At 31.9% G+C, this 57671-nt stretch carries 43 protein-coding genes and 1 tRNA gene (1 of these 44 cut by a window edge); 19 read left to right on the forward strand and 25 right to left on the reverse strand.

Annotation, left to right across the window (positions count from 1 at the left end; all coding sequences use genetic code 11):
- Positions 1 to 232: 232 nt before the first annotated feature.
- From RG22_RS05465 to RG22_RS05485, 5 genes are all read right to left on the reverse strand, one after another.
- The gene (locus RG22_RS05465; RefSeq protein ID WP_034041502.1) at positions 233 to 2242 is read right to left on the reverse strand and encodes a putative porin; all 2010 of its coding nucleotides are present in this window, start codon (positions 2240 to 2242) and stop codon (positions 233 to 235) included.
- Between the two features lie 173 nt (positions 2243 to 2415).
- The gene (locus RG22_RS05470; RefSeq protein ID WP_034041505.1) at positions 2416 to 3222 is read right to left on the reverse strand and encodes a hypothetical protein; all 807 of its coding nucleotides are present in this window, start codon (positions 3220 to 3222) and stop codon (positions 2416 to 2418) included.
- Positions 3223 to 3348: 126 nt separating this feature from the next.
- The gene (locus tag RG22_RS05475) at positions 3349 to 5277 is read right to left on the reverse strand and encodes a S8 family serine peptidase (RefSeq protein ID WP_081997680.1); all 1929 of its coding nucleotides are present in this window, start codon (positions 5275 to 5277) and stop codon (positions 3349 to 3351) included.
- 148 nt (positions 5278 to 5425) lie between these two features.
- A complete protein-coding gene (locus tag RG22_RS05480; RefSeq protein WP_034041507.1) occupies positions 5426 to 6865 on the reverse strand; it encodes a RagB/SusD family nutrient uptake outer membrane protein in 1440 nt (479 codons plus the stop codon).
- Between the two features lie 11 nt (positions 6866 to 6876).
- Positions 6877 to 9999, reverse strand: coding sequence for a SusC/RagA family TonB-linked outer membrane protein (locus tag RG22_RS05485; protein WP_034041509.1), 3123 nt, complete (start codon positions 9997 to 9999; stop codon positions 6877 to 6879).
- A gap of 281 nt (positions 10000 to 10280) precedes the next feature.
- Here RG22_RS05485 and RG22_RS05490 point away from each other — a divergent pair, with 281 nt between their 5' ends.
- From RG22_RS05490 to RG22_RS05515, 6 genes are all read left to right on the forward strand, one after another.
- Positions 10281 to 10880, forward strand: a complete 600-nt coding sequence (locus tag RG22_RS05490) for a ribonuclease HII (protein ID WP_034041512.1) — start codon at positions 10281 to 10283, stop codon at positions 10878 to 10880.
- 87 nt (positions 10881 to 10967) lie between these two features.
- On the forward strand, positions 10968 to 13394 hold the full coding sequence (locus tag RG22_RS05495; RefSeq protein ID WP_034041515.1) for a hypothetical protein: 2427 nt from the start codon (positions 10968 to 10970) through the stop codon (positions 13392 to 13394).
- An 82-nt stretch (positions 13395 to 13476) separates the two neighbouring features.
- Complete coding sequence (locus tag RG22_RS05500; protein ID WP_034041517.1) at positions 13477 to 15030, forward strand: OmpA family protein; 1554 nt, start codon at positions 13477 to 13479, stop codon at positions 15028 to 15030.
- A gap of 5 nt (positions 15031 to 15035) precedes the next feature.
- Positions 15036 to 15713 (forward strand): TapB family protein, encoded by a 678-nt coding sequence (locus RG22_RS05505; protein ID WP_034041520.1) that lies wholly within the window; start codon positions 15036 to 15038, stop codon positions 15711 to 15713.
- Positions 15714 to 15843: 130 nt separating this feature from the next.
- A complete protein-coding gene (locus RG22_RS05510; protein ID WP_034041522.1) occupies positions 15844 to 16893 on the forward strand; it encodes a nucleoid-associated protein in 1050 nt (349 codons plus the stop codon).
- 66 nt (positions 16894 to 16959) lie between these two features.
- A complete protein-coding gene (locus tag RG22_RS05515; RefSeq protein WP_052143646.1) occupies positions 16960 to 18204 on the forward strand; it encodes a hypothetical protein in 1245 nt (414 codons plus the stop codon).
- A gap of 44 nt (positions 18205 to 18248) precedes the next feature.
- Here RG22_RS05515 and RG22_RS05520 read toward each other — a convergent pair whose 3' ends face one another.
- The 7 genes from RG22_RS05520 to porU form a co-directional block, all read right to left on the reverse strand.
- Positions 18249 to 18929 carry an SDR family NAD(P)-dependent oxidoreductase gene (locus tag RG22_RS05520; RefSeq protein WP_034041525.1) on the reverse strand — a complete coding sequence of 227 codons (681 nt, stop codon included), beginning with the start codon at positions 18927 to 18929 and terminating at the stop codon, positions 18249 to 18251.
- The gene (locus RG22_RS05525) at positions 18922 to 19932 is read right to left on the reverse strand and encodes a M28 family metallopeptidase (protein ID WP_034045775.1); all 1011 of its coding nucleotides are present in this window, start codon (positions 19930 to 19932) and stop codon (positions 18922 to 18924) included. The genes RG22_RS05520 and RG22_RS05525 overlap by 8 nt, the downstream gene beginning before the upstream one ends.
- A gap of 206 nt (positions 19933 to 20138) precedes the next feature.
- On the reverse strand, positions 20139 to 21767 hold the full coding sequence (locus RG22_RS05530) for a pyruvate dehydrogenase complex dihydrolipoamide acetyltransferase (protein ID WP_034041528.1): 1629 nt from the start codon (positions 21765 to 21767) through the stop codon (positions 20139 to 20141).
- A 3-nt stretch (positions 21768 to 21770) separates the two neighbouring features.
- Positions 21771 to 22769: a pyruvate dehydrogenase (acetyl-transferring) E1 component subunit alpha gene (gene pdhA, locus RG22_RS05535; RefSeq protein ID WP_034041529.1), complete on the reverse strand. Its 999-nt coding sequence runs from the start codon at positions 22767 to 22769 to the stop codon at positions 21771 to 21773.
- An 89-nt stretch (positions 22770 to 22858) separates the two neighbouring features.
- Positions 22859 to 23341: a cytidine deaminase gene (cdd, locus tag RG22_RS05540; protein ID WP_034041530.1), complete on the reverse strand. Its 483-nt coding sequence runs from the start codon at positions 23339 to 23341 to the stop codon at positions 22859 to 22861.
- A gap of 92 nt (positions 23342 to 23433) precedes the next feature.
- Positions 23434 to 24636 carry a type IX secretion system outer membrane channel protein PorV gene (gene porV, locus RG22_RS05545; protein WP_034041532.1) on the reverse strand — a complete coding sequence of 401 codons (1203 nt, stop codon included), beginning with the start codon at positions 24634 to 24636 and terminating at the stop codon, positions 23434 to 23436.
- A 33-nt stretch (positions 24637 to 24669) separates the two neighbouring features.
- The gene (gene porU / locus RG22_RS05550; RefSeq protein WP_034041538.1) at positions 24670 to 28551 is read right to left on the reverse strand and encodes a type IX secretion system sortase PorU; all 3882 of its coding nucleotides are present in this window, start codon (positions 28549 to 28551) and stop codon (positions 24670 to 24672) included.
- A gap of 263 nt (positions 28552 to 28814) precedes the next feature.
- Between porU and gldJ the strand changes: the two genes are divergently transcribed.
- Together gldJ and RG22_RS05560 are read left to right on the forward strand one after the other, a co-directional pair.
- Positions 28815 to 30515 (forward strand): gliding motility lipoprotein GldJ, encoded by a 1701-nt coding sequence (gene gldJ / locus RG22_RS05555; protein ID WP_204244177.1) that lies wholly within the window; start codon positions 28815 to 28817, stop codon positions 30513 to 30515.
- A gap of 177 nt (positions 30516 to 30692) precedes the next feature.
- Complete coding sequence (locus RG22_RS05560; protein WP_034041540.1) at positions 30693 to 31970, forward strand: UDP-N-acetylmuramoyl-tripeptide--D-alanyl-D-alanine ligase; 1278 nt, start codon at positions 30693 to 30695, stop codon at positions 31968 to 31970.
- On the opposite strand, the gene RG22_RS05565 is transcribed toward RG22_RS05560, so the two are convergent.
- Positions 31971 to 32300, reverse strand: coding sequence for a helix-turn-helix domain-containing protein (locus RG22_RS05565; protein ID WP_034041543.1), 330 nt, complete (start codon positions 32298 to 32300; stop codon positions 31971 to 31973).
- Between the two features lie 112 nt (positions 32301 to 32412).
- Here RG22_RS05565 and RG22_RS05570 point away from each other — a divergent pair, with 112 nt between their 5' ends.
- Together RG22_RS05570 and RG22_RS05575 are read left to right on the forward strand one after the other, a co-directional pair.
- Positions 32413 to 32691, forward strand: a complete 279-nt coding sequence (locus tag RG22_RS05570) for a hypothetical protein (protein ID WP_034041545.1) — start codon at positions 32413 to 32415, stop codon at positions 32689 to 32691.
- 13 nt (positions 32692 to 32704) lie between these two features.
- Positions 32705 to 32938: a hypothetical protein gene (locus RG22_RS05575; protein ID WP_034041547.1), complete on the forward strand. Its 234-nt coding sequence runs from the start codon at positions 32705 to 32707 to the stop codon at positions 32936 to 32938.
- A gap of 148 nt (positions 32939 to 33086) precedes the next feature.
- Here the strand turns inward: RG22_RS05575 and RG22_RS05580 are convergent, their stop codons facing one another.
- The 12 genes from RG22_RS05580 to RG22_RS05635 all read right to left on the reverse strand — a co-directional run bounded on the left by RG22_RS05580 (position 33087) and on the right by RG22_RS05635 (position 47085).
- The gene (locus RG22_RS05580; protein WP_034041549.1) at positions 33087 to 36536 is read right to left on the reverse strand and encodes a tetratricopeptide repeat protein; all 3450 of its coding nucleotides are present in this window, start codon (positions 36534 to 36536) and stop codon (positions 33087 to 33089) included.
- 29 nt (positions 36537 to 36565) lie between these two features.
- Positions 36566 to 37624: a toxin-antitoxin system YwqK family antitoxin gene (locus tag RG22_RS05585; RefSeq protein ID WP_156113352.1), complete on the reverse strand. Its 1059-nt coding sequence runs from the start codon at positions 37622 to 37624 to the stop codon at positions 36566 to 36568.
- 288 nt (positions 37625 to 37912) lie between these two features.
- Positions 37913 to 38683, reverse strand: coding sequence for a LuxR C-terminal-related transcriptional regulator (locus RG22_RS05590; RefSeq protein WP_034041553.1), 771 nt, complete (start codon positions 38681 to 38683; stop codon positions 37913 to 37915).
- Between the two features lie 145 nt (positions 38684 to 38828).
- Positions 38829 to 38903, reverse strand: a tRNA-Val gene (locus RG22_RS05595).
- 107 nt (positions 38904 to 39010) lie between these two features.
- Complete coding sequence (locus RG22_RS05600) at positions 39011 to 39754, reverse strand: DUF6263 family protein (protein WP_034041555.1); 744 nt, start codon at positions 39752 to 39754, stop codon at positions 39011 to 39013.
- 58 nt (positions 39755 to 39812) lie between these two features.
- Positions 39813 to 41030 carry a bifunctional folylpolyglutamate synthase/dihydrofolate synthase gene (locus RG22_RS05605; RefSeq protein WP_034041558.1) on the reverse strand — a complete coding sequence of 406 codons (1218 nt, stop codon included), beginning with the start codon at positions 41028 to 41030 and terminating at the stop codon, positions 39813 to 39815.
- 2 nt (positions 41031 to 41032) lie between these two features.
- Positions 41033 to 41881, reverse strand: coding sequence for an energy transducer TonB (locus RG22_RS05610; RefSeq protein WP_034041561.1), 849 nt, complete (start codon positions 41879 to 41881; stop codon positions 41033 to 41035).
- A gap of 110 nt (positions 41882 to 41991) precedes the next feature.
- A complete protein-coding gene (locus RG22_RS05615) occupies positions 41992 to 42384 on the reverse strand; it encodes an ExbD/TolR family protein (protein WP_034041564.1) in 393 nt (130 codons plus the stop codon).
- 1 nt (position 42385) lies between these two features.
- Complete coding sequence (locus RG22_RS05620) at positions 42386 to 43087, reverse strand: MotA/TolQ/ExbB proton channel family protein (RefSeq protein WP_034041567.1); 702 nt, start codon at positions 43085 to 43087, stop codon at positions 42386 to 42388.
- A gap of 143 nt (positions 43088 to 43230) precedes the next feature.
- On the reverse strand, positions 43231 to 44625 hold the full coding sequence (gene nhaD, locus RG22_RS05625; RefSeq protein WP_034041570.1) for a sodium:proton antiporter NhaD: 1395 nt from the start codon (positions 44623 to 44625) through the stop codon (positions 43231 to 43233).
- Positions 44626 to 44635: 10 nt separating this feature from the next.
- Complete coding sequence (locus RG22_RS05630; RefSeq protein ID WP_034041572.1) at positions 44636 to 45862, reverse strand: Glu/Leu/Phe/Val dehydrogenase dimerization domain-containing protein; 1227 nt, start codon at positions 45860 to 45862, stop codon at positions 44636 to 44638.
- A gap of 158 nt (positions 45863 to 46020) precedes the next feature.
- Entirely contained in the window at positions 46021 to 47085 is a 1065-nt protein-coding gene (locus tag RG22_RS05635; RefSeq protein ID WP_034041574.1) for an anhydro-N-acetylmuramic acid kinase, read from the reverse strand.
- A gap of 139 nt (positions 47086 to 47224) precedes the next feature.
- Between RG22_RS05635 and RG22_RS05640 the strand changes: the two genes are divergently transcribed.
- From RG22_RS05640 to RG22_RS05680, 9 genes are all read left to right on the forward strand, one after another.
- Positions 47225 to 48367, forward strand: coding sequence for an acyl-CoA dehydrogenase (locus RG22_RS05640; protein ID WP_034041577.1), 1143 nt, complete (start codon positions 47225 to 47227; stop codon positions 48365 to 48367).
- A 138-nt stretch (positions 48368 to 48505) separates the two neighbouring features.
- Complete coding sequence (locus RG22_RS05645) at positions 48506 to 48919, forward strand: HYC_CC_PP family protein (protein WP_244462116.1); 414 nt, start codon at positions 48506 to 48508, stop codon at positions 48917 to 48919.
- A gap of 132 nt (positions 48920 to 49051) precedes the next feature.
- Positions 49052 to 52777, forward strand: a complete 3726-nt coding sequence (locus tag RG22_RS05650) for an efflux RND transporter permease subunit (protein ID WP_034041580.1) — start codon at positions 49052 to 49054, stop codon at positions 52775 to 52777.
- Positions 52778 to 52861: 84 nt separating this feature from the next.
- Positions 52862 to 53122 carry a four helix bundle protein gene (locus RG22_RS05655; protein ID WP_338062075.1) on the forward strand — a complete coding sequence of 87 codons (261 nt, stop codon included), beginning with the start codon at positions 52862 to 52864 and terminating at the stop codon, positions 53120 to 53122.
- A gap of 1 nt (position 53123) precedes the next feature.
- Positions 53124 to 54407 carry a TolC family protein gene (locus tag RG22_RS05660; protein WP_052143647.1) on the forward strand — a complete coding sequence of 428 codons (1284 nt, stop codon included), beginning with the start codon at positions 53124 to 53126 and terminating at the stop codon, positions 54405 to 54407.
- Complete coding sequence (locus tag RG22_RS05665; RefSeq protein WP_034041583.1) at positions 54407 to 55141, forward strand: heavy metal translocating P-type ATPase; 735 nt, start codon at positions 54407 to 54409, stop codon at positions 55139 to 55141. The genes RG22_RS05660 and RG22_RS05665 overlap by 1 nt, the downstream gene beginning before the upstream one ends.
- Positions 55142 to 55151: 10 nt before the next feature.
- Positions 55152 to 55736 carry a DUF2911 domain-containing protein gene (locus RG22_RS05670; RefSeq protein ID WP_034041585.1) on the forward strand — a complete coding sequence of 195 codons (585 nt, stop codon included), beginning with the start codon at positions 55152 to 55154 and terminating at the stop codon, positions 55734 to 55736.
- Positions 55737 to 56453, forward strand: a complete 717-nt coding sequence (locus RG22_RS05675; RefSeq protein ID WP_034041587.1) for a PepSY domain-containing protein — start codon at positions 55737 to 55739, stop codon at positions 56451 to 56453. It abuts the gene before it with no gap.
- A protein-coding gene (locus RG22_RS05680) for an efflux RND transporter periplasmic adaptor subunit (RefSeq protein WP_034041590.1) crosses the window boundary here: on the forward strand, positions 56450 to 57671 show its 5' portion. 548 nt of this gene lie beyond the right edge of the window; 1222 of the gene's 1770 nt are visible here — the first part of the coding sequence; it begins with the start codon at positions 56450 to 56452; its stop codon lies beyond the right edge, outside the window. The genes RG22_RS05675 and RG22_RS05680 overlap by 4 nt, the downstream gene beginning before the upstream one ends.

Consider the following 57671-nt stretch of genomic DNA (forward strand, 5'->3'; position numbering starts at 1 on the left):
ATCTGAAAAATTACATCCTACATAATTATAAAGATTCTTATTCTTTTATTGTGTTAATAGTCTTTGCGCGTAGATTGAATGGTTATTTATATAATGTCTGACCGATATGCAACCGTTAGGGATTGAGGCATTTGTTGAAGCTCTTTTTGTGTTGTTGCACCTATGCAACACAAAAAAGCGACTGCCGAAAGCACGACCTTGCCTTTTTGCAAGGAAACGCCTTAAGAAAAAATCACATAAAAAAGTTCCAGACTACACCAAAACGGACAGTAAAGTCTCGGTATGGATTGTTTGGTGCTGCGTAATAATTATAGCCTGTGAATGCTGAATTAAAATGTTCTGCTTTTAAATAGATTCTGGTTTGACGGATTTTCGCGTTTATAAAGAAATCTAATCGTGGGAATGCCCCATATTCTTTTTCTGTTTGTACGTAGAATTCTGCTAATAAAGGATCGTAGGAATTCATTTTATATTTTGTAAAATAATTCAATGTTACACCTGTTTGCAGATACAGTGCTTTTTTAAATACGTGGCTTGAGTAATATAATGTGTTGCGTGTGGTAAGCTCTGGCACGTTTAGCACATTGTTTTCGTCTTGTGTGTTTTGGTATAATATGGTGTTTTGTAATGCAAATTTACCTACTTTTATTTCTCTATCTAATTTAACCCTTAAATAACTTATTGATTTATTATTCTGAAATGGTTTGACTGGAGCCAACTCGCCGTCTGGAATTCCTGTATTATCTCTTTTAAAATAAGTATAGTCGTTTATTGTTGAATAATCGACCAAAATATTTGCTATTTTTTCTGATTTTAGTTGAAATGCTAGTTGCTGAGTTTCGGTATTATTGAAATTATTTTTCCAATTGTAATTTATATAATTGCTTTGATATAACAATACATTGTAATTTGGTGCTTTAGAACTGTGATTTATTGATGCTGTTGCTGATAAATCGTTATTTAGTTTGAATGTAGCGTGCGCTTTTATAAAGTTTCCGTCGAAACCTCCCGAAACGTTTACTCCTAATTCGCCATGCAATTCGAAATTTTTAAATTGTTTGTGGTATTTTCCGCCTGCTGAAAACACACCTCCTTTTAATCTATTAGTTATTGTATTCCCATTTAGCACCACTACTTTATTGTAACCGTAATTATAATTATTATTGCTTACATTAAATTGTAAATCGCCAATTATATTGTTGCTATAATTTAATTGGAGTTGATTGCATAGGTCTTCGAGCGTTACTCGGTCTCTGAATTTTGAACTCGTAAATGCATTGCCGAAATAAGATGTATTTGCGTTAGATTGGTCGTATTGATAGGATTTGTCTTTTAAAGATATTATATGACCTATACTTAGTTTATTTTTTGAAAGTGAATCTTTTTTTCTTAATATATTATAGGAGTGTTCTAAATGAAAGCGTTTTCCTTTTAGAATGTTTTCGGCGTTCTCAAAATTTACTTCTAGAATTGAGCGATCTAAAAATTCTTCAACACCATTTTCGAAATTCTCTACCATAGCATCTTGCAATCCTCCGTTTTCTTGATTTAATAAATCTTGAGTTACGATGTGCGCTCTTGCCCAATAACGTTTGTTTTTTGTTTGGTAGTTTGTTGTAAACCTGAAATTCCCTGAACTAGTTAATAGGTGTTGGTATTTTCCTAAAGACCGAAGTCCTTTATAGGCTATTGAAAAATTTAATTGTGGTGATGTGTTTACTGTAAAAAAAGAATCTGCTAATTGACCTTGCTCGAAAGCTGATTTAAACATTAATTCTGTTAATGGCGTGGGTACGCGGTAGTAATTAATATGTTCAACTTCCATATAATTGAAGTGCCTTGCTCTGGCTCCAAAACTTGGCATTAAACTAGTATTTTCAAAATTATGCGTTAGACTATTGTAGGTTTGTCCTAAGTTTGAAAATGGCATTAAGCCAAAATTATCTTTTCTTAAATAATTGAATTTGTATTCCTTCTGAATGGTTAAGGTAGTATCTACAAAAGTGGTATCGTTTTTATGAGAGATTATTAAGTAGTCTGAAATCTTTGCTTTTTCTTCTTTAGTTTTTGGATCTAATTTATCTAAGAGCTTTTTTTTAGGTTTAGGCTTACCAGATATTTTTAAACTATCTTGAGGTTTCAAAGACATAGTGTCTGTCTCTTTTAATAACTTAGGTTTTACCTGTGCGTTTACATTGCTAAACAAAAACACTAAAAACAATACTAAAATTAATCTCATCATAATTTAATCTTCCGAAGCAAAAGTAATTATTTGAACGCTAATTTTAAGGAAATATTTTAAATAAACCTGTTTCTAATAATTATCTTGATATCAAAATACACTTAATGTTTATGCAAAAAAAAGACTGCCTTAAAAGGCAGTCTTTTAAATATTTAAAATTTGATTATTAAATATTATTTTTTTGTTAATTCAACGTTAATAATATTAGAAAATATACCTATTGATACTTGTCTAACAAAAGCTAATGATATTGAAGACTCGCAAAGGTCTATTGCAGATGTATCAGAACTACCATCAGAATAATCTCCAAAAGCAGAAGGGTTTACAGCATATACATCACCATAAGTACTATGAACATAAAGCACTCCTCCATTACCAAATGTAGGGAAAGATACCGTTGGATTATCTGGATTAGATGCATCGACATCTAAAACAGTTGTTCCTCCAGTTCCGTATACATTTGTTAAGATTAATTGGTCTCCAGTGCCTTTTTGCACTGTAACTTCATAGGTGTATTGTCCATCTTCAAGAGCATCATAAGTACCTACAAAATTATCAAGATTGTAAGGACATACTTTTATTATATTAACAACAATTTTTTCTGCGGCAAATACTCCTGGTTTTTCCTCTATTTCTAAAACTAATGTATTAGTTTCGTCAACAGAGTCAATAGTTAATACCGCTTTGTTTGCATTTGCAGGTATAGTTATTGATGAAGGTACTGTATAATCTGAAGCAGAACCTGTACTTTCTTCAGATACAAGAATATTAAACGTTCTTGCAACTGATGAAATATCGTTAGTATAAACATTAATATCTATTGAACTTGAAGTGTTTACAGTTACACCTAAGTCAAATTCATATTGACCAGCTGAGATTATTGTATTAAAAACGGCATCACTTTGATCATCACTATCGCAACCATTAAAGGTTAATAACGAAATTGATAAAAAGAGGAATAATAAGTTAATTTTTTTCATAATGTAATTTTTTAATTATTTATTGAGTTAGTCTGTTTCAAATATAATATTTATTTTATAAATGTCACGTTTACAGCCATTATCTAAACATTTTTTTGTTAAAAAAGTAAGCCATATCGACGTGTTTTATTTAATAACAATTTTTTTATTGTACACTGCATTTCCATCTTGAATGTTTAAGAAATAAATACCAGAATAAAATGCTTTAGTATCAATTGAATGATTAATTTTTGATGAGATAGTTTCTAAATTTTTATTATAAACTTCTCTCCCGTGTATATCGTATAAGCTAATTTTTGTTTTATTTCTAGATGATTCAAAACTTAAGTTTAATTTTTCATCTGTTGGGTTTGGCCAAACAGCAACATTAGTAATCAATTTATCTGATGTTCCTAAAGTTAAATTTGCTCCTGTTAAAATTAAAGAAAATGCTTGACTTCCATTAGTTAATGATCCTTTATGGGTAACCGTTAATGTGTAATTCCCAGCAATTCCAGAGTTTATATCAATGTTTTCAATATTATCAACCGTATTATCACCTTTAATAGCTGCAGCGGCGGCATTAGTATTGTCTAATTTCCAAGGTGTAAAAACTGTAGCCCCAGCATCTTCTAATCTTAAATCTAAATCGTTTATTAATCTTGGAGTTGTACTATTTAAATCGTTAGTTTGTATAGGCCCCGCTGGATCTGTCCAACAAATAGTTGCACTTATTGATCCGCTTGCACTTGCAGAAAACTGGTAGATGTATGTTCCTCCATCATTTAAAGTCTGTTCACTTATAACAGCCACACCATTTTTATCATCCATTATAGTATTAACAGCATTTTCAACGTTTAGCAAGCCCCAACCATAAATGGGGTCTGGTCCAACTTTAGATATATCATCTTTAGCTGTATGACAAACAAGCGCCTTAATAGAGGCAGCTCTCATATAACCAGAATTAAGCTGATTATAATATTGCTGTAAAAGTAATAAGGAGCCTGTTACGTTTGGAGACGCCATTGAAGTTCCTATATAAGTATCATATAATATACTTGATCCAGAAGGTATAACGGAAACCGGGGAATAAACTCCAGTTCCATCTCCAGCTATGTCTGGCTTAACTCTAAAATCATCAGACGGTCCAATACTACTAGTATTATGAATAGGAAATTGAAGTACATTATTCCCAACTAAAAACGGATCAGCGTTAGCCACTGTTAAATTATTTTTACAAGTTCCCAATCCACCTGGTATTTGGTCATATCCTGAGGCCATAGCATCAGGAAAATTGTCAAGTCCATTATTAGCAGCTGCTGCAACCATAAGGTAATAAGGCGCTTGATACGCTATATTATCCCAAGTATTCGTTATTGAAGTGTAGGCGCCCCGGTTAACACCATTAGAATTACCATATGAATAAGAATGATTAGAAAGTAATAAACCATTTGATGCTTCAGCAAGCGCTTCAGTAGAATCATCAGACCAATCATAAGATCTTAAAGTTGCTTTTGGAGCCATACCTTTAGCATCTGGATCTGCTCCTTTTGCTATAAGTGTGCCTGCTACGTGCGTAGCATGATCATCTACTGTTCCAATAAATGGTCCTCCTCCCAATTCGGGGTAAACCACTCTTGATTGTGGTATTACTTGATCATCTTTAAACTCATCATGAGTACCAAGTGCGCTCTCAGCATCCCACACACCAACAATCATGTTCTGTCCATCTAAGTTTAAACCTAAACTTCCTCCTGTCTGTAATCTATCTGTTTTGGTTGCTTTAGCACTATTGATATTTAGTGTTGTTGCGTAAATAGGCTTACCATCAACTATATCATAAATAGCATAAGTTTTTCCTTTAGATTTATACTTCCTTTTTGCCTGAGTTTGATTTAAATAGTTTTCTATTCTACTTTCTCTAAGTAAAAAATCATTCTTTAATTTTGCTTTAAGTTCATTAATTTTATCAAAATCGTAAGACTCTACTATTTTTTTTCTCTCTTCTTCAGTTTGAGCAAAAAGCGACACATTAACAAAGCATAACAAGCATATAATTAATTTTAGTTTTATCATTTCTTTTTTTAATGTTAAATCTACTATGTGTTTGAAGGGTTGATGCCTTTATAAAAAAATAGCACAAACTCTTTTAAACAAAATATGGAATAAATTTTTATAATTATTAAAAATTTATTCCATATTTAATAATACAAATGATTATATTTTATTGATTAATACTATCATCAATATTAGGGTTTACATCAATTTCTACTTGTGGAATTTTTAACCAAAATAATTCACTATCAGCAGGTACATCAATATCTATTCTATGCAATGCATCTCTGTTAATAGGTAATCTGTATCTTTTAGCATCAAAAAATTCTACACCAATTTCACCGTACAATTCTTTACGTCTTTCTAGTAAAATTTCATCTAACAGTGCTTGACCAGAATTAGTAGACATTACTGCATTAGGATCTCTATCACTTTGCAATGCAAAAAGTATTGTTCTTGCAGGACCTTCGTTACCCATGTGGTATTGAGCCTCTGCATCAATTAATACCATTTCTGATTTTCTCATTATGGCACTATCTTCTGTTAAATCAAAAGTAAATTTAAAAGTGATAAACTCTCTGTATGGTGTTGAGGAGTTATATATATCTGCAAATAATTTTCTTTTATCTGTATCAGCAAATGTTTCTACAAAATTCTTATTCACATAAGTTCCTTTATAAAAAGCCGATGCAGATAAATGATCTGTAAAGTTAGCTGGTGCATTATAATAGTAAGTAGATTCTACTTCATCTTGATAAAGGCCCCAAATCCATTCTGGATCTGACAAATCCATAAAACCAGAACCGTAGCTAGTAGAAACAACCGCAGAAGTAGCATCACCGCCATAAGCTGCTTTAGCAGAACTAGAAGCTAAACCCCAATCGTCTTGAGTAACTAAAAGTACACGTGCTAATAATCCTTGAGCAACTGCTTTATTGATATAACTTTTACCTAATCTTGTATCTGGCAAATCTGCAACAGCATCTTTAAGGTCTGATAATATTAAATCATAAACAGCACTTGTTGGGCTCGTCGGGTTACCTTCTGAAGAACCTGTAGCTGGTTCAGTATAAATAGGTAATCTTGAAGCACCACTATCTGTTGTATAATTAGGAGCAAAATCTAATGCCAATTGAAAGTAAGAAAATGCTCTTAAGGTTTTTCCAACAGCTATGAATTCTGCCTTCGAGGTATCATCTATATCGCTTTCTTCTACGCCTTTAATTAATACATTGGCATAATTTACTATTTCGTAGTTATACTCCCAATTAAAAATAGTACGTCTGTAGTTAGGCTCTCTATTTTCGTGACCATAATCAAAATTATACCACGAGTTTTGGATAAAGTCGTTTCCTTTTACTGTTCTTGCAAAGTAAAGCGATTGCAATCCAGCGGTATCAACACTAGAATACTGACCTCTAAATCTCCTTAAAATACCTGTAATATAGGCTTCAACAACTGCTCTGTCTGCAAAAACTACTTCAGCAGTAACACCATCAGTGTTTTTTGGTTCTTCTAAAAATTCTTTTTGACAGCCCATTGTTACAAAAAAAGCCGCAAGAACAATTAAGTACTTTCCCTTTAAATTAAAATTAATAATTTTTTTCATTTTTCTTTTTTTTAAAATTGTAAAACAGCTCCAGTAGTAAAGGTTTTACTTAATGGTGATCTGTTATTAGTTGTACCAGCAAATGATTGCTCAGGTTCTATTCCTTTATGTGATTGCCAAGTTAAAATATTATCAGCTTGAATAAATAATCTTATGCTTGAAAATCCTATTTTCTCCATAGCTGATGCAGGTAAATTATAGCCAAAAGTTAAACTTTTTAATCTCACATAATCATTGTCAAATAAAAACCTGGATGACCTACCAGCAAAATCATTATTAGAAGCTAATAATAATGGATAATCCGTAATATCTCCTGGTTGTTGCCACCTGTTAACTACATCTGGATGATTAGAGCCTCCTGCACTCTCAAAAGTGTTAATTAAACCTGAATAATCAGTATCTAATAACTTACCTCCAAAACTAAAATTAGCAAGTATGCTTAAATCAAAATTCTTATATTTAAAATATGTTGTTAATCCTCCTAAAACATCTGGTAAAGCACTCCCCAATTCATATTGAGTTGCATCTGCCTTAACTTTAGTCGTAGTTCTTCCTGTAACATTACCTTCTGTATCTAAAATATCCATATACCACATACCATAGCCATCAGCAGGATCAACACCTGCCCATTCATCAATATAGAAATCATATAATGAATTACCAACTTTCCATAATTTTGAGCCATTAATAAATTCATCAGTAGTAAGTTCTGTTATTTCATTTTTATCTAATGAAAAGTTTAATCCAGCTGTCCAAGTAAAATCATCAGTAGCAGCAATAGTAGATCTTAAAGACACTTCCCATCCATAGTTTTTAATAGCTCCTATGTTGGTGGTTATTTTATCAGTACCTGCAGACCTTGGTAATGGCTTATCGTAAATTAAATCAACAGATTCTTTAGAATAATAATCTACGCTTCCTGCTAAGACACCATTAAATAATTCGAAATCGACACCAACGTTTGAAGATGCTGTTTTTTCCCAAGCAATAAATGGATCTGCAACACCATCAAGTAGAACACCTGTATTTCCTTCGTTATTCCAGCCTAAGGTAAACAATGCTTGATACGGAAAAAACCCTATCCCTCTGTTATTACCCAATTCTCCATAAGAGCCTCTAAATTTTAGGTAATTAATTGTGTTATTGTCTTCTAAAAACCCTTCATTTGAAACTACCCAGCTACCACCAACTGAGAAGAAGTCTCCCCATCTTGTGTTTTCACTAAATCGCGTAGAGCCATCACGCCTGAAAGCCCCTTCTAGGTAATATTTTTGGCTAAAGTTATAAGCTAATCTAGCCATATAACTATTTAATCTTTCCATAGTTGTATTACCTGTAACACTTTCTGGAACAGTACTACCATCTAAAGTCTGAACATTTGGTAGGAAACCAGTTCCTTGAGCCCCTAACTCATCAAGCTCATAAGTATAAGCCTCAGTTATTAAATCTACATTTACATTGTGATTACCAAAAGACGTATTATAATTTAAACTTTGTATAGCATTTAGAGTTGTTGTAATATCTCTATCTTGATCAACTCTACCACCAATACCAGCAGCAAAACCAAATAAATCATCATCAAAACTAAAAGAATCGAATAAATAGTTTTCGTAACTTAAATTAGTTTTGAACGTTAAGCCTTCAAATAATTTAAACTCAGCAAACGCATTACCTAAGTAATTTGTTCTTCTTCTGTTTTCTTTTCCAAAATTAATACTAGAAAGTATATTTTCTCCACCACGTACTGGCCTTATCGCATTAACTGACTGACCTACTACAGCTCCATTACCTAAATCGTAAAATTTATTTCCTGTAATATCACGCAATAAAGCTCCATTTGCATCTCTTGCATATATTGGATATATACTAGAATAACCATAAATTGAACTTATAACCTGATTAACACTTCCTGAGGTTTGATCTGGATTTCCAGAATCTGATCTAGAGAAACTTGTATTAAACCCTACTTTAAACCAATCATTTACTTGAGACTCTAAATTTACACGAGCCGATATTCTTTCAAAATCAGATTTAATAACTGGTCCTTCTTCATTTAAATAATCAAAAGACATAAAGTACGTAGATCTTTCACTACCACCAGATAAGCTAATGTTATGATTAACTCTTAAAGCATCTCTTCTAATAATTTCATCTTCCCAGTCTGTTTCCCATAATTTAGTTGCTGAAGTTAAATTTCCATTAGCATCAACAGGGTTAGCTACATTATAAGGATTATAACCAAGTCTATCAACCAATCCATTAGAAGCATTTTGTGCAGCATCTGTTGGTGATTGACCTAATACATACTGATTAGTATTACGCATTGCTTCCCAAGTATACCTAAACGTATCATCGGCATCAATCAAATCGTGTAATCCCACAGTAGGATTAGAAAGCCCTATTTGTGATCTAACCGTAACTTTAGGAGCAGAATTTTTTCTCCCCTTTTTTGTAGTTATTACAATTACACCATTAGCTCCTCTAGACCCATACAACGAAGTAGAAGACGCATCTTTAAGCACAGATATAGATTCTATTTGATCTTGACTTACTGTATTTAAATTTCCATTAAATGCCGCTCCATCCAAAACTATAAGAGGTGAAGCATCGGCATTAATACTACCAAAACCTCTAATACGTATAGCAGGATTATTTCCTGGTTGCCCTCCTGCAGAGATAATATTTACACCAGGCACTGTACCTTGGATAGCTCTTAAAGGCGATGTTACTTGTTGATTTCCAATAGTTTCACTACTAACAATACCTACAGAACCAACAATAGATTGTTTAGTTTGGGTACCATAAGCAACAACTACTACTTCATCTAAAGCAGCAATATCTTCTTGCAAAGACATATTAACTGTGTTGCTTGCTCCAATAGTAGCTTGAGCATCTTTCATTCCTACAAATGAAAAAACAAGAACTTCACCAGCAGATGCTTTAATGGCATACTTACCATCAAAATCTGTTTGTGCTCCTCTTGTTGTTCCTTTTACTATTACGCTTACTCCAGGTAATGGTAAACCATCTACAGATGATGTTACTTCTCCTGAAATAGATTTCTCTTGTGCATTAGAGAATTGAATTGAAAACGCCATTATTAGCGTTAACAACCATGTCAACTTTAATTTCATATAACAATTATTTTGAGTTAGTCAACCACAAACATCTTAATAATATATTAAATAAACAAAGAAATACCTTAAAAAAATGTTAATGAAAGCAATAATTAACATTTATCATAATGAACATTTATCAAAAAAAAGACTTTTAAATAAATATAACATCAAAAAAAGCAATAAAAAATATGAATTTAACAACAAGAGGCGCCTTTTTTATAAAAAAACAAATAAATATATTATGTATGCATAATAAATACTTGTAAAATTATAGATTTGAAAATATTTACACCAAAATGCTATTAAACAATTATTCAAATGAAGTGTTAGAATGCGGAACCGACGAAGCCGGTCGTGGCTGTCTTGCTGGTCCTGTAACCGCTGCCGCTGTTATACTTCCCATAGATTTTTCGAATCAATTTTTAAATGATTCAAAGCTACTTAGTGAAAAAAAAAGAGACCTTTTAAAGCCTATTATAGAAGCTGATGCCTTAACTTTTGGTGTTACGCACATATTTCAAGAAGATATTGATTCTATTAATATACTTAATGCTTCAATTTTAGCCATGCATAAATCAATCGATAAACTAAAGCCAATTCCCGAATTTATAATTGTTGATGGCAATAAATTTAACCCTTATAATAACATTCCCTTTAAAACAATTATAAAAGGTGATAGTAAATATTTAAGTATTGCTGCTGCCTCTGTTTTAGCAAAAACGTATCGTGATATTTATATGAATACAATTCATGAAGAGTTTCCCATGTACAATTGGAAACAAAATAAAGGCTACCCAACTAAAGAACATAGAGAGGCTATTAAAAAATATGGTATAACAAAATACCATAGAAAATCGTTTAGATTGTTACCCAAACAATTAAAATTAGAAATTTAATTTTCTAATAAATACTATTCGACTTTAATAAAAGTTTCTGTTTTTAAAATGAAAAATATGTAGGTTTGTAAAAATTAATTCCATTCAATGAGATTCTTTTGTTATACCCTCATATTATTAACATTTAGTTGTACAAACCATAAAACAGCCCGAACCCAACTCATTCATTTTATTCCAGAAAATGCATCGGTAGTTTTAAAAACTTCTAATATTGAAAGTTTAAAAAGCGATATTCAAAATAATGATTTCGTTCAAAAACTATCAAAAACAAAAAATTACAACAATTTAGAAAATAAATTTGACCTTTTATCACTTTTACATCCCGAAGGTGAACTATTGATTTGTTTTTCAAAAGAAGACAACGACAGCATTCAATATTCAATTATAACAAAATATCACACTTCATTATTTAAAACGGATTCTTTAACAAATTACATTGAAGAAAAACTAACGTACAAAAACAAATCACTAACAAAATCTACACTAAATAATAACATTTTTTACAGCACTGTTATAGATAGCATCTTTTTTGCATCGTCTTCTAAAAAAATAATTGATGCTGTTTTTTTAAATGCGGATAGAAATATTGAATTAGAAAAAATTTATAACACCACAAATAAAGACGAATCGTTATCCATTATAATTAAAAATGAAAGTGAATTTATTAAATCGTTTTTTATTGAAGATTCTATTAATTTTGAAAATTTTTCAAATTATTTTGCTGTTGATGCCGATATTAGTCAAGATGAAATTTTAATTAATGGCATTACAAAATCAACCGATTCGTCAAAAAGCTTAATCAATATTTTTAAGAATACTATTCCACAAGAAAATCAAATTCAAAACATAACACCTTCAAATAGTGATGGTTTTATGAGTTTTACTTTTAGTGATTTTAATGCTTTTGAAATCAACCTATCAAAATTCAACAAAAAAAATTCGATTGTTTCCACGACTCTTTTTGATAATATTGCTGAAATTGGTGTGATTTACGAAGCTAAAAAACATGCTGTAATTTTAAATTCTATTGACGTTATTGCGACCAAAGATGCTTTACTAAGCGAGCTAAATATTATTGACACTTACAGACAAATTGAAATTTTTGGTTTTAATAAATCTGATTTATTTTCAAACACATTTTACCCCTTAATTACATTTAATAGCGCCACTAAATATTGTGTATTAGATAACTTTTTTGTGTTTGCTGAAAACTTAGAAATGCTTCAAAATATTATTGCTAATTATCAAAATAAAACCACATTAAGCTCAACATCTTATTTTAAAACTATTAAAGCAAATTTAAGCGACGAATCTTCATTACTAATGATTGTAAATCCATCTGTTTTAAAAACTATTTTAAATAAAAACCTTGAAGACAATTCAAATTACAACTTAAACAAATACAGTGCTTCGGCTTTACAATTTATATACGACACCGATTTTGCACATGTAAACGGTATCATTAAAAAGGCAAAAACAAAAGGCTTCCAGAACTCTATTTCTGAAGTGTTTAATATTAAATTAGATGCCGATTTATTAAACCAACCGCAGTTTGTTACAAACCACATTACAAAACAAAAAGAAATTGTTGTACAAGATGTAAACAACAGGTTGTATTTAATTTCTAACAAAGGAAAAATTCTTTGGAAAAAACAATTACAAGGTGCAATTTTAGGTGATATTGAGCAAATTGATATTTATAAAAACGGTAGGCTTCAACTCGCTTTTGCAACGCCAAATCGTGTTTATGTAATAGACAGAAACGGTAAAGATGTGGCACCTTTTCCTAAAAAATTTAACGATAAGATTACACAACCACTATCAGTTTTTGATTATGATAAAAAGAAAAATTACAGGCTACTCGTTACTCAAAATAAAAAGGTATTTATGTACGATGTTAGTGCCCAAATTGTAAATGGGTTTACATTTAAATCTACCAATAAAACCATTCTTTCTCAACCCAAACATTTTAGAATGAGCGGTAAAGATTATTTAACTTTTAAAACCGAAAACAAACTTTATATTTTAGACCGCACAGGAAAAACTAGAGTGACACCAAAAGCTTCAAATACTTTTTCAAATGAAGCTATTTACCTTTATAATAATAAGTTTACAACTACAACAGATAATGGTAATTTAGTATCGATTGATACCAGAGGTAATACAGCAATTCAAAATTTAAATCTTTCAAATAATCATCATTTACAAACCACATCCAAAACGCTTGTTACACAAACCGACAACAAGCTAACTATAAAAAACCGAACTATTGAACTTGATTTTGGTAATTATACAAACCCAACAATATTTTATTTAAATGATAAAATTTATATATCTGTAACCGATTTGCAATCTCAAAAAGTATACCTCTACGATAGTCTAGCAAATCCTATATCAAATTTTCCCGTTTACGGAAATTCTTTAATCACTTTAGATAATATTGATAAAGACAAAAATCTTGAATTTGTTACAAAAGGCGATAGTAATTCTATTATTTTATATCAAATAAATTAAAAATACTATTTAATACCAATTAAGGTTTTGCAATTGCAAACTAATTTTTATCTTTAAGGCAGCTATTAATCAAATAATTACAATGAAACTACCTAAAAATGCATTACGCATTTCCCTTCTTGGGGTTGCTCTCTTGTTTTTTATATCGAATGCTTACGCACAAACTAAACAATTAAAACGTCCAAAAAATAAAGTTGGCATTTCTAGTGTCGATAATTTTGTAACTCAATCTTTCGATTTATACGATAAAGTATATAAATATGATGGCTACGCCGCTGCAGAAACACCTCTTGACGATGAAGATATTGATGTTTTAGAAGATGCGCTAGATGACTTACAAGGTTTAAGTGAAAGTGCTCCAGATATTATAAGCGACATTGATGGCGCAAGTGTTTTTAAACAAGCTAAAGCAACTTTACATATCAACAAAGCCAAAAAAGCTTTAAAATATAGTATAAAAACTGCAAAAGAATTGCTTCTAGGACAACGCGAACGCGATAAAAAAGAAGAAGATTCAGGTGATGATAATTCCTCAAATGATGAAGAATCAAATGGTGTTTCAGAATCCTCCAATGAAAATGATGATACTGAGGAAGAAGTTTCTAATATTTCAGACGATTTAAAGGTTTTTAGTAAGTTTGATTTTGTTCCAGGTGACAAAGTATTATTTTTTGATGATTTCTCACAAGATTTCATTGGCGATTTTCCTAGTAGATGGAACACCAATGCTTCAGGCGAAATAGTAAAAATTAATAAAGTAGAAGGCAATTGGTTTGAGTTGAAACCAGGTTACGGAATTTATTTTGTTCCTGATGTAAAGAGTCTCCCAGAAGATTATACCATAGAATTCGATTTACTAACACAGGGTTTAAGTAAACAAACCTCTTCGACTGCAAGGTTACATATTATTTTAAGCGATAACAATAAGTTTAATGACGGCTCACAGCATTATGTTTCTACTTCGCTACCCTTTGGACAGTACGGTGCGTTTAATATTCGTGCAGTTAATTATTTTAATAGAGGTGGCGGCGATATTAATTCTACTATTAAAGCAGATATTCGTGACGAAGTAAAAAACCAACCGCACATTGCTATTTCGGTTACAAAAAATCGTTACAGGCTTTGGGTAAACGAAGTGAAATACGTTGACATTCCTAGGTTCATTCAAGAATTAAATGTTTTAAATTATATTAAATTTCACATCAATAATTTAAAAGATGGAGAAGAACGTATATTTATTAATAACTTAAAAGTAGCAGAAGGTGGTGTAGATTTAAGACGCGAATTATTAAGTAAAGGAAAAATCTCTACCAATGGTATTTTGTTCGATTCTGGTTCAGATAACATTAAACCACAATCTTATGGTATTATTCGTCAGATTTCTCAAGTTTTAATGCAAGATGAAAGCATCAAATTAAATATTATTGGTCACACCGATTCTGATGGAAATGATGATGTTAATTTAAAACTATCAAAAAGCAGAGCAAATGCTGTAAAAGAAGCTTTAATTAAGGTTTATAAAATATCTGGTGATAGATTACAAACAGACGGCAAAGGTGACACCGAACCCGTAGATGATAATAATACAACCAGTGGAAAAGCCCAAAACAGACGTGTAGAATTTATAAAAATGTAACTATTATGAAAACAAAAATCATAACTTTAATCTGCTTACTTTTTATTAGTTTCTCTTCATTTAGCCAAAATACTTGTAGCACGTATTATCCTTTTGAGCAAGGTACTAAATTTGAAATTACAAGCTTTAATAAAAAAGGCAAAAAAGAGAGCGTGGTAAATTACGAGATAACTACTATTGAAAACAATGTCGCTACAATAAAAACAAAAATATCTGATGACAAAGGCAAAGAAATAACCTCCACAGAATATAATGTAACTTGTAACGGTAATAGTGTTTCCATTGATTTTAAATCTTTAATGAATCCTAATTTATTTAAACAATATAAAGATATGGAAATGGAAATGTCTGGCACTAATGTAGAGTTTCCTAATGATTTAAAAGTGGGACAAACCTTAAAAGATGCCAATTTAAAAATGACGATAAATATGAGTGGTATTAAAATGAATATGACTGTAGACATGCTTAATAGAAAAGTAGATGCGAAAGAATCTGTAACCACAACCGCTGGAACATTTGATTGTTTTGCTTTAAGCTATAATACCGAAATGAAAATGGGCATGAAAATGAGCTTTACAATTAAAGAATGGATTGCTGAAGGTGTTGGTATTGTAAAGAGTGAAACTTATAATAAAAAAGGCAAACCCATGGGATATTCTGAACTTACAAGCATAAGTAAATAAATATTTAAAATATAACGATAACCAAATCTGAAGTCCTCAAATCTTGAACGTCAAAGTGTAAAGCTTTGGCGTTCTTTTTTATAATTATTCCAACATATTTTAATAGTATTGCAGTCTTAATATTCTACACATGATTTCAAGAAAAAATGCCTCCATTTCAAAATTTATTATTCATAAAGTTGGTAATAAATTTAACGATACAAAAAATGCGTTTTCAGATAAATTAGTCGATTTTGATGAAGCGAGTTACGATTTAATGCTCCCTTTTTTATTAAGACCTTTTGGAAGTTTAGTACAGAGTCATCGTTTTAATCATCACGCCAATATTGCTTTAAATGAAATTAATAGCTACGCCGCCCAAATATTTAATGAAGATGAAGCTTTTGTTGAAGTTTCAAAACATATCGTTACTCATCTATACGAACAATCAACCTCAGCACAAATAAAAACGGGTGATGTTTTAATTGTTATGTTTGAAGGTATAGAATTTGGAGACATGACAACTAACGCCATTGGGATTTTTAAAATTGAAAATAAGGTAAACTTCTTTCAAACCTATTTAGAAAATAATAGCTACGATGTGTTGGTACAAAAAGGAATCAGCTCAAAAAAAATAGATAAAGGTTGTTTAATTTTAAATCAGAACGATACCGAAGGCAACATTGTTTTAAGTGTAGACAATAATGGGTACGATGCGCAATATTGGACCAATCAGTTTTTAAACATTAAATATGCCGACGATGCCAACAACCACACACAGCAATATATAGAACTATGCAAAGAGTTTTCTACTGAGGTTTTAAAAACTAGTTATGGCGCACAAAAACAAAACACATTTTTAGCAAAAACCATCGATTTTTTTAAAGAAAATGAAGTTGTAAACGTTGAGCGTTTTAAAGAAGAGCTTTTTGAAGAAGAAAAGCAGATAAGAGAATTTGAAGATTATAAAAAAGAATTTGAAGGCGAGCAAAACATTGTTATTAGAAATCAGTTTGATGTTGCAGAAAAAGTAGTCACTAAAGAAAAAAGGAAGATAAAAACCGATATTAAGCTAGATACTAATATTCAAATAAAATTAGATATTGATGCGCCCGATGCCTCTGCTGAATATCTAGAACGTGGTTACGACAATGAGAAAAAAATGCATTTTTATAAAGTGTTTTTTAATGCTGAAGCATAAATTAAACTATTTTTATTTTTATCAGAAAAAACTCCTATTTTCGTACTTGAATAAAACATATTTCTTATGCATAAAAAAATTAAAGTCTCTTTTCTTTTATTATTTGTTTTAATTATCACTATTAATAGTTATTCGCAGAATAATTTTGAAAAAGGATATTTCATTAGCAATCAAGGAAACAAAACAGAGTGTTTAATAAAAAACATGGGGTGGCTAAACAACCCCATGGAATTTGAATATAAAAATAATGAAAACTCAAAAACCCAAAAAGGTGATCTAAACAATGTGAAAGAATTTGCTATTTACAACAGCTATTATTTCAAAAGATATACTGTTAAAATAGATTATTCAAATAACGACTTAAGAAATCTATCCAATAAACGAACTCCTGTTTTCAAAGAAGAAAAGTTGTTTTTAAAGTTAATATTTCAGGGAGAAGAAACAGCCCTTTATGAGTTTTCAAAGAATAGAATTTCTAGATATTTTTATGAAACGCCAATTGTACCAATACAACAACTAATTTATAAACGCTATCTAACTAATGGCAATAAAATTTTAGAGAATAATAGATTTAGGCAACAACTGTGGACAACTTTAAAATGCGAAAATATTACACTAAATAGTATTAAAAAAGTAAAATATTCTAGGGGAAATTTAATTGATTTTTTTGAAAATCATAATAATTGTAAAGGTTTTTCAAATCAAGAAATAGCCTCTAAAAAACCAAAAGAAATAATTAATGTTAATATAAGGCCAAGAATAAACAGCTCTTCTTTATCAATGGACAAAGGGAGCACTTTACTTACATATGCTAGGAGTGTTGATTTTGGCAACAAAACTAGCTTTGGCCTAGGCATAGAGTTAGAATACATATTGCCGTTTAACAATAACAAATGGGGGCTTTTAATTGAACCTAGTTATATAAGCTTTAAAGGAGAAAAAAGACTAGTATACAACTCAGGGTTTTCTGAAACAAACTTTATAGCAGACTTTAAATTATTAGAGCTTCCTTTAGGAATTAGACACTATCTTTTTTTAAATGATAATTCTAAAATATTTTTAAATGCAACTTATAATTTTAATTTAAATTTAAATTCATCTATCTATGATGAAGAAAATAAATTTAGTAGTGAATTTAAAGCTAGCCCAAATCCAAATATTTCGTTTGGCTTAGGATATAATCATAAAAACACCTACTGTTTAGAGTTTAGGTTGGGTATCAAAAAAGAAGTTCTTAAATCTTCTCAATGGACGTCAGATTTAAATACTATCTCTATTATAATAGGATATAATTTATTTAATAAAAAATAAGCTGTAACCAATTTAGTTTATAGCTACATCTATAAACTAATTTCTTACGGCGTAGAATTAGAAACCTGCAACAATTTACCATTGTAATATTTGTTCCCGTTTAAAGAAAAATCGAAAATATATTGCGCCATTTGCAACGCGGTGGTTGGTGCTTTATAACCTGGAAATGCTTCTTCAAGCATTTCGGTTTGTACAGCTCCTAAAGCTAAAACGTTAAAGGCAATACCTTGTTCCTTATATTCTTCAGCAAGTAATTCTGTTAAAGTAATTACCGCACCTTTACTTGAGCTATAAGCAGCTAATCCTGAGAACTTCATGCTACCTTGCACACCTCCCATAGAGCTTATAGTAACTACATGACTACCGTTTTTCATAAAAGGCAAAACAACACGAGTCATTTCAGCAACTCCAAAAACATTGGTTTTATAAACCTGCTCAAAATCAAACATTGTAGTTTCAGAAAATGGTTTGTTAACAAGTGTCCCTGCATTATTAATTAATACATCTACTTGTTGCCAATTACTTTTTATAAATGCTTCAACTTTAGCATATGCTTTAGCATCAGATAAATCAAAAGGCATAGAAACAACATTATCTAACTGCAAATTTTCAATAGGCCTCTCATTCCGTGAAAGTGCCAAAATATTATGCCCTGTTTTTGCAAATAGTTTTACCAACTCAAAACCTATACCTCTACTTGTTCCTGTAATTATTATGTTACTCATCGTTCATTTTTATGTCCTGCGTTGGTGCATTTATCATACCTTCTAAAGCAGGAATCATAACGTTTATAAAATTCGTCATGTGTTCAAAATCCATTTTATCAGCTTCGTCATCTACATGATGATAATAATCAAAGTTTGTAAAATCAAATGTTGAAATGGCGTGCGCTGGTTTTTTAAAAGCTTTATAAAACGGATAATTATCTGACCTCATGAATAGCTGAAACTCTTTAGCTTTAGGAAAAAAGCCAATAACTTCTTTTTCGCCATATTCATTTAACTTTTCACCTAAATTAGATTTCTCGTAACCTGACATATATGCCATAATTTCTTCCTTTGCTCTAGGTACGCCAATCATTTCAAAATTAATCATGGTATACAAATTCAAGTTTTCCTTTTTAAGTCTTTCGGCTAAATGACCAGATCCTTTCAAACCCATTTCTTCAGCTGAATATAAGGTAAAAAGAATACTTCTCTTATTACTCTTGGCCTTAGAAAAATATTTTGCCCATTCCATAACTGCTACTGTGCCAGAAGCATCATCATTTGCACCGTTTGCAATAACATCTCCATTGACCTCTTTTCCGTTACCAATATGATCGTAATGCGCTCCTAAAATAACAAACTCCTTTTTTAATGCTGAGTCAGTCCCTTCTATGTAACCAACAATATTATACCCCACAATATCTTTTAAATTAAAACTATCTCTATAGGTTTTAAAATAAGGCTTTATATTGTTTTTTTTGAAATAGTCCTCAATAAAGACTGCTGCTTTTTCTATGCCTTTACTACCTGTATTTCTACCTTCTAATTCATCTGAAGCTAAAAACTCTAAGCTTTCTTTTACATTCTTTTCTAAAACTGGAGATATATTATCAGTTTTAGAAACAACTATCTGAGTTGTCTCTTTAACCTCATTTATATTAGTTTCTGTTTTAATTATTTTTTTTTGCGATCCACAACTTAAAAGTGCAGATACAGCCATAATACTTAATACTTTTTTCATGCGTTTATATTTATTGTTTTTTAATGGTCCCATATAACATCCATGATAATCATTTCACTATATGATAAATTTTTAGTCATAGATGTTTCATTTGATGAATTTTAAAAATCTAAAGATAAAAAAACCTGCTTCAATTATTATGAAACAGGTTTCGTTTTTATTACTATTATAAAAACCCTTCGACTGCGTTCAGGGTGACAATTAAATTATACCAACATGGTTACAGGGTTTTCAATATATCCTTTTAATGTTTGAAGGAATTGTGCTCCTGTTGCCCCATCAACCGTTCTGTGATCGCAAGCTAAAGATAATTTCATGGTATTACCCACAACTATTTGACCGTTTTTAACCACAGGTTTTTCAACAATGTTTCCAACAGAAAGTATTGCCGAATTTGGCTGGTTGATAATAGATGTAAACGTATCTATGCCAAACATGCCTAAGTTAGAAACCGTAAACGTACTACCTTCCATCTCACCAGGTGTTAGTTTTTTATTTCTAGCTTTTCCTGCAAGATCTTTAACAGCTGCCCCTATTTGAGGTAAACTTTGCTCGTTTGCAAATCTAACAACTGGCACAACTAATCCATCTGGAACTGCAACGGCAACGCCGATATGCACGTGATTATTTAAACGCATTTTATCTGCAAACCATTGCGAATTTACCTGCGGATGCTGCTTTAAAGCTAAAGCACAAGCTTTAACTACAATATCATTATATGAAATTTTAGTATCTGGAATAGAGTTGAATTGTGTACGGAATGCTATAGCATTTTCCATATCAAACTCTACACTTAGATAGTAATGAGGTGCAGTAAATTTAGAATTTGTTAATGCTTTAGCAATAGCTTTACGCATTTGCGAATTGGTAATATCTTCAAAATCTTCTTGACCTGTTGGCACAAATTTACCAACTGAAGCTCCAGATGGAGCAGCTGTCGTAAAGTTTTCAACATCACTTTTTACAACACGTCCATTTTCGCCAGTACCACTCACTTGAGATAGATTAATCCCTTTTTCTTCAGCTATTTTTTTAGCCAAAGGCGAAGCAAATATTCTTCCGTTTGATGAGGAAGCTGAAACTTGCTTTTGAGCTTTCTCAACTGTACTTGAAGAGACAACTTTTTCTTTCTTTGGTGCTTCAACTTTTTCAGCTTTCGGAGCTTCTTCAGTTTTTTCAGCACCAGAATCTACTTTAAAATTGCTAGCTACATTTGAAACATCGGTCCCTGCTGGACCAATAATTGCTAATAGCGCATCTACTTTTGCTGATTCACCTTCTTGCAAACCTATTTCTAATAGTGTACCCGATTGGAATGATTCAAATTCCATAGTGGCTTTATCAGTTTCAATTTCTGCTAAAATATCACCTTCTTCAACTGTATCGCCTACTTTTTTCAACCATGTTGCCACAGTTCCCTCTTCCATAGTATCGCTTAAACGTGGCATAGTTACAACTATAACACCTTCTGGCAATTCTTGTGAAGCCTCTTCCTCTTTTGATTCGGTTTTAGTTTTGGTTTCTTCCTCTTTTGGTGCTTCTTTCGCTTCCACGGAAGCATTACCATTTCCATTTAACATTGCAGAAATGTCTTCACCTTCATCTCCAATAATTGCCAAAAGAGCATCTACTTTTGTAGTTTCTCCTTCTTGCACGCCTATATGAAGCAATGTACCTTCATTAAAAGACTCAAATTCCATAGTAGCTTTATCAGTTTCAATTTCAGCTAAAATATCGCCTTCTTCTACCTTATCACCTACTTTTTTTAACCAAGCTGCAACCGTACCTTCTTCCATGGTATCGCTTAAACGTGGCATATTTACTACTATTGCCATAGCTTATAATTTATGTTGTATAAATGGATAATCTTTTTGCTCATAAACGGCATCGTACATCACATTCTTTTCTGGGAATGGAGATTCTTCTGCAAATTTTTCGCATTCTGAAACTAAAGCTTTAACACGTTTGTCAATCACTTTAATATCTGCTTCAGTAGCATATTTCTTTTCAAGAATAACATCTTTTACTTGTGTAATAGGATCTATTTTTTTGTATTCTTCAACCTCTGCTTTCGTTCTATAATGTTGTGCATCACTCATAGAATGCCCTCTGTAACGATATGTTTTAAGTTCTAAAAATGTTGGTCCATCACCACGACGCGCACGTTTTATGGCTTCGTCAAATGCTTCTGCAACCTTTATTGGATTCATACCGTCTACTGGCCCACAAGGCATTTCGTAACCTTTACCAAGCTTCCAGATTTCTGTATGATTGGCTGTTCTTTCTACCGAAGTTCCCATTGCATACCCGTTATTTTCGCAAACGAATACTACTGGAAGTTTCCAGAGCATAGCTAAATTAAAGGTTTCGTGTAATGAACCTTGTCTTGCAGCTCCATCACCAAAACAGCATAAGGTTACACCATCTACACCATGATATTTATCGCCAAAAGCAATACCAGCTCCTAAAGGGATTTGTCCACCAACAATACCATGACCGCCATAAAAACGATGCTCTTTTGAAAAAATATGCATTGAACCACCTAAACCTTGCGAAGTTCCTGTAGCTTTTCCGTAAAGCTCAGCCATAACGCGCCTAGGATCTACACCCATACCTATGGGTTGTACATGGTTACGATAAGCTGTAATCATCTTATCTTTAGTCAAATCCATAGCATGTAAAGCACCTGCTAAAACTGCTTCTTGGCCGTTATATAAATGAAGAAACCCTCTTACTTTTTGTTGTATATATACTGCAGCTAATTTGTCTTCAAATTTTCTCCAGAACAACATATCTTCATACCATTTTAGGTATACTTCCTTAGTTATTTTTTGCATTAGTAGCGTTAATTTAATAAACGAATAACAAAAGTAACACTTTAGTCATTAATGAAAAAACTGAAAATAGTAAATTTTAAACGAAAACGTTATAGTACAGACTTATCAAATACTAGTGGAAGTAAATTTGCTAACGAATTAGACTTTGCTACTTTTCCCATTTCTCCCATAAAATAAATTTCTATAGGTGTATCTTGTTTAACTTCGTATTCAGCAATAGCTTGTCGGCATGCCCCACATGGTGGAATTGGGCTTGTAGTTTTATTCTTTTTAGAACCTGCCGTAATAGCCATTTTTATTATTTTGGTATTTGGATATTTTGCACCCGCATAATAGATAGCTGTCCTTTCTGCACATAACCCAGATGGGTATGATGCATTTTCTTGATTACTTCCTGTAATTACTTCATTATTATCTAAAAGAATCGCTACTCCTACATGAAAATTTGAATATGGCGCATAGGCTTTTTCTCTTGCTTCAATAGCTTTATGCATTAATTTTATGGTATCTTCTGGTAACTCGTTTAAATCTTCAAAAACGTAAAGTGTGGATTCTATTTTTACTTCCTTCATAAATTATTATAATGAATTCGTTGAAAGACTAATATAAACAAAAAACTATTGCTTTGAGGCAATAGTTTTAATAGAATTATAGATGTTATAATCTAATATTCGTTGTATGTTTCTGCTCCAATATTAAACGTTAACGAAAAACGTAATGTATTTTCTAATGGGCTTTGCACTTTTGAAGCTGAAAATAAATAAGATAAATCGATATTAACAACATTGTATTTGAACCCTGCACCGAGTGCTAAAAATTTTCTTGCGCCTTTTTCTTCACTTTCGTTAAAATAACCAGCTCTAAAAGCAAATGCATCTTGATATAAATATTCTGCACCTAACGACCATGTAAATTCTTTTAACTCTTCACTGAATCCACCTGGAGCATCTCCAAAAGATTGAAACATTCCTGATAGAAAGCTTACATCTGGGTCTTTACCTTCTACGATAATTGTCGGTTCGTCTCCGTCTTGGTTTTCATCACCATCGGTATCAACAAAACCGTAAACTGGAGGTGTTGGCACTAACAGTTTTCCTATCTCAGCGGTTACTGCAATTTTATTGTAATCATCAAATATAAAATCGAAACCTGTACCTAAGCGCAACATAGTTGGCTGAAAGTTTTCTTGTCCGCCTTCATCATATTTAAACTTTGGTCCAATATTTTGAATAGCGAATCCCATTCTCCAACGTCCATTAAAATCGTTATAAGCCTCTTCTTCACTTTGATAAAACCCTGAAATATCTACACCAAATGTACTAGCTGCTGCTGTATCGTTATTTCCTGTATCTAGTTTTAAATCTGAGCGTAAATAACGCATAGCGACAGACATAGCGAACTGATCGGTTAGTCGCAACGCATACGATGCGTCAATAGTTAATTCGTTGGGTCTTTGAATTAATGCTTGAGAAAATTCGTCTTGCACAAATTCAATATCTCCTAAGGAAAAATATTTAAAACTTGCTGCAAATGCACTACGCTCATCTATTCGATTAAAATAGGTTACGTTTCCTAAAAAAATATCATTTACTAATTTGCTTAAATATGGTGTATAACTAACTGCAATTCCAGATTTAGCTTCAGAAAACACATATTTTGATGAGTTCCATTGTTGCGAAAATGCATCGACAGATGTTGCAACACCCATATCGCCCATTGAGGCTGCACGCGCATCTGGTGCAATTAAAACAAATGGCACACCTGTGGTTATAACTCTTCTTTCTTGATTTGGAAAAATAATAGTTTCTTGAGCATTCAATTTTATTAAAAAAGCAAATGCTATTAATAGCAATATTCCGTTCTTCATGGGTTAGTTTTATTTAACAAATATAATTTTTTATTAGAGGATAACAAGCTTCTCAATTTTTTCAACTTTTTTATTTAGAAAATTAGATTGCACTGTAAGCTTATATATATAGACACCTTTCCCTATTTTATCACCAAAATCATCTCTTCCATCCCAAACCATATCTCTCGATAACGAACTTGTTGTTTTTGTTCCTGCATTGGTTTGCCCATTAAGCGTTTTAACTAATTTACCTGAAACGGTGAATATTTGTATAGAAACGTCTAAAGGGTCTGAACTATTGTGATTAAACCAAAATTCTGTATAATTTACAAACGGATTTGGATAATTAAGTACATTATTAATAACTAACTCTTGGTCTTTATCGTATACAACAAATTGAATTTCAGTGACTGAAGAGTTATTATACACATCCCAAGCTTTTAAAGTTAAAGTGTGAAGTCCAGGTTCTAAATCTCTAAAAGGAAAAGATACCACGCCTTTTTTATAATTATCTACTTCGGTTTGATAGTAATCGTTTAATATAAACGGGTTGGTTTCGTCGCCATCTATAACAGCTACAATATCGTGACCAATACCACTTGCTGTATTAATACCATTATCATCTTCTAATTTAGCAAGTAATGTAGGTGATTCGTTAGTTATACCCCCTGAAACGAAATTTTCGTCGTTCATATAAAGGGCGACAACTGGACCAATATTATCTTCGGCAGCATTTTCATTTAATCCACCAATTCTAACCGTATTAATACTAACACCAGATTGATCTAGAAATAACTCTTCATTTTTTGAATAAAAGCTTACTTTCCCAAAACCTACAGGAATACCAATATCTTTTGGCACTACAAAATCGAATTCAAATTGTCCGTTAGTAACTGACGCTTGCCCTCTAAAAATAATCTCACCTAAAGTCTCAAAGTCCATTTTTACTAGTTGTCCATTCAAACGAGTACCATCGTTAGCTAATGTTTGTCTTTCTATATTTTTATCGTAAATAGTGGTAGAAAGTGTACCGCTATAATCACTTAAAACATTTCCTGAAATGTCTGTAACTTCGCCCGCTAGCTTAACATAACTTAATGCTTTTAAAGTGTCAGTAGCTTGTGTGATGGGTACATCATTAATTTCTGTTAATCTTATATTAGGTTTTGGAAATGCCAATTTCATGGCAGGGTCGCCAATAAAAAACACTAATCGTCTTTGACTTTGACTGGAAATGGATGGATCGTTTTTTGTTAACCTTAAAGCTTCAGCCATTGATGGATATTCATAATCTTCAAACGTATCATTATCACTAAAGGAAAATAAATATTGTTCTAATTCATTATTAAATGTGATTCCAAAATTTACAAAAACCTGTCTTGTAGTTGTAATTAAACCAATGGCACCTGCTTTTTTATTCCAATAGGTAAATTCACCTGCGGTTTCTCTAAAAGGATTATCGAATTTGGTAAACTCGCAAGTTACTGTAACAAAACAATTGAGTTTACAAAAGTTTCTGAAGCTCTCCACATCGGGCTTAGTTAAAATACGTTCCTGAGCCAAACCTTCTTCTCCGCCATGACCAAAATAATTAACCACTAATGCGCCATTATCTATAGCATTAACTAAAGATTCTGTTACTTGTGGGTATCTGTTTCCGCCAGCCGAAGCCTCTTGTTTAAAAGCATCTGTGTGAATTTTAACAACATTTATAAATGGTTTTTCCTGACTAACGTTATTCCCAACATTATCTGTGGTTTCTTGTAATATACCTTCCCAATCTTTATCGACATCATCAGAAACAACTACAAAGTTATTTCGCCAACTCCCAAAAGCTTCTTTTACGTAATAGCTTTCAATTTTATCGACCATATCTTTAGCACGTTGTGGCGTATCTGCTAGTATTCTACCTACGGCAATATCCAATCTGTCGCTTGTACTCATCGTGCCTTCATTGGCGTCCATCATACCATAAAAATCGTCCGAAACAAACGAATTGGTTAGATTAAAACTATTGTAAGAATACCATGAAGGCATAATGTTGGTGTTATTAGGAATTCTGTCTTTATAATCGAATGAGCCATCGCCAAGTAAGCATACATATTTAACCCTGTTTGCTGGTGTGCTAGCATTATCGTAAACATACTTTATTAAATTACGAATGGCACCAACATCTTGATTTCCCGTACTAAACTCATTATACACTTCATTTAACCCAACTACCTTAACATTCAAATTATACTGTTTTGTATTTATTTGCGCTAAACGTTCTGCCTGATTAAGCATATTATTAGGAGCAATAATAATATAATCGACATCTTGAAATTGTCCATCAGTATTTTGAAAAATAGTGCCCTTTATATTTTGATTACTAATCGTTTTATTCACATCTACTTTAGGTTCAAAATAATCTGATGGTGTTATAGCAACGTAAGTTTTAAGTGTTCCTAATGTTGATGTAAAAGAAAGGTTACTACTAGCATCTTCGTTAATATAACTTGTAGCGTTATATAAATCGGTTACATCCCAAACTTCAGAAATTTGTGATGCATTTGCGATATTATACTGCCCGATACCTGAAGCCGAAGCTACTGCTCTATTTTTAAACTGGAATTGTTCATCTTCAAAACTTAAAGCTCTTGTTGCTTCAATAGAAATATAATCTAAATAGCCTAAACCACTAGGGTTTCCTTGGTTATCATAATTAAGATTTACACTTATATTTGATGCATTCACATTTACATTTCCAATGTAGGATGCATCATTGGCTAAATTAGGGCTTGATGCCCCAGCTATTGATAATGTTGAGACAGTACTTCCGTTAACATTAACTTGCATACTACTTTGAGAAGATGATGCAGATGCTACAAATACCCTAAGATTAATTGGGACGGAAGTTACTAAATTCGGAAAGTCGAACTCAAAGGTTTTATCGTTATCAATATCAAATCGGTCCCCAAACCAACGTCTTCCTAAAAGCGCTATATTATATTCGTCAACTTCATGAAATCTATAATCTTCAAAAGTATCAATAACCATATTTACAGTTCCTGTAGGTTGACTCATAGGCTTAATTCGTTTACCTAAACTAGAACTTACATTAATATAATAATAGGTTTTATCAGTGTAACAATTAATATTGGTGTTGCTTTCCGCATTAAATTCCTTTGAACCTTGAGCGTAAAACAAAATATGATCTTCATCATTAAAAATACCATCTTCTTCTCCAACAAATTTTATAGCATTTTCGGTAACATCTAAAGGGTGCGACACAGCATTAGAATAAGGAATCATTCGTCCGCCATTGCCATATACTTTTATAGTTCTGGGATCAACACTATTTACATTAACTCCTAATTGTTGCAAAAAGTTTTTAGAAATTTTAAAAACGCCAGTAGTATCAACATAAAATTTAAACCACTCACCAGAGCTTAAAACCGAATTTGTTATCACTCCAGAAATACCACTTCCTTTACTAGAAAAAGATCTCTGAGTTGCTTTAGTGCTATAATTTATTTGAAAAGATTGTACTTTTTTATAATTACCATTGACATCTTTTATTATTGGTGTTATTTGAAAATATGCAAATGATTGAGTTCTTCCTTTTGAATTTTTTAAAATGAATTTTAATTCGTTACCAATGGTATTAACATTTAAATCTTTTAATTCTTCTTTTGAAATTGAAGCATAACTAACATTACTAATTCTTATTGAAGATTCATTAATATTACTTGAAACTTTCCATTGTGCAACAAAAAATAAGCCTTCATCAAAATCATAACTAAAATTATCTTTGTTAAAAGCTGGTATTTTTATATTATAGTTTCCTCCAGAAATAGTTTGATATCCATCCCAATTAATAATAAACTTTTTTTGCTGCGAAAACATGCTCGCAGAAATAATTAAAAATAAAAGTAAAACCTTCTCTTTCATCGCTAGAATAACGTCTTTTACAACATGTTATTATTTAAAAAATAACAATTTTTAAAACTGCATCAAAAATACAATAATAAATTTGCAAAAAGTGCGTTTATACAACACAAAACAGTGATGAAAAACAACAAAAACATCGTTGTAATGTTTAAAAAATAGGGTGAAATGCATATTTTTTTGGTTAAAATGCATAAAAACCCTTGCACTATTCGGTTTAATTCTTATATTGCAGCACCAAAAATATTATTAGCTTACTTAAACGTATGGATATGAAAAAAGTAGTAGCATTAAAGGTTATGGTAGTTTTAGCACTATCAGTAACCGCTATTGGTTGTAAAAAATCTTCGAGCTCAAAGAATAGTTCTAGAGCAACAGGATGGCAAATCAACGACAAAGAAGGTGGTTTTCAATACAATACCAAATTCCAAGAACAAGAAACTTCCCCAGGTTTAGTCTTTGTAGAAGGAGGAACTTTTACTAAAGGAAAAGTACAAGATGATGTGATGCACGATTGGAATAATACCCCAACACAACAACATGTTCAATCTTTTTACATGGATGAAACTGAGGTTACCAATATGATGTATTTAGAATACTTAGATTGGATTAAGCGTGTATATCCACCAACGGACGAGAATTTCAGAGCAATTTACCATGGTGCATTGCCAGATACTTTAGTTTGGAGAAATCGTTTAGGATTTAACGAAATTATGACTGAAAACTATTTACGTCACCCAGGTTATGCAGAATATCCTGTTGTTGGTGTAAGCTGGATTCAAGCCGTAGAGTTTGCTAATTGGAGATCTGATCGTGTTGGAGAAATGGCTCTACAAAAAGCTGGTTATTTAAAAAGAGGCTCGCACATAACTGATGTTAATTCTGATGCTACTTTTAGCACTGACACCTATATTAATTCACCAACTTCAACTTACGGCGGAAACGAAGAAGTTATTAATGGTGAAAGTAGAAGAGGTAGGAATGAGCAAACTGATGCAGACGGAAATCCTGTTAATATCTACGCAAAAAGAGAATCTGGAGCTATTCCATTAAAATATAGATTACCAACTGAAACTGAATGGGAATATGCCGCTTTAGGTTTAAGTGAATTAAGAAGTTATAACCTTTATAGAGGTCGTAAAAAATATCCTTGGGATGGACAATACACACGTTCTGGAAAACGTAAAAATCGAGGAGATCAAAAAGCTAACTTCAAACAAGGAAAAGGAGATTATGGTGGAATTGCTGGTTGGTCAGATGATGGTGCAGATATTACTAACGAAGTAAAATCATACGCCCCTAACGATTTTGGATTATATGATATGGCTGGTAATGTTGCCGAATGGGTAGCTGATGTTTACAGACCAATTATTGATGATGAGTTTAACGACTTTAACTACTATCGTGGAAATGTTTATACAAAAAATGCCATAAATGACGATGGTACTGTAAAGATTGTTACTTCAGATGATATTGTTTACGATACATTATCTAACGGAAAAGTAGTTGCTAGAAATTTACCAGGTGAAATATTACAAGTTCCTGTTGATGAAAATGAAACATATTTAAGAACTAATTTCGATAAGAGTAATGCTATAAACTTTAGAGATGGTGACAAACGCTCTTCTCGTAATTTTGAAAGCTTTAATGATGATGAAGAATTAGAGACTGGTAATAAAGCAGATGCTCAGACTCGACAAATGTATAATTCGCCTAAACACTCAATTACAAGAGATTCTTTAGGAAACATTGTTAGAGAGTTTGATAAGAACAATAACCGATCATCTTTAATTAATGATGAAGTTAGAGTTTACAAAGGCGGTTCTTGGAAAGATAGAGAATACTGGTTAGACCCGGCTCAAAGACGCTACTTCCCACAAGATATGGCAACAGATTACATTGGGTTTAGATGTGCAATGTCTCGTGTAGGATCGAAAAGTAAAGACAAAAACAAAACGAAGAATTAAAAAACTTCGAATAAATAATATTTAAAGTCCTAGCATTAGTTAGGACTTTTTTTATACTTTTATTTGAATAAAAATTCTCGACGATAAGTTGAGTTTATATTAAAATTGTCATTCCTGTTGTGGCCACTGAGCGGAGTCGAAGTGAAGGCAGAAATCTAAACTATTAAATACTCTATATTGAAAATTGAACAAATACATAATCTTTTCTTAGAATGTAATTCAGTCTGTACTGACACAAGAAAAATTAATAAAGACGACATCTTTTTTGCATTAAAAGGTGATAATTTTAATGGGAATACTTATGCTGAACAAGCCATAAAGAAAGGCGCTAAATATGTTATTATTGATGATAAAGAATATAAAATTTCTGATAAAACAATACTAGTAAACAATGTAATTAAAACACTACAAGAATTAGCGTCTTATCACAGGACATTTTTAAACATTCCTATTATAGCTTTAACAGGCAGTAATGGAAAAACTACTACTAAAGAATTAATAAACGCAGTACTATCTGAAAAATATAAAACTACAGCAACTCTTGGCAATTTAAACAATCACATTGGTGTGCCGCTAACATTACTTTCAATGAATCCTAATACTGAAATAGGGATTGTTGAAATGGGTGCAAATCATTTAAAAGAAATTGCTTTTCTATGCAATATTACAAAACCAGACTACGGTTACATAACTAATTTTGGAAAAGCCCATTTAGAAGGTTTTGGTAGTGTTGAAGGAGTAATTAAAGGCAAAAGTGAAATGTATGATTATTTAATTGCTAATCGTAAAACCATTTTTGTTAATGGAAATGATGCTATTCAAGTTAACAAAACCAATGATGCAAAAAGGCTTGTTTTTGGTAATACTAATTCTGCTAATATTAATATTGACTTTATCGACGCTAAACCTTTTGTCGAATCCAAATACAATGACTTAAATATAAAAAGTCAGCTTATTGGTGATTACAATTTTAATAATATTGCTGCTGCAATTACCATGGGAAACTATTTTAATGTTAAAGATAATGTTATTAAAAATGCTATTGAAAACTATGTTCCTAATAATAACAGATCACAAATCATTAAAAAAGGTTACAACAAAATTATTTTAGACGCCTATAATGCAAACCCAACAAGCATAAACGCTGCTTTACTTAATTTTGAAAAACAAACAGGACACAAAATAGCTGTTCTTGGAGATATGTTCGAACTTGGTAATGAAACTAAGCAAGAGCATCAAACCATTACAGATTTAGCTATTTCTTTAAACATTGACAAAATCATTTTAATTGGTGAGAATTTTTATCAATCAAAAGTCAGTTCCGAAAAAGTGGTTCAGTATAAAACATTTGAAGAATTCAAAAAGCATTTTAAAATTTATACAATAAAAAATACAACGCTTTTAATAAAAGGCTCTAGAGGGATGGCTTTAGAGCGGGTTTTAGAAAGTTTATGACTAGACATTATTCTTAGCAATTTGGTCTTTCAAATCGCTTAGTAAAACCTCAATTTTGGCTATAATTTGCTCATTATTTAAAATCGCCTTATAGGGTTCATTATATTCTTCTACACTATTATTTTCTTTTTTAGAATCATTTCTAAGCAACCAATTAAGATCAGCATCAGGAAATTCTTGAATTATCTTTGTTAAAAACTCAATAGATACTTTTTTTCCATTCACGTATTGTGAAAGCTGGGTATAATTCATTTCAAATTTCTCAGCTAAATCACTTAATCTACTATACTTACTCTTTATTAATTTTTTTAGTTTATCCTCAAATTCCATATTTAGAATGATTATAAATTATACAAATAAGTAAATTATTTTTATTTTGTTTAATTATTTGTATATATTCGTGTGTAAATTCACTCAAATATCATATAAAAATATTCAAGTAATGACAAATTTAAACAAATTATACACATTATATGATGTGCATTCACAAATTGAACAAGAAACCCTTAAAGACTTGTTAACTAACCACCTTCCTAAAGAATACACTGCTAAAGTAATTCATAAGCTTTCAAACGAAGGTATAATAGTAGATTCACAAATGGTTAGAAACATAAAAAGTGGTATTAGTAAAAATATTCTAGTTTTTAATGCCATTATTGAAATAGCAAATAAATATAAAGTTGTTTCAAACCGATTAAAGCAAAATTTAAATAACAAATAGATAGTAAATATCAATGAAAAAAAAATATCGTATAAAAGTTGAAGAGGGATTTAAAGACATCTTTAATACAGAAACAAAATACGGCAGCGAATATAATCATCATAGCAATTCGGACAGTTTAATAACTGTAGTAAATGAACCATTAGTAAAGCATCAAATTATACAATTAGCTAAACTATGCGAAGAAATACCTAATAATATTACATTAAAGCATACAGGAAAAGGTATTTACATTGAATTTTGGTAAATGCTACCTTTTAAATTTTAAAAAATTATTTGATTGTGAGCAATCGAAATTGACTATTCATTTTAATGAGGGAAAATAGTCAAATAAGTCTCCTATAACAGGGGGCTTATTAATTTAAAATGAATAAGATTAAATCCTTTAAAGTAAACTATTCTAAGAGCATCTTCTTTTTAATTTTTTGATTAAGATAATCTGAAACCTTGCCCCCATTTTCCTTATTCAAAGATTTTGCCATTTCCCAACAATCTATAGCTGTATTTTTATCTCCAAGCTTATAAGAAACATCCCCTTTATGTTCCCAAATAATAGGGTTGACTTTTCCCCCATTCTCAAATGCTTTATCTAACCATATATTAGCCTCTTTAAAGTTGCCTTTTTTATATAATACCCATGCATAAGTATCTTGGTAATTATGGTTATTTGGCTCAATGCTATTACACAATTTAATCATTTTCTGTGCTTCATCTAGTTGCTGTGTACTTAAAGCAAGTGACCTGCTATAGCTGTTTAATAAAGGTGCATTTCGCGGCTGAATTTTGAGAGCTTTATTAAATATTTCTGCCGATTTACTAAAATATTCTACTTTATAATATAGATTTCCTAATTCATTATAAAATTTCAATTCAAGTTCTTTATTATTCGTTACTAAATTTAAACCTTTAATAAAATACTCTATCGCCTCTTCATTGTTTTTACTAATCTTATTTGAAAGAGAGACGTTAACGCTTTTATTAATTGTTTTATTTAAAGATGAAAACAAGTTTTCGTTTCTACTTTTAGCATATCCTAAATAATAATGAAGCAAAGCATCATTTGGGTAAAGAACAATTCCATTTTCTAAAAATTTTATGGCTTGCTTATATTCTTTATTCTCAATATAATTCTCTGATGCTGCATGCATCGCATCAATTCTGTCTTCTACTTTCCTGTCTATTAATTTACCTTTAGCATTATACTCGTCTCTAAATAGCAAATCACCTCTTTCATCAAAGTTAAAACCAAGGTACTTGTTATACTTCTTTTTATGCGCACTAGTATAATTCCATTTAACATTCTTTACAAAGCCAGTATTCCAATTATTTATGTCAATTATTTTTCCAAAATTAACTGAGACAAAGAGAGGATTATTTTTTCCATTAAAAAACCCAATTTTTATATATCCGTTTTTATTTTTTTTAAGAACTTGTTTAAGAACGCCTTTATTATAATACGCTCTACTATCTACCTCACCAGATTCGAAATAGAAAATAACTTCTCCATCAAATATTATATTATTCTTATCATCCGCACCAGTTGCGAACCCTTCCATTTGTAATTGATTGTTTGATGAATAATAGTTTTTAATACGAAATGGATTACTTTTCATATCTACCAATGGTCTATAGTAAAAGGCTTCTTTTTTTGAAGTAATTTTCCAATCTTTATCAAAAAAAGTGGTTTCGTCTGTTCTTTTCTTCTCAGCAAGTGATTCTGCAAGTAATTTTTTAACATTAGGGTAATCCTTATTTAAATCAAATGTTTTCATTAATAAACTAATATGTTTTTTTGATCCCGTTTCCTCAAATTTTGCCCTATGAAAGTAATAATCAGCCTTTTTAGGGTTCGCTTTTATAGCCATACCAACAAAATCTTTGCTAGCTTGTTGATAATATTTATTTGGATTTTTATATTTTCTCAATGACGCATCAAAAAGTTGTTTATCACTTGGTGAATTATTTGAAGAAGAATTTTCTGTTACCTTGTTACAATAAGGGTTAACCCAATCTGTATTATCAATTGAAAATTGAGATTGTACTCTGTCTATTTTACATTGATAATATTTTGTCATATCTAAATAATATTTTTCCTTATCAACTGCTATTTCTGATGCTGCTCTCCTAAAAAAGTTTTCTCTGTTTTTTTTAAAATCTTTTACTAAATTATCTTTAATCTTAGTTAACATTTCGCGTTTCTTTCCTTCTAATTTCTCTACTGAAGCTGCCTTTTCTTTAGCAATTCTTTTTGATAGACCCATTGAACCGAGTGCAACTCCCAAATTAGTAGCAGCTTGGTCTAATTGAGTGGTATTATATGAACTTTGCTGAGCATGGTAAGCTTTAATTTCCTTGACTAGCTGATTATACCTTTGTTCACTTAATCTTTCCAGCTCAACTAATTTGTCATTAAACTGCCTTATAATTTCATCTGGGTCATCAGATTTTCGCATACGTGTTGCTGCTTCTATTTTGCTTTTATAGGCATTATACGAAGCATTCTGTTGAGAAATTTGGTTTATAGAAGATTGAATATAATCCCCTGCCTTTTTTGCAGCTTTTATTTGGGCATCGATACTCTGCTCCGTGGCAGCCAACCTTTCTCTACGATTAGCATAATATTCTGCATCTTCTTTTGCTTTTTTCTCTGCAAGTTTTTCTTGGAATTCTTTTTCCTCTTTTTTATTTTTAAGTGAAGTTTCAATTTTCTTGATATGGTTCTTTAGAGTTGTGTTATCTGGATCTAATACTAAAGCTTTTTTATATTCATTAATAGCTTTATTGTAGTGTGTAGACTTTAAAAATGCATCTCCTCTTTGAACAAATGCTCTAGTTTCATCTAATTTATTTTCAGCCTCCTTTAACTTTGCATTTTTCTCTGCTTTTTCCTCATTAGCATTTTTTTCTGCATCTTTTTTTGCTTTTAAATCTTGTAATTGTTTCTCTTTTGCATCTTGAGCATCTTGAATCTTGCTTTGCGCTTTCTCATTATCAAAACCATTATTTAATGCTCTTTTATATTCTTGAATAGCGTTTGTATAATCTTCACTCCTATAATAATTATCACCAGAACTAATTAAATCATTAAATGCTTTTTCGAGTTTTTCATTCTTCTTTATAAGGCTAATTTTTGCTAATTTATCTTTAGCTTCTTGGTTTGAATAGTCTACCTTTAAAACATCCCGATAAAGTTTTTCGGCAGCATCATAATTAGAATTTGAAAATTGACGATTAGCAGCATTAAGTAATTCCTTTGCTTTATTATTTTTAATCAACTTTTTTATGGCTTCCTCTAATTTTTGATCAACTCCATCATCAAGACCAGCAGCACCATTTATCGATAAGTTTAATATCTTTCCAAGATGTTTCCCCCAATTATCACTACAGTTTTTAACGCCATGAGATTTTATTATTTCTTTTACACTACTTTCATTATTCCAACTAAATTTATCATCCATATACTTCCCTGATAAACCTCCGCTTACACTACTATTAATATTTACGCCAAAACCTGTACCTGCACTTATCCTAGAATTTACACCATATTTAAATGATGCCGAAATTTTCAAAATCCCTTTATTAACTCGAACTGGAAATTGGTATTCAGGAATATCATTTCCTGAATATCTTCGTCCTTGGTAGGTATAGGATGTAATACTAACATTTCCAATAACTACAGATACATAAGGGTTACCTAGATAACATTCAGCTTTATATTTAATTGTACCTGATATTGATGCTCCTTTATGATTACCACTAAAGCTTTGAGTATGAACCCCACTTTGTCCTGTTGCCGTTATTATAAAAAAGAAAGAAATTATTGAATAGTAAATTAATTTTCTCATGCTACATTAATTTTTTTTAATTATTAAATCTAACCACGTACACCCGTCAAATATGATTTAGCTTGCTTTAGAAAAAGTATCCGTTTTCTACATTCTTCCTCATCACATTTCCTCTTTGTTTCTTCACGTAAATAACTTGTTATTATGTTAATAGCATTTTGTATTGAATACCAGGGTATCTTTTCGACCTCTTTACTGACCAAGTAAGCACAAATCTCGTTTCCTATTCTTTTCGTTTCTCTTGCATAATTGCTTGTAGGCTTTATCCTATTAAGCAATTCTTTTATTTCTTTAGCAGACGAGGCACAATTTGGCGATTTGTGCAATTCACTATTAATAACTACATTATCTTGTTGTTTACCGTCCGACTCTTTTCCCTCATAAAAATATTTTTGCTTAATGCCTCCTCCGTAGGTATAGTACGTACTTAATCCATGTCTTTTCCATTTCCCTCTATCATCTCCTTGATTATAAAAATACTTGTAACTACTTTTTGATTGAAGTTTTCCTTTTTTACTATTTGCTGTCGCACCACCACTAGAATAAGAATATCTAATACCAGAAAAACCATTGTAATCGTATTCATACATTATATTTCCAGAAGAATAGTAATCTATCCATTTGCCTTGTTTAATACCTTTATCGTATTGACCCGAACTTATAACCCGGTCCTTAGTTTCATATTTCAGATACTCACCATGTCTTTGCCCAAATGCATAAGTTGTAAGTTCTTTTAAATAGGTTTTCCCTTTCACAATGGAGTATATTTCAGAAAGCCCATGTTTTTGTCCATAAACATATTGTGTTTTATCTCTTAAATATTCAATTCTTGGTTCATCATAAGTTTGGTCATAAATATAAATTGTACCATGTAAAACCATCTTACCACCCAACTCAATCCATGTTGATTTTTTGTCTTTTTCAAATTTTATTCCATAAGTATTCCCATCAGAAGAAGTCCATTTATGTTTTCCTCCTTCTTTTAGTTTATCAAAATCGCTTAATTGAATTGAAGACACATTTGGAAATTTTAGTTCTTGTCCTCCTAATAATTGCAAGGAAAATAAAATTAATAGTAAACTTTTCATTGAACTTTTAAAAATGTCCGTTTTGCAATAAATAGAACCAATCATATAGTGTATTTCATTAATTAAACACAACATTAACAGGTAAATATTTGGGAGAGTAAAACTAGGTTAGGATAAAAATAATGATAAAAGGTGTTTGATTATGGTTATTTAATCAAACACCTTAAAATAATTCTCCTTAAGAACTAATTAATAGCTTCACAAAGATGCATTAATCTATTATTAAACACAATACTTAATTTGAGTATATTAAGTAGTCTTTTATGTTACTAATAGTCTAAAAAAATATCAAATAATAGTATTCTTTAGTTTTAATAAAGCCACTAGCTCTCCGGTAGAAGAAATATTTAACTTTTTTAAAATATTACGCCTATGTGTATCAACCGTGTGTGAACTAATACTTAGATTTTCAGCAATAGCTTTACTAGATTTGTTTAACAACAATAATCTTATAATATCGCGCTCTCTATTACTTATTCCATCCGACAAGAGTTTTTGAGAAAAGTTATTAAAGTAGATAGTTTCATATTCACTATTAGCATTTAAAATTTTAGCAGTTGCAGTAATATCAAGCTTTATTTTAGAGTCTAAAACTGTATAATGAGCAAGTCCTATTATAGGTTTATCATCACTATCAAACTCAAGTGGCGTTGTGTTTTGTATAACATTCACATAATTATCTTTAGCATTCTTTAAACGATAATTCCAAGTGTAACTCATTTTCTTTCTATCATCAATACTTGTATTATTTAATGTAAAATTCATAAGTTCATTTAAAGCTTTAAGCCATAGCTCTAAATCATCTGGATGCATTTTACTCCAAAAATATCGCATTCCCCGAGCTTTCAACTCATTTTTATCCACCCCTAAACATGCTTTTATGTTCTTGCTGATAAATTCAAAACTTAAATCTTGAGTATTAGTGACACAAAAAAAAGTAGAACTATAAGGTAAGTATGTATCTAATTCTTTTATTTTTTGAATATGCTTTTCTAAGGATGGATTTTCGTAAGATTTAAATATTTCTTTATATGCATCTTTAACACTACCATTATTCATACTTGAGAGATTTTTTTAAAAATAGATAAAATTCTTGGTTTGTAAAAACATATACCCTTTTAAACCTCTAGCAATAGGCTTAACAATAATGAAGAGACATCTATAAAATAAAAAATCCTAAAGCAAATGCTTTAGGATTTTTTTGTGGGCGCGAAGGGATTCGAACCCCTGACCCCTTGGGTGTAAACCAAGTGCTCTGAACCAACTGAGCTACGCGCCCTCTAAATTGGACTGCAAATATAACCTAGTTTTTAATATTGCAAAAACTTTTTTGATAAAAAATAAATAAATTTTCACTCTAAAGCTAAGTCTTCATTTGAAGCGTTGTTACTCAACTTTTTTCATCTCCATAACAATTTTAGTAACAACCTTTTGCCCCATGATTTCAAAATCCATATTGATATTAGATATTGTGGGTACTCCTGAAACTTTATCGATATTCATAACACCTGTTAAGCTTCCTGTAGAAGATCCCGAGATATCGCCTTTAACATCTAACACAACTTCTTTATCATCAATAAATTTCACAGTATAAATGCTTTTAATTTTCATACCATTACTATCCTTTTCTGCTACCCATGAATAACCAGTAGTTACTGCTTCTTTTGGATAAACTACGCTTTCAGTTTGACTAGTAAATTGATCTACGTTTCCTGAACCTTTGACCATTTTCATTTCTAAAACCTCGCCATAAACATTTGTTTGAGTTGACAAAACCGTTTCTAGCATTGGTTTCATTTGCACACTCATTAATTTAGCAGTTTCATCTAAATCTTCTTCTTTAAGGTTTGAATCATAATTTATCTTCATACCAGACTGCTCCATATTCATTTTAATGCTTTTAAAGCTCAATTCTGAGTTATAGACTCCCTCATCACTAACATCAATTACTTCAATAGGCATTTCAATAACCATATCCATAATCATAGTACCTTCCCCCATGTTTTGCTTCATGTCCATTTGCATTAAATACTTATCACCTTTATTATAGTTTAGTCTTAAAAGTGTTGACTCTTGCGCAAATGATAATGTTGCTGTAACTAGTAATAAAAGTGTAAAAAAGTTCTTCATAATGTTTTAAATTTTATTTTATATGTTTTCAAATATAATATCTTAAAATAGAATTGTATTAAACTATTTCTGCAATTACAAAAGTACTACCACCAACAAATATAAAATCATTTAGGTTTGCGCCTTTTAAAGCTGTTTTATACGCTTCATTTACAGAATTATAAGCATCGCCTACTAAATCGTATTTGTTTAAAGTTTCTTTAAGTTTATTAGCATCCATTCCTCTAGGAATATCTGGTTTACAAAAATAATAGGTAGCACTTTTTGGTAGTAAATCTACAATAGTGTTTATGTCTTTATCATTTACAACTCCAAAAACAACATGAAGCGCATCAAATTTTTCTTCTAAAAGCTGATGCATCACATATTGTAAACCCTCTCTATTGTGTCCTGTATCGCAAACTACTTTTGGTTTTTCGTTTAAAACCTGCCAACGCCCTAATAAACCAGTATTTTTAATAACCTGTACTAAACCTTCTTTTATATTTTGTTCTGAAATTTTGTATCCTTTTTTTTGAAGCTCCTTAACTGTTTGAATGACTGTCCTAATATTTTTTGACTGATAGCTTCCTAATAAATCTGATTTATAAACTTCGGTGATTTCTCTATCTGCAAAAACGATATGCGATTTATTCTTTTTCGCTAAATCTTTAAAAACTGATTGTGTTTCTTTTTGAGTTTCGCCAATTACAACAGGAATATTAGGCTTAATTACACCACCTTTTTCAAAAGCAATAGCCTCTAGTGTATTGCCTAAAAATTGTGTGTGGTCTAAACCAATATTTGTAATAACCGAAACTTCTGGGGCAATAATATTGGTAGAATCTAGTCGTCCGCCTAAACCCACTTCAACAACAGCAATATCAACTTTTTCTTTTGAAAAATAATCGAATGCCATTCCAACGGTCATTTCAAAAAATGACAATTGATTGGCTTCAAAAAAACCTTCGTTTTGTTTTATAAAACCAATTACAAACTGCTTGCTGACTTCTTTTCCGTTAATTTTAATACGCTCTCTAAAATCTTTTAAATGCGGAGAAGTATAAAGTCCAACTTTGTAACCAGCTTCCTGTAAAATAGATGCCAGCATATGACTTGTTGAACCTTTTCCATTAGTACCAGCAACATGAATGGATTTGAATTTATGTTCTGGATGATTTAAATGTTCAGCTAATTTTAAAGTATTTGATAAATCTTTTTTGAATGCCGATTTACCCTGTTTTTGATACATTGGCAGTTGAGAAAACATCCAATCGAGAGTATCTTGATACGTCATTGCTATTGACCCAATTTGAAGTTTACCTTAACAAAACCGATTTGTTTTGCTGGTGCTTTAGAATCTGCTGGCCATTTATGAGATAAGGCTATTTTTTTTGCAGGTTCTAATAAACATTGCGCTGTGTTTGTAGTGCCTTTTACACCTGGAGTAGCCTCAACTACGTTGCCATTTTTATTAACTACAATTCTAACGATAACCATTCCTGATTCGTTACAATCTTGCTTTAGTGTTTTATACGATGCTCTACCCCTACCATTTAAACCATAACCAACACCACCAGTTCCAGAGCCTTTGCCTCCAAAATAACTTGGAGCGTAAGGGTCGCCATCTAATTGTCCTTTATCGCCTGCTTTATTGTCGTTGCCTTCGCTACCAGTTTCGCTTCCTTCAGATTTGCTAACACCGCCAATTAAGGCATCTAACTTTTTCTTTTTTTCTTCTTGTTCTCGTTTTTCTTTAGCAATTCTATCGGCTTCTGCTTTGGCTTTAGCATCTGCAATCGCTTTCGCTTTAGCCTCGGCTTCTTTCTGTTTTTTTATTGCGATAGCTTCAGAGTTATCTTCGGTTAAAACCTCTTCTTTAGTTTCTGAAGATTTTGTTGGTTCTGCTTTAGCAACATCTGGTTGTGGTGGCTCTTCAATTTCTCTTGGTTCAGACTTTACAGGTTTTTTTGGCTGCACATTACCTTTACCAAAATCTGTTGTTCCAAAATTGACAGCAATACCGTATTCTTCTGGCGGATCCATATAGGTTGTACCTACCACAAACAATAGCACCAAAAGAATGATAGTAATCAACGCTGTGATTCTAGCAGAATTCTTTTCGTGTATGGTTTCAAAATATTTCATTTTTATAATTATAAACAGAGATAAAATCCTGTTCAATTAGAAAGATTACCACATTTCGACTGCGCTCAATGCAGGCTATATTGTTTTTTTTACTCGTAATGACGGTCTAATTAATTAGGCTTTACTGCTAAAATGACTTTAAATTTATTTCTATTTGCTATGTCCATGACTTTTACAACATTTTCAACAGGCACAGATTTTTCAGCTCTTAAAACTATAGTTGGCTTTTCTTGAGATGATAATGCTGCTAACAACTCATTTTCTAAAACACTTATTCCTACTCGTTTTTGGTCTATATAATAAGTTAAATCCTTTTTTATACTCACTGCAACCGATTTTTTATTTTCGGTTTTACCACTAGCTTTTGGTAACAAAATATCAATCGCATTAGTGGTGACTAAGGTTGAAGCAATCATAAAAAATATAAGTAACAGAAATACAATATCTGTCATTGACGACATATTGAATTCTGGTGTAACCTTATTTCTTCCTCTAAAGTTCATATTACGTAGGTTCGTTTAAATGATCTAAAAACTCTAACGAGTTTGCTTCCATTTGATAGACAACCTTATCAGTTCTCACCACCAAATGGTTGTAAGCAATGTAAGCCACAATACCCACAATTAAACCAGCAACCGTGGTTGTCATGGCTGTATACAATCCGCTTGCTAAAACATCCATTTCAATAGAGCCTCCTGCATTGGCCAATTCAAATATTGCTAATATCATTCCAACTACCGTACCAAGAAACCCAATCATTGGTGCAGCTCCAGAAATAGTAGCCAAAACACTGACATTTTTTTCTAATCCGTAAATCTCTAAACGTCCTGCATTTTCAATAGCAGTATTAATATCGGCAAGTGGTTTTCCTATTCTAGAAATTCCCTTACCAATTAACCTGGACACTGGTGAATTTACTTGAGCACATAGCATTTGAGCAGAGTCAATTTTACCATTACTTACATGATCTTTAATTTGATTCATAAAATTAGCATCTATTTTTGATGCGGCTTTTATGGCAAATAATCTTTCAAAATAAATATATGATGCTACAATAAGCAGTAAAAACAAAATAGCAATTATAACTTGTCCGGCAGCGCCTCCGCTACTAATTAATTCAATAATTGAAAGTGTTTTTTCAACTGATTCTTCATCAGTGATTAATTCTGCCCCCTCCTGTGTGTTTAGTAATAAAATATTTAGCATATAATTAAATTTATTGCAACTGTATAACGTATCTTTTTTTGTTAAAGTATAGCAAAATTACTTTTTGCTTAGATTCCCGTTTTCATAGGAATGACAATTTCAATGTAAACCCAAGACATTCTGCCTTGTGAAATTCTTTTCAATTAAAACAAGGTTCTAGTAAACATAAATGCTACCGAACCTACTAAAAATCCTACAGCAGCTAACCAAGCAATCTTTTTTAAATACCAAAAAAAGTCTATTTTTTCCATCCCCATGGCTACAACACCTGCTGCAGAACCAATGATTAACATACTACCTCCTGTTCCTGCAGAAAAGGCTATAAAGTGCCATAATTCATGATCTATAGGTTCTGAGAACATGCCTAAACTAGCTGCAACCAATGGTACATTGTCTATTACCGCAGATCCAAAACCTAATAATATTACTACTAAATCTGATACACCTCCTGAATGTAATTCCGTACCCAATTGTGGCATATTATCTTGTAAAGACGTTGCAAAATTAAACAATATTCCTAAAGATTCTAAAGCTGCAACCGCCATTAAAATCCCTAAAAAGAATAAAATACTTGGCAATTCAATTTTCGATAAGGAATGATGTACAGGACTATGTAAAGCATGAGCATCACTTTCACCAGAATCAAACTCTGTCATACTAAACTTAGAGCTACTGTAAATTTCGGCAAAAACAGCCACAACACCTAAAGACAACATCATACCTACATAAGGTGGTAAATGTGTAATCACTTTAAAAATTGGCACAAAAATAATAGCACCTAAACCAAGATACAGCATAGTGCTACTAAACTTAGATTTCCTCTTAATTTCTATTTCTTCTTCAATTTCTAAATCACCTTTAAACGCTGGTAAAAATGATGCGATAAATGTTGGTACTGCCATACATAAAAAAGACGGCAATAATAGATAACCAATTAAATGTCCTGTGGTTACTTTTTTACCAATCCATAACATAGTTGTTGTTACATCGCCTATTGGAGACCATGCGCCTCCAGCATTAGCAGCAATAATAATTAAACCTGCAAACCAAATACGAACACTCCTGTCTTTTACAATTTTTTGAAGTATTGAAATAAGTACAATAGTCGCTGTAAGGTTATCTATAATAGCTGATAAAATGAATGCTAAAATGGCAAAAATCCAAAGTATTTTACTTTTCTTTTTTGTTTTAATGAAGTCTTTAATGGTTGAAAAACCATCGAAATAATCAATAATCTCAACAATGGTCATGGCACCTAAAAGGAACACCAATATTTCTGAAGTTTTACCTAAATGATGCAAGAGTGTTTCTTCCATCAAATGCATTTTCTCTTCTGAAGCTAACGACCCAAAACCTTCCATTAATGAATGTTTAGATGAATCGAACCATTGTGGGAAGCCTTCAATACCTAAAGCAATTAATGCCCAACAAATGGCCATCATGACCAGTGCAGGAATTAGTTTATCTATTTTTATACTATGCTCAAGGGTAATGGCTAAATAGCCCATTACAAATACTAAAATAATTGCTGCTTCCATAAATTTGGTTTTATATTAGTTGGCTTAAGGCAATCTCAAAAGCTGTTGCACTTATTCCTGTTTTAGATTGGTTTTTGTTATAAACTTTCTCTATTGCTTCTTTAATTTTATTTGATGTATCATTAAATATCGCTTCATCTGTCATTTGCACACGGCGTTCCATAAAATAGGCAAAAACACGAGCCATTCCACAATTAGAAATAAAATCTGGTATTAAGCTCACTTTATAATCTGTATGCTCCATTATAGGACCAAAGAAAATTTCTTTATCTGCAAAAGGCACGTTAGCTCCACAAGATATAACTTCTAAACCACTATCTATCATCTCATCAATTTGGTGAATAGTAATTAATCTTGATGCAGCACATGGTGCAAAAATTTCGGTTTTAATAGACCAAATCTTCTCGTTAGCTTCTTCAAAAGGGATTAAATTTTCAGCAACTAAAGTATTTCCTGTTTTAGCAAGGAACAAGTTAGTAATTTCTTCAAATGTAAAGCCTTCTTCATTAATTAATCCGCCAACAACATCTATTATACCAACTATTTTAGCTCCCATTTGAGATAAATAAAATGCTGCTGCTGCTCCTACATTACCAAAACCTTGTATAACTGCTCGCTTTCCATTAATGTCTCCTCCATATACATTATAATATTGTTTAACAGCCTCTGCAACACCAAAACCTGTAATCATATCGGCTACTGTGTATTTTCTAGAAACACTTGGCGAATATATTGGATTTTCAATAACCTTAATAACGCCTTGTCTTAATTGTCCAATTCTGTTTATTTTATCGGCTTCGGTAGGTTTAAAATGCCCGTTAAAAACACCTTCTTGCGGATGCCAAACACCGCTTTCTTCTGTAATAGGAATAACCTCGTGAATTTCATCTACATTCAAATCGCCTCCTGTTCCATAATAGCTTTTAAGTAGTGGAGACACTGCAGCATACCAACGCTCTAACACGCCCTTTTTACGAGGGTCTTTAGGGTCGAAATTAATACCAGACTTTGCACCACCAATAGATGGTCCAGATACGGTAAACTTAATTTCCATGGTTTTTGCTAAAGACAAAACCTCATTCATATCCAGCCCTTTTCGCATTCTTGTTCCGCCTCCTGCTGCGCCTCCGCGAAGTGAGTTAATAACAACCCATCCTTCAGCTTCTGTTTCAGCGTCTTTCCAATTAAAAATAATTTCTGGTGCTTTATTTTCGTATTTTTTTAATAATTCTTTCATTCCTTATAATAATCGATTCTTTTTTAGCTTAAAATTTATGTGTTTAGTATTCTCTATTTTAAGCAAAGCTAAAGCTGATTCATACGAAAAGTGTTTAAATTATTAATTTAACAAATATAAAAAACTAAAAGCCCTTTAATATTAAATTTCAATAAATTTTATGGTAGATATATTTCACCAGAACTATGGTCTTTATTTGCTCCAGTTACACTTTGTAAACAATTAATTTCGTCTCTTAGTTTTAACACCCCTAAAAAACCAAAAATTAAAGCTTCTTTAAATTCTATAATGGTTTTAGAATGTATTATAATTTTATTTTTGGAATGCTGTTTTACTCTCTCAATAAGAAACTTGTTATACACGCCACCGCCAGTTATAAAGACTGATTTTTGATTTTCGCTACCAATTATATTGGCAATTTGAATGGCTGCGTGTTCCACAAAAGTTCTTAAAACATCTTTTATTTCTAAATTATATGAACTTATTAAAGAAAAAATATGAATGTTAACCCATTCTAAACCTAAAGATTTTGGCGGAATTTCTTTATAAAAATCTAGAGCATTTAATTGTTCCAATAATTTATTATTTATAGTCCCTGTTGAAGCTATTTTTCCTTCGTCATCATAATCAAAACCCAGTTGTTTCACATAATAGTTTAGCACAATATTCACAGGGCAAATATCGAACGCAATTCGCTTGTTTTCAGATTCATAAGACACATTAGCAAAACCCCCTAAATTAATACAGTAGTCGTATTCTGAAAACAACAACTTATCCCCAATGGGCACCAATGGCGCACCTTGACCTCCAAAATCAACATCTTGCACTCTAAAATCGCAAACGACTTTGTTGTTTAGTAATTTGGCTATATTTGGTAAATTACCTATTTGATACGTTAATTTTTCATCAGGCTGATGTAAAGCGGTGTGTCCGTGCGAACAGATAGCATCCACATTTTTTATATTATTTTTTTGAATGAAACTATTGACAACATTAGCTAAATAGACTGTATAATCTTTATCTATTTGCAATAATCTATCTGAAGTATATAGAACTAAATCTTTAAGAATTCGATGCCATTCATCATTATATGCAACGGTTTCAGCATGATTAATTTCAAAATGCCAAACATCATTATAATTAAATGTCGCATATACTAAATCTATACCATCTAATGATGTTCCAGACATCACACCAACAACGCTAAATTTCGATTTCATCATAGTAAGGTAAAAGTAATCATCTTAAATAAGATTATGAAAGAATATAGAAGCGAAAACTAAACTATAATTTTTAAGAATTCACAATTAAAGGCTATATTTGTAAACATTTTTTACCAAAACTAGATTTTAATTACGAATTATGAATTTTAGCCTTTCTGAAGAACATTTAATGATACGCGATGCCGCTCGCGAATTTGCACAAACCGAATTACTTCCCGGTGTTATTGAACGCGATAATAAGCAGGAATTTCCCAATGAATTAGTTCGTAAAATGGGAGATTTAGGCTTTATGGGCATTATGGTTGATCCTAAATATGGCGGAAGTGGCATGGATGCGATTTCTTATGTACTTATTATGGAAGAATTATCGAAAATTGATGCATCGGCTTCAGTAATTGTTTCGGTTAATAATTCACTAGTTTGTTATGGTCTTGAAGCTTACGGGACAGAAGCTCAAAAAGAAAAATATTTAACCAAACTTGCCACTGGCGAAAACATTGGTGCGTTTTGTTTAAGCGAGCCAGAAGCTGGTAGTGATGCAACATCTCAAAAAACTACAGCCATAGACCAAGGCGACCATTACATTATTAATGGTACAAAAAACTGGATTACAAGTGGTGGACGTGCCGATGTATTCTTAGTAATTGCTCAAACCGATCGAGACAAAGGATCGCACGGTATTAATGCTTTTATTGTTGAAAAAGGAATGGAAGGGTTTCATGTAGGACCCAAAGAAGATAAGTTAGGTATCCGCGGAAGCGACACACACACCCTACAATTTAACGATGTGAAAGTGCCTAAAGAAAATCGCATTGGCGATGATGGATTTGGTTTTCGTTTTGCCATGAAAACACTTTCTGGTGGACGGATAGGTATTGCGTCTCAAGCCCTTGGTATTGCTCAAGGTGCTTATGAGTTGGCTTTAAAATACTCTAAAGAACGAAAAGCTTTTGGTACAGAAATTTGTAACCACCAAGCGATTGCCTTCAAATTAGCAGATATGTATACTGATATTACAGCTGCTCGCCATTTAGTAATGAAAGCGGCTTGGGATAAAGATCAAGGTAATAATTACGATATGTCTAGTGCTATGGCAAAATTATACGCTTCTAAAGTAGCAATGGAACATACTGTTGAAGCGGTACAAATTCATGGTGGTAATGGCTTTGTTAAAGAATACCATGTGGAGCGCTTAATGCGTGATGCAAAAATTACTCAGATTTATGAAGGTACTTCTGAAATCCAGAAAATTGTGATTTCTAGGAGTATTATTAGGGATTGAAATACTCCTAGAATCACTTAACTTTTGACGTTTATTGTTCCCTTATTAGACATAAGAATAAATATATTGTTTCAATTTTATAGAATTAACATAATTTTAGATTGATGTTTTAAATATTTCATAACTTTGTAACTACTTATGAAACAAGTAATCCATAAAACAATGTCACTTTTAATGGCTTTTGTAGTATTATTTTCTACAATGTCATTCACTATTAATATGCATTATTGTGGAGATAATTTGGTAGAAACTGCTATATTCCATAAAGCAAAAGGTTGCGGAATGGAAATGGAAAAACCACCCACTGAAAGTTGTTCGATAACCAAGAAAAATTGTTGTGATGACAAACAATTGGTTATTGAAGGTCAAGATGAATTAAAACTTCAATTTGATAAACTTACTTTTGAGCAGCAACAATTTGTAGCTTCATTTGTATATACTTATATCAACCTTTTTGAAGGTTTAGATAAGAATGTATCTTCTTATGAAGAATACAAACCACCACTCGTCGTCAAGCAAATCTTCAAGATTGACGAGACTTACTTAATTTGATTTTTAAACAATAGACTGTGTTATCCTATGGCTGTATGTCGTAAGGGTAATTTGCTGTATTCGGTGTTTTTCTAACACTATTGTCTAATTGTCTAATTGTCTAATTGTTTAATTGTTTAATTATCAAAGCCAATGCTAAATAAAAGCATCAAATTTTTAATAGAAAATAAACTCGTTGCTGTTTTAATGCTTGTCCTGTTTATAGGATGGGGAACTGTAAACGCACCTTTTAATTGGGATACAGGATTTTTACCAAGTAATCCTGTTGCAGTAGATGCTATTCCAGATATAGGTGAAAACCAACAAATCGTATTTACCAAATGGGATGGTCGTTCACCTCAAGATATTGAAGACCAAATTACCTATCCATTAACCACTTCCCTACTCGGTATTCCAGGAGTAAAAACCATTCGTAGTTCGTCTATGTTCGGCTTCTCAAGTATCTATATCATTTTTGAAGAAGACATAGAATTTTACTGGAGTAGAAGTCGTATTCTCGAAAAACTAAACTCATTACCAAGTGGTTTATTACCTGAAGGTATTAATCCTGCTTTGGGTCCAGATGCCACAGGATTAGGACAAATATTTTGGTACACACTTGAAGGACGTGATGAAAACGGAAATGTAACTGGTGGTTGGGATTTACAAGAATTAAGAAGTATTCAAGATTACTATGTGAAATATGCGCTATCCTCTGCGAGTGGAGTTTCTGAAGTAGCTTCAATTGGTGGTTATGTTCAAGAATACCAAGTAGATGTGAACCCAGAATTGATGCGTCAATATAATATTGGATTACATCACGTTGTAAAAGCAGTTAAGGAAAGTAATAAAGACATTGGTGCACAAACTATTGAAATTAATAATGCAGAATATTTAGTACGTGGTTTAGGTTATGTGAAATCTATTTCAGACATCGAAAATGCAGTCGTTACTTCCGAAGATTATACAGCAATACGAATTAAAGATATTGGAAAAGTATCATTAGGTCCTGCAACCAGACGTGGATTATTAGATAAAGAAGGTGCAGAAGTTGTAGGTGCTGTTGTAGTAGCGCGTTACGGAGCAAACCCAATGGAAGTCATTAATAATGTAAAAGAAAAAATTAATGAATTAAGTGCAGGCTTACCTTCAAAAGTATTAGCAGATGGTAGGACATCACAAGTCACCATAGTACCATTTTATGATAGAACAGAATTGATTCAAGAAACGTTAGGTACACTCAATGAAGCCTTAACATTAGAGATACTAATTACCATTTTGGTCATTATCATTATGGTATTCAATCTTCGAGCATCTATACTTATATCTGGACTACTACCAGTTGCGGTTTTAATGGTTTTTATAGCTATGAAGTTCTTTGGTGTAGATGCAAACATTGTCGCTTTATCAGGTATTGCAATTGCTATTGGTACAATGGTCGATGTTGGTGTCATACTTTCAGAAAACATTATTAGGCACTTGGGTGAAGATGACGGAGCAAAACCCGTTAATACGGTAGTTTATAACGCCACAGCCGAAGTATCTGGTGCAATTGTTACCGCAGTAATGACAACAATAATAAGTTTCATTCCTGTATTTACAATGATTGGTGCAGAAGGAAAATTATTTAGACCATTAGCCTTTACAAAAACCTTTGCTTTAACAGCATCTATTATTGTCGCGTTATTTTTAATCCCGCCATTTGCAGCATTTTTATTCAGAAAGAAAAGCATTAAAAACACTTTTAAATATGTTTTAAATGGTGTTTTAATAGCTTTAGGAATCGTAGCAATAGTCTTTGGGTATTGGTTAGGATTGATTTTGATAGCTTTTGGAATTACAGCACTTCTCAATCTTCAAAATAAGATAACAGACAAACAAACTAATCTTATCAATATCATTATTTCAGCATCTGCGATAGTATTCCTGTTAGCCGAATATTGGAGGCCATTAGGTGTTGATAAAAGTATCTTATGGAATCTCATTTTTGTAAGTGTTATATGCTTTGGTTTGTTAGGCATCTTCTCATTATTCATTAAATATTACACACGTATTTTAAGGTGGTGTTTAGATAATAAATTATTGTTTCTATCTATACCAACAGCTATTGTAATTGCAGGGTTTTTCATTATGAAGAACACAGGCAAAGAGTTTATGCCATCCTTAAATGAAGGCTCATTTCTACTAATGCCAACCTCAATGCCTCATTCTGGTGTGGAAGAAAACAAACGAGTTTTACAGCAATTGGATATGGCAGTAGCCAGTATTCCAGAAATTGAAACGGTAGTTGGTAAGGCAGGAAGAACAGAATCAGCGTTAGACCCAGCACCTCTATCAATGTATGAGAACATCATTCAGTATAAATCAGAATACATGCTGAATGCAGATGGAGAAAGGCAACGCTACAAAGTAAATGAGAATGGTTTGTTTGAATTAAAAGATGGTCGTTTTATTTCTAATCCAAATAATTCCGAAAATGTTGCTTATACCACAGTCAAAAGCTCTCAACTAATCGAAGATGACGATGGCGAATACTACCGTAATTGGCGACCAGAAATCGAATCACCAGACGATATTTGGAATGAAATTGTAAGAGTTACCAAATTACCTGGAGTTACGTCAGCACCAAAACTACAACCTATTGAAACCCGATTGGTAATGCTTCAAACAGGAATGCGAGCACCTATGGGAATAAAGGTAAAAGGTCAAGACTTAAAACAAATTGAAGCGTTTGGAGTACAATTAGAAAATATTATCAAGGAAGCTGAAGGTGTTAAAAAAGAAGCTGTCTTTGCAGACCGTATTGTTGGTAAACCGTATTTGTTAATTGATATTGATAGAGAGAAAATTGCACGTTACGGAATTTCTATACAAGATGTTCAAGACGTATTAAAAGTCGCAGTTGGTGGTATGGTTTTAACACAAACGGTTGAAGGTCGTGTGCGCTATGGTGTTCGTGTGCGATACCCAAGAGAATTAAGAGCAAATCCAACAGACTTACAACAAATTTATGTGCCAGTTGAAAAAGGAAGTCCTGTTCCATTAAGCGAATTGGCAACCATTCGATACGAACAAGGACCACAAGTGATAAAAAGTGAAGACACCTTTTTAGTAGGTTATGTCTTGTTTGATAAATTAGATGGTTTTGCAGAAGTAAGCGTTGTTGAAAATGCACAAGCACTAATCCAAGAAAAGATAGATTCTGGTGAGCTAATAGTACCAAAAGGTATCAACTATGCATTCACAGGAACTTATGAAAATCAATTACGAGCAGAAAAAACACTATCTGTTGTTGTACCGTTAGCATTGGCAATTATCTTTTTAATACTGTATTTCCAATTCCGTTCTGTGGCAACCTCATTAATGGTATTTACAGGTATCGCAGTAGCGTTTGCAGGTGGATTTATAATGATATGGCTCTATGGTCAAGATTGGTTTTTAAACTTCAATTTCTTTGGTGAGAATTTACGAGACCTATTTCAAATGCATCCCATTAATTTAAGTGTAGCGGTTTGGGTTGGGTTTATTGCTCTTTTCGGAATTGCAACCGATGATGGAGTTGTAATGGCAACCTATTTAACGCAAACATTCGACCGAAACAAACCAGAAAACAGAAAAGAAATTAGAGCCTCGATAGTAGAAGCTGGCGAAAAACGTATCAGACCTTGCTTAATGACCACTGCTACGACCATTTTAGCATTGTTACCAGTACTAACCTCTACAGGAAGAGGAAGCGATATTATGATACCAATGGCAATACCAAGTTTTGGAGGCATGCTAATCGCATTAATCACCTTGTTTGTAGTGCCAGTATTATACAGCTGGAAATCCGAGTTAAAAGTGAAGAATGAAAAACTAAAAGTGAAAAGTTATGAGTAAAAGTATCTTAAAAGACAAGAGTTATGCTTTTGCAATATTAATTGTAAAACTATCTCAATCATTAATAAATGAAAAAGAGAATATGTGTTAAGCAAACAACTTTTAAGAAGTGGAACTGCTATTGGAGCACTAATTCGTGAAGCTGAATTTGCTCAAAGTAAAAAAGACTTTATTAATAAAATGAGTATAGCTCTGAAAGAAGCTAACGAAACATTATACTGGTTGGATTTATTAAAAGATACTAATTATGTTCAAACGCAACAGTATGAAAATCAATATGCATTAAACAAAGAATTAGTTGCAATGCTAGTGAGCTCAATTAAAACATCTAAATCTAATATTTAAAATGAAAACGTTAATACAAACAAACAAGAAAGTCAATTTTGGTTTTCCACTTTCCACTTTTCATATAAAAAGTCTGGTAATTTTTAGTTTTTCGTTTTTCGTTTTTCACTTTTCAAACGCTCAACAACTGGAAACACTCATTGATGAAGCTTTGGCAAACAATCCAGAGATTCAAAAATTCGAGTTGCAATACAAAAGAGTTTCAGAAAAAGTGAACGAAGTCAATACGATTCCTAATACTGAATTTGGTGTAGGTTATTTTGTAAGCGAACCAGAAACGAGAACAGGAGCGCAACGCTTTAAAGTATCAGCAAAACAAATGTTACCGTGGTTTGGCACGATTACTTCACGTGAAAATTATGTCAGTTCATTAGCTGATGCTAAATATGAGGATATTGTTATAGCCAAAAGAAAATTAATAGCTTCTGTATCACAATCCTATTATAATTTATATGCCAATAAAGCAAAACAAAAGGTGCTAACAGAAAACATTAAACTATTGGAAGCCTATGAGACATTAGCACTAACCTCTGTTGAGGTTGGTAAAGCATCTGCTGTAGATGTGTTGCGATTACAAATGCGTCAAAATGAAATGCAACAACTAAAAGATGTTTTAAGGCAACAGTTTTTAGCAGAACAAACGAATTTGAATAACCTTTTGAATAGGGAAAATGATACTGCTGTTACTGTGGTAGAGAGTTTAATGATGCCTTCAGAAGACTCTGAAATCACTACTGAAAATTTAGGATTGCATCCTGAATTGTTGAAGTATGATAAACTATATCAATCCATAGAGCAATCAGAATTACTAAACCAAAAAGAAAGCAGTCCTATGATTGGTTTTGGGTTAGATTATATCAATGTAGAGCCAAGGCCAGATATGAATTTCTCGGATAACGGTAAAGATATTGTGATGCCAATGGTTTCGGTATCCATCCCAATTTTTAATAAAAAATATAAATCCCAAACCAAGCAAAATGAGTTAGAACAGCAAGAAATAACCGCTCAAAAACAAGAACGATTAAACACTTTGGAAACGCTTTTAAGCAAGGCGATTAATGAACGTATTTCTGCAAGAATAAGTTATGCTACGCAAACCAGGAACTTAAAACAAGCCAAAGATGCAGAGGATATTTTAATAAAAAGCTACGAAACAGGAACGATTGATTTTAATGATGTTTTGGATATTCAAGAACTACAATTAAAGTTTCAAATGAATCAAATAGAGTCTGTTTGGACTTACTATATACAAACCACGATTATTAATTATTTAACACAGCAATAATGAAACATATATATAAAATAACAGGAATGACCTGCAACAACTGTAAGGCTTCCGTAGAAAAGAATTTAGGCGAATTAGAACAGGTTTCAAACGTTTCGGTAAATCTCGAAAGAAGTGAAGCAGAAGTAACAATGAATCAACTCATTGAAACCGAAACTTTAAAAAATGCATTACCTGAAAAATATACATTATCTGAAAAAAAAGAGCGAAATGTCTTTTCATCTTCTACAATAGCTACTGAAACCGAAGAAGAAAAAAGTAAACTTCAACAATTAAAACCACTCTTGCTTATCATCTTTTATATCGCAACAGCAAGTATATTATTACATTATAAAAATTGGAGTTGGAGCGAGTTTATGCTTGATTTTATGGGCTTATTTTATATCGTGTTTAGCTTCTTTAAGATGTTAGATTTAAAAGACTTTCCTGATTCTTTTAGAATGTATGACCCATTAGCAAAAAGAGTACCTGCTTATGGTTGGGTTTATCCATTTATTGAAACAGCTTTAGGATTAATGTTCTTAATGCGTTTTGAAGTCAATATTGCTTTAATAATAACACTTATTGTATTAGGAATGACAACTATTGGAGTAACAAAAACGCTCTTGGATAAAAAGTCAATACGATGTGCTTGTTTAGGTACTGCTCTAAAGTTGCCTATGACAGAAGCTACATTTATAGAAAATGCTATTATGATTATAATGGCGACATTAATGTTAACAAATGTTTTTTAAATATTAAACTATGAAAAAATTATTAGCAATACTCTGTTTTACTTTTTTGTTAAAGGGATGTAAAAACCAAGAGCAAAAAAAGGAAGAACACAGCCATCAAGAAACAAAAACAAATAAAGAAGAAACGCCCAAAAAGAAACCGTTAAGCCCTCACACATCGGCTATGGCAATGGTTGGCGATGCTCATATTCATATAGACTATTCGTCACCAGGAGTAAGGGACAGAATCATTTTTGGTGGTTTATTGGCTTATGGCCAAGTATGGCAAGCTGGAGCACATATGGCAACGTGGATAGAGACCAATAAGGATTTGCAAATTGAAGGAAAAACACTTCCTGCTGGCAAATACGGATTCTTTACAATTCCTTCAAAGGATGAATGGATAGTTATATTCAATTCTAATTGGGAGCAACACGGTAAAGACGAATATGACAAAAAGGATGATGTTTTGAGGTTTAAAGTACAGCCAAAAATTTCTAATGAAATAACAGAACATTTAGAGTATAAGGTCAATAAAATTAATGATGAAGATGGTAGTATTTCATTGGCTTGGGAAAAAGTATTTATAAATTTCAATTTTAAAGTACTGCAATAAATGGTAAATAGATATACAGCACTAAAAATAAGAAAAACACATCGTTATTTAGGCTTGTTTTTAGGTATTCAGTTTTTGTTTTGGACAATAAGTGGATTATACTTTAGTTGGACAGATATTGACGATATACACGGCGACCACTTTAAAAATTTAGAGTATAAATCTAAAGCGTTCAACAATCTTATAAGTCCTTCACAGCTTGATATTTCAGAAGGTATTAATACAATAGCGTTAAGAGATATTAGCAACACACCTTACTTTTGGGTTAATGACAAACAACTCTATAATGCTATAAATGGAAATCTTAAAAATAGTATTTCTAAAGAAGAGGCACTTTATATTGCAAAAAACAATATGAAAAATGGTTTAGAAGTAGATACTATTGAACAAATTGATGAGGTAGGTAAGCACCACGAATATAGAGAAAAACTATTGCCAGCCTATGTCATATCCTATAAGTCAGATGAAGCTTTAAAAGCCTATGTATCCATTAAAGACGGGAAATTTCAAACAGTAAGGCATCGTAGTTGGCGTTGGTTTGATTTTTTATGGATGACACATACGATGGACTACGAAGGTCGAGATAACTTTAACACAATAGTATTAAGAGCTTTTTCACTTTTAGGATTGATTACTGTGTTAAGCGGATTTTTGTTATGGTACACATCGTCACCATCTATTAGAAAATTATTAAAGAGAAAAAATAAGAAGAAATGAAAAAATATGTAATCTATTCAGCAATATTAGTAGTTGGCTTACTATTAGGCTGGTTACTATTTGGTGGTTCATCAAATAAAGAAACAGAAAGAAATCATTCTGAAACAGCAGAAACAAATCAAATGTGGACGTGTTCTATGCATCCGCAGATAATGCAACCAGAATCAGGCGATTGCCCAATTTGTGGTATGGATTTAATTCCTGCCGAAAGTAGCGCAGATGGTTTGGCAGCAGACCAATTTAAACTAACTGAAAATGCAATAGCATTAGCAAATATTCAGACAACGATAGTTGGTGAAAGTAATGTTGAAGGCAATGCCATAAAACTATCAGGTAAGATTGCTGAAAACGAAAAAGCAAATGCAGTACAAGTAAGTTATTTTTCTGGTAGAATAGAACGTCTAAATGTAAGTTTTACAGGTGAAAAAGTGAGTAAAGGTCAATTATTAGCAACCATTTATTCGCCAGAATTATATGCGGCACAACAAGAACTGATTACAGCAGCTTCATTAAAGGAATCGCAACCTGCTTTGTACAAAGCAGTTCGCAATAAATTAAAGTTATGGAAGCTCTCTGAAAATCAAATCAATCAGATTGAAGAAACAGGAAAAGTAAAAGAAAACTTTCCAGTTTATGCAACCGTTTCAGGAACAGTTACAGAAAAATTGGTAGAGCAAGGCGATTACATCAAACAAGGGCAACCTTTACTTAAAATTGCTAATCTAAATACGGTTTGGGCAAATTTTGATGTCTATGAAAATCAGATTGATCGGTTTAAAAAAGGACAGGAAGTTTTGATAACAACCAATACCTATCCTAATAATGAATTTAAAGGAAAAGTAGATTTTATCGACCCAATTTTAAATACCAAAACACGTACTGTAACCTTACGGGTAGTTTTGAATAATCAGAAGGATGTATTTAAACCAGGAATGTTTGTTGAAGGAAAGATTGAAGGTCTCAATACAAATAAAGAACAAGTATTAGCAATACCATCTTCGGCTGTTTTATGGACAGGAGAACGTTCTGTTGTGTATGTAAAAGCTAATCCTAATCAACCAGTTTTTGAAATGCGTAAGATTACATTAGGCAATCAAATCGGTAATAATTATGAGATGTTAGAGGGTTTAAATAATGGTGATGAAATAGTAACCAATGGAACATTTACAGTTGATGCAGCTGCTCAATTACAAGGCAAGAAGTCGATGATGAATAAAG

The organism is Wocania ichthyoenteri Th78 (assembly GCF_000789235.1).
Classification (GTDB): Bacteria; Bacteroidota; Bacteroidia; order Flavobacteriales; family Flavobacteriaceae; genus Wocania_A; species Wocania_A ichthyoenteri.

Coding starts and splice junctions, on each gene's coding strand:
- RG22_RS05650 (WP_034041580.1), top strand. CDS start 49,052: ATGCTAAATAAAAGCATCAAATTTTTAATAGAAAATAAACTCGTTGCT.
- RG22_RS05665 (WP_034041583.1), top strand. CDS start 54,407: ATGAAACATATATATAAAATAACAGGAATGACCTGCAACAACTGTAAG.
- RG22_RS05515 (WP_052143646.1), top strand. CDS start 16,960: ATGCATAAAAAAATTAAAGTCTCTTTTCTTTTATTATTTGTTTTAATT.
- RG22_RS05590 (WP_034041553.1), bottom strand. CDS start 38,683: ATGAATAATGGTAGTGTTAAAGATGCATATAAAGAAATATTTAAATCT.
- RG22_RS05570 (WP_034041545.1), top strand. CDS start 32,413: ATGACAAATTTAAACAAATTATACACATTATATGATGTGCATTCACAA.
- RG22_RS05470 (WP_034041505.1), bottom strand. CDS start 3,222: ATGAAAAAAATTAACTTATTATTCCTCTTTTTATCAATTTCGTTATTA.
- porV (WP_034041532.1), bottom strand. CDS start 24,636: ATGAAGAACGGAATATTGCTATTAATAGCATTTGCTTTTTTAATAAAA.
- RG22_RS05640 (WP_034041577.1), top strand. CDS start 47,225: ATGAATTTTAGCCTTTCTGAAGAACATTTAATGATACGCGATGCCGCT.
- RG22_RS05510 (WP_034041522.1), top strand. CDS start 15,844: ATGATTTCAAGAAAAAATGCCTCCATTTCAAAATTTATTATTCATAAA.
- cdd (WP_034041530.1), bottom strand. CDS start 23,341: ATGAAGGAAGTAAAAATAGAATCCACACTTTACGTTTTTGAAGATTTA.
- RG22_RS05525 (WP_034045775.1), bottom strand. CDS start 19,932: ATGAAAAAAGTATTAAGTATTATGGCTGTATCTGCACTTTTAAGTTGT.
- RG22_RS05500 (WP_034041517.1), top strand. CDS start 13,477: ATGAAACTACCTAAAAATGCATTACGCATTTCCCTTCTTGGGGTTGCT.
- RG22_RS05645 (WP_244462116.1), top strand. CDS start 48,506: ATGAAACAAGTAATCCATAAAACAATGTCACTTTTAATGGCTTTTGTA.
- RG22_RS05675 (WP_034041587.1), top strand. CDS start 55,737: ATGGTAAATAGATATACAGCACTAAAAATAAGAAAAACACATCGTTAT.
- RG22_RS05585 (WP_156113352.1), bottom strand. CDS start 37,624: ATGAAAAGTTTACTATTAATTTTATTTTCCTTGCAATTATTAGGAGGA.
- RG22_RS05505 (WP_034041520.1), top strand. CDS start 15,036: ATGAAAACAAAAATCATAACTTTAATCTGCTTACTTTTTATTAGTTTC.
- RG22_RS05600 (WP_034041555.1), bottom strand. CDS start 39,754: ATGAAGAACTTTTTTACACTTTTATTACTAGTTACAGCAACATTATCA.
- nhaD (WP_034041570.1), bottom strand. CDS start 44,625: ATGGAAGCAGCAATTATTTTAGTATTTGTAATGGGCTATTTAGCCATT.
- gldJ (WP_204244177.1), top strand. CDS start 28,815: ATGGATATGAAAAAAGTAGTAGCATTAAAGGTTATGGTAGTTTTAGCA.
- RG22_RS05670 (WP_034041585.1), top strand. CDS start 55,152: ATGAAAAAATTATTAGCAATACTCTGTTTTACTTTTTTGTTAAAGGGA.
- RG22_RS05530 (WP_034041528.1), bottom strand. CDS start 21,767: ATGGCAATAGTAGTAAATATGCCACGTTTAAGCGATACCATGGAAGAA.
- RG22_RS05480 (WP_034041507.1), bottom strand. CDS start 6,865: ATGAAAAAAATTATTAATTTTAATTTAAAGGGAAAGTACTTAATTGTT.
- RG22_RS05490 (WP_034041512.1), top strand. CDS start 10,281: ATGCTATTAAACAATTATTCAAATGAAGTGTTAGAATGCGGAACCGAC.
- RG22_RS05575 (WP_034041547.1), top strand. CDS start 32,705: ATGAAAAAAAAATATCGTATAAAAGTTGAAGAGGGATTTAAAGACATC.
- porU (WP_034041538.1), bottom strand. CDS start 28,551: ATGAAAGAGAAGGTTTTACTTTTATTTTTAATTATTTCTGCGAGCATG.
- RG22_RS05465 (WP_034041502.1), bottom strand. CDS start 2,242: ATGATGAGATTAATTTTAGTATTGTTTTTAGTGTTTTTGTTTAGCAAT.
- RG22_RS05635 (WP_034041574.1), bottom strand. CDS start 47,085: ATGATGAAATCGAAATTTAGCGTTGTTGGTGTGATGTCTGGAACATCA.
- RG22_RS05495 (WP_034041515.1), top strand. CDS start 10,968: ATGAGATTCTTTTGTTATACCCTCATATTATTAACATTTAGTTGTACA.
- RG22_RS05520 (WP_034041525.1), bottom strand. CDS start 18,929: ATGAGTAACATAATAATTACAGGAACAAGTAGAGGTATAGGTTTTGAG.
- RG22_RS05565 (WP_034041543.1), bottom strand. CDS start 32,300: ATGGAATTTGAGGATAAACTAAAAAAATTAATAAAGAGTAAGTATAGT.
- RG22_RS05610 (WP_034041561.1), bottom strand. CDS start 41,881: ATGAAATATTTTGAAACCATACACGAAAAGAATTCTGCTAGAATCACA.
- RG22_RS05620 (WP_034041567.1), bottom strand. CDS start 43,087: ATGCTAAATATTTTATTACTAAACACACAGGAGGGGGCAGAATTAATC.
- RG22_RS05475 (WP_081997680.1), bottom strand. CDS start 5,277: ATGATAAAACTAAAATTAATTATATGCTTGTTATGCTTTGTTAATGTG.
- RG22_RS05630 (WP_034041572.1), bottom strand. CDS start 45,862: ATGAAAGAATTATTAAAAAAATACGAAAATAAAGCACCAGAAATTATT.
- RG22_RS05580 (WP_034041549.1), bottom strand. CDS start 36,536: ATGAGAAAATTAATTTACTATTCAATAATTTCTTTCTTTTTTATAATA.
- RG22_RS05615 (WP_034041564.1), bottom strand. CDS start 42,384: ATGAACTTTAGAGGAAGAAATAAGGTTACACCAGAATTCAATATGTCG.
- RG22_RS05605 (WP_034041558.1), bottom strand. CDS start 41,030: ATGACGTATCAAGATACTCTCGATTGGATGTTTTCTCAACTGCCAATG.
- RG22_RS05660 (WP_052143647.1), top strand. CDS start 53,124: ATGAAAACGTTAATACAAACAAACAAGAAAGTCAATTTTGGTTTTCCA.
- RG22_RS05485 (WP_034041509.1), bottom strand. CDS start 9,999: ATGAAATTAAAGTTGACATGGTTGTTAACGCTAATAATGGCGTTTTCA.
- pdhA (WP_034041529.1), bottom strand. CDS start 22,769: ATGCAAAAAATAACTAAGGAAGTATACCTAAAATGGTATGAAGATATG.